General features: G+C 70.6%; 44 protein-coding genes and 2 pseudogenes (1 of these 46 cut by a window edge). 23 read left to right on the plus strand and 23 right to left on the minus strand.

Features of this window, described 5'->3' with window-relative positions:
- Nucleotides 1–483, minus strand: the beginning of a protein-coding gene (locus ACGFX9_RS37315; RefSeq protein WP_393484026.1) for a hypothetical protein. The gene continues 903 nt to the left of window position 1, outside the view; only the first 483 of its 1,386 coding nucleotides appear in the window; the start codon lies at nt 481–483; its stop codon lies off the left edge, out of view.
- Between the two features lie 113 nt (nt 484–596).
- Between ACGFX9_RS37315 and ACGFX9_RS37320 the strand changes: the two genes are divergently transcribed.
- Nucleotides 597–1,874: a molybdopterin-dependent oxidoreductase gene (locus ACGFX9_RS37320; RefSeq protein ID WP_393484029.1), complete on the plus strand. Its 1,278-nt coding sequence runs from the start codon at nt 597–599 to the stop codon at nt 1,872–1,874.
- A 2-nt stretch (nt 1,875–1,876) separates the two neighbouring features.
- Nucleotides 1,877–2,338: a hypothetical protein gene (locus ACGFX9_RS37325; RefSeq protein WP_393484031.1), complete on the plus strand. Its 462-nt coding sequence runs from the start codon at nt 1,877–1,879 to the stop codon at nt 2,336–2,338.
- Here the strand turns inward: ACGFX9_RS37325 and ACGFX9_RS37330 are convergent.
- The 3 genes from ACGFX9_RS37330 to ACGFX9_RS37340 are packed head-to-tail and all read right to left on the minus strand — an operon-like array spanning nt 2,236 to nt 4,273.
- The gene (locus ACGFX9_RS37330) at nt 2,236–2,961 is read right to left on the minus strand and encodes a class I SAM-dependent methyltransferase (protein WP_393484034.1); all 726 of its coding nucleotides are present in this window, start codon (nt 2,959–2,961) and stop codon (nt 2,236–2,238) included. The two genes, ACGFX9_RS37325 and ACGFX9_RS37330, sit on opposite strands and share 103 nt — an antisense overlap.
- Nucleotides 2,958–3,575 (minus strand): DUF2064 domain-containing protein, encoded by a 618-nt coding sequence (locus ACGFX9_RS37335; protein ID WP_393484036.1) that lies wholly within the window; start codon nt 3,573–3,575, stop codon nt 2,958–2,960. The genes ACGFX9_RS37330 and ACGFX9_RS37335 overlap by 4 nt, the downstream gene beginning before the upstream one ends.
- The gene (locus tag ACGFX9_RS37340; protein WP_393484039.1) at nt 3,572–4,273 is read right to left on the minus strand and encodes a glycosyltransferase family 2 protein; all 702 of its coding nucleotides are present in this window, start codon (nt 4,271–4,273) and stop codon (nt 3,572–3,574) included. The genes ACGFX9_RS37335 and ACGFX9_RS37340 overlap by 4 nt, the downstream gene beginning before the upstream one ends.
- A 114-nt stretch (nt 4,274–4,387) precedes the next feature.
- Between ACGFX9_RS37340 and ACGFX9_RS37345 the strand changes: the two genes are divergently transcribed.
- Together ACGFX9_RS37345 and ACGFX9_RS37350 are read left to right on the plus strand one after the other, a co-directional pair.
- The gene (locus ACGFX9_RS37345) at nt 4,388–5,119 is read left to right on the plus strand and encodes a response regulator transcription factor (protein WP_393484042.1); all 732 of its coding nucleotides are present in this window, start codon (nt 4,388–4,390) and stop codon (nt 5,117–5,119) included.
- Nucleotides 5,120–5,121: 2 nt separating this feature from the next.
- Nucleotides 5,122–6,231 carry a sensor histidine kinase gene (locus ACGFX9_RS37350; protein ID WP_393484045.1) on the plus strand — a complete coding sequence of 370 codons (1,110 nt, stop codon included), beginning with the start codon at nt 5,122–5,124 and terminating at the stop codon, nt 6,229–6,231.
- 316 nt (nt 6,232–6,547) lie between these two features.
- Here ACGFX9_RS37350 and ACGFX9_RS37355 read toward each other — a convergent pair whose 3' ends face one another.
- Both ACGFX9_RS37355 and ACGFX9_RS37360 read right to left on the minus strand, forming a co-directional pair.
- Nucleotides 6,548–7,537 (minus strand): NAD-dependent epimerase/dehydratase family protein, encoded by a 990-nt coding sequence (locus tag ACGFX9_RS37355; RefSeq protein ID WP_393484048.1) that lies wholly within the window; start codon nt 7,535–7,537, stop codon nt 6,548–6,550.
- Between the two features lie 92 nt (nt 7,538–7,629).
- Nucleotides 7,630–7,812, minus strand: a pseudogene (locus tag ACGFX9_RS37360) (type I methionyl aminopeptidase); the annotation flags it as partial.
- A 61-nt stretch (nt 7,813–7,873) separates the two neighbouring features.
- On the opposite strand from ACGFX9_RS37360, the gene ACGFX9_RS37365 reads away from it, so the two are divergent.
- From ACGFX9_RS37365 to ACGFX9_RS37405, 9 genes are all read left to right on the plus strand, one after another.
- On the plus strand, nt 7,874–8,287 hold the full coding sequence (locus ACGFX9_RS37365) for a VOC family protein (RefSeq protein ID WP_393484051.1): 414 nt from the start codon (nt 7,874–7,876) through the stop codon (nt 8,285–8,287).
- A gap of 206 nt (nt 8,288–8,493) precedes the next feature.
- Entirely contained in the window at nt 8,494–9,120 is a 627-nt protein-coding gene (locus ACGFX9_RS37370; protein ID WP_393484054.1) for a glyoxalase, read from the plus strand.
- 102 nt (nt 9,121–9,222) lie between these two features.
- The gene (locus ACGFX9_RS37375) at nt 9,223–10,533 is read left to right on the plus strand and encodes an ATP-binding protein (protein ID WP_393484056.1); all 1,311 of its coding nucleotides are present in this window, start codon (nt 9,223–9,225) and stop codon (nt 10,531–10,533) included.
- Nucleotides 10,530–11,651, plus strand: a complete 1,122-nt coding sequence (locus tag ACGFX9_RS37380) for a tetratricopeptide repeat protein (RefSeq protein ID WP_393484059.1) — start codon at nt 10,530–10,532, stop codon at nt 11,649–11,651. Before ACGFX9_RS37375 ends, ACGFX9_RS37380 begins: the two co-directional genes overlap by 4 nt.
- A gap of 97 nt (nt 11,652–11,748) precedes the next feature.
- Complete coding sequence (locus tag ACGFX9_RS37385; protein ID WP_393484062.1) at nt 11,749–12,327, plus strand: carboxymuconolactone decarboxylase family protein; 579 nt, start codon at nt 11,749–11,751, stop codon at nt 12,325–12,327.
- A complete protein-coding gene (locus ACGFX9_RS37390) occupies nt 12,324–13,190 on the plus strand; it encodes an RNA polymerase sigma-70 factor (RefSeq protein ID WP_393484068.1) in 867 nt (288 codons plus the stop codon). The genes ACGFX9_RS37385 and ACGFX9_RS37390 overlap by 4 nt, the downstream gene beginning before the upstream one ends.
- Before the next feature lie 141 nt (nt 13,191–13,331).
- Nucleotides 13,332–14,291, plus strand: coding sequence for an ATP-binding cassette domain-containing protein (locus tag ACGFX9_RS37395; RefSeq protein WP_393484071.1), 960 nt, complete (start codon nt 13,332–13,334; stop codon nt 14,289–14,291).
- Nucleotides 14,288–15,082 carry an ABC transporter permease gene (locus ACGFX9_RS37400; RefSeq protein ID WP_393484075.1) on the plus strand — a complete coding sequence of 265 codons (795 nt, stop codon included), beginning with the start codon at nt 14,288–14,290 and terminating at the stop codon, nt 15,080–15,082. The genes ACGFX9_RS37395 and ACGFX9_RS37400 overlap by 4 nt, the downstream gene beginning before the upstream one ends.
- Nucleotides 15,083–15,094: 12 nt before the next feature.
- Nucleotides 15,095–15,883, plus strand: coding sequence for a MerR family transcriptional regulator (locus ACGFX9_RS37405; protein ID WP_393484078.1), 789 nt, complete (start codon nt 15,095–15,097; stop codon nt 15,881–15,883).
- Here the strand turns inward: ACGFX9_RS37405 and ACGFX9_RS37410 are convergent.
- A complete protein-coding gene (locus ACGFX9_RS37410; RefSeq protein ID WP_393484081.1) occupies nt 15,877–16,797 on the minus strand; it encodes a helix-turn-helix transcriptional regulator in 921 nt (306 codons plus the stop codon). The two genes, ACGFX9_RS37405 and ACGFX9_RS37410, sit on opposite strands and share 7 nt — an antisense overlap.
- A 174-nt stretch (nt 16,798–16,971) precedes the next feature.
- Here ACGFX9_RS37410 and ACGFX9_RS37415 point away from each other — a divergent pair, with 174 nt between their 5' ends.
- The gene (locus ACGFX9_RS37415) at nt 16,972–18,006 is read left to right on the plus strand and encodes a zinc-binding dehydrogenase (RefSeq protein WP_393484084.1); all 1,035 of its coding nucleotides are present in this window, start codon (nt 16,972–16,974) and stop codon (nt 18,004–18,006) included.
- Here ACGFX9_RS37415 and ACGFX9_RS37420 read toward each other — a convergent pair.
- From ACGFX9_RS37420 to ACGFX9_RS37455, 8 genes and pseudogenes are all read right to left on the minus strand, one after another.
- On the minus strand, nt 17,996–19,012 hold the full coding sequence (locus ACGFX9_RS37420; RefSeq protein ID WP_393484087.1) for an aromatic acid exporter family protein: 1,017 nt from the start codon (nt 19,010–19,012) through the stop codon (nt 17,996–17,998). The two genes, ACGFX9_RS37415 and ACGFX9_RS37420, sit on opposite strands and share 11 nt — an antisense overlap.
- A gap of 159 nt (nt 19,013–19,171) precedes the next feature.
- Nucleotides 19,172–19,799: pseudogene (locus ACGFX9_RS37425) on the minus strand (SDR family oxidoreductase).
- The gene (locus tag ACGFX9_RS37430) at nt 19,796–20,869 is read right to left on the minus strand and encodes an iron-containing redox enzyme family protein (RefSeq protein WP_393484090.1); all 1,074 of its coding nucleotides are present in this window, start codon (nt 20,867–20,869) and stop codon (nt 19,796–19,798) included. Before ACGFX9_RS37430 ends, ACGFX9_RS37425 begins: the two are co-directional and overlap by 4 nt.
- Nucleotides 20,866–21,111: a CDGSH iron-sulfur domain-containing protein gene (locus tag ACGFX9_RS37435; protein WP_393484093.1), complete on the minus strand. Its 246-nt coding sequence runs from the start codon at nt 21,109–21,111 to the stop codon at nt 20,866–20,868. The genes ACGFX9_RS37430 and ACGFX9_RS37435 overlap by 4 nt, the downstream gene beginning before the upstream one ends.
- The gene (locus ACGFX9_RS37440; RefSeq protein ID WP_393484096.1) at nt 21,095–21,805 is read right to left on the minus strand and encodes a HemK2/MTQ2 family protein methyltransferase; all 711 of its coding nucleotides are present in this window, start codon (nt 21,803–21,805) and stop codon (nt 21,095–21,097) included. Before ACGFX9_RS37440 ends, ACGFX9_RS37435 begins: the two co-directional genes overlap by 17 nt.
- Nucleotides 21,806–22,056: 251 nt before the next feature.
- Nucleotides 22,057–22,935 carry a geranyl diphosphate 2-C-methyltransferase gene (locus ACGFX9_RS37445; RefSeq protein ID WP_393484099.1) on the minus strand — a complete coding sequence of 293 codons (879 nt, stop codon included), beginning with the start codon at nt 22,933–22,935 and terminating at the stop codon, nt 22,057–22,059.
- 15 nt (nt 22,936–22,950) lie between these two features.
- A complete protein-coding gene (locus ACGFX9_RS37450) occupies nt 22,951–24,195 on the minus strand; it encodes a family 2 encapsulin nanocompartment cargo protein terpene cyclase (protein WP_393484159.1) in 1,245 nt (414 codons plus the stop codon).
- Nucleotides 24,116–25,531, minus strand: a complete 1,416-nt coding sequence (locus ACGFX9_RS37455) for a family 2B encapsulin nanocompartment shell protein (protein WP_393484102.1) — start codon at nt 25,529–25,531, stop codon at nt 24,116–24,118. Before ACGFX9_RS37455 ends, ACGFX9_RS37450 begins: the two co-directional genes overlap by 80 nt.
- 417 nt (nt 25,532–25,948) lie before the next feature.
- On the opposite strand from ACGFX9_RS37455, the gene ACGFX9_RS37460 reads away from it, so the two are divergent.
- Nucleotides 25,949–27,100, plus strand: coding sequence for a hypothetical protein (locus ACGFX9_RS37460; RefSeq protein WP_393484105.1), 1,152 nt, complete (start codon nt 25,949–25,951; stop codon nt 27,098–27,100).
- Between the two features lie 380 nt (nt 27,101–27,480).
- Here the strand turns inward: ACGFX9_RS37460 and ACGFX9_RS37465 are convergent, their stop codons facing one another.
- The 4 genes from ACGFX9_RS37465 to ACGFX9_RS37480 all read right to left on the minus strand — a co-directional run bounded on the left by ACGFX9_RS37465 (nt 27,481) and on the right by ACGFX9_RS37480 (nt 32,151).
- A complete protein-coding gene (locus tag ACGFX9_RS37465) occupies nt 27,481–28,656 on the minus strand; it encodes a hypothetical protein (RefSeq protein WP_393484108.1) in 1,176 nt (391 codons plus the stop codon).
- Between the two features lie 273 nt (nt 28,657–28,929).
- On the minus strand, nt 28,930–29,883 hold the full coding sequence (locus ACGFX9_RS37470; protein ID WP_393484111.1) for a TIGR01777 family oxidoreductase: 954 nt from the start codon (nt 29,881–29,883) through the stop codon (nt 28,930–28,932).
- 85 nt (nt 29,884–29,968) lie between these two features.
- Nucleotides 29,969–31,084 (minus strand): sulfite oxidase, encoded by a 1,116-nt coding sequence (locus ACGFX9_RS37475; protein WP_393484114.1) that lies wholly within the window; start codon nt 31,082–31,084, stop codon nt 29,969–29,971.
- Between the two features lie 92 nt (nt 31,085–31,176).
- A complete protein-coding gene (locus ACGFX9_RS37480; protein WP_393484117.1) occupies nt 31,177–32,151 on the minus strand; it encodes an alpha/beta hydrolase family protein in 975 nt (324 codons plus the stop codon).
- Nucleotides 32,152–32,406: 255 nt separating this feature from the next.
- Between ACGFX9_RS37480 and ACGFX9_RS37485 the strand changes: the two genes are divergently transcribed.
- Nucleotides 32,407–32,997 (plus strand): TetR/AcrR family transcriptional regulator, encoded by a 591-nt coding sequence (locus tag ACGFX9_RS37485; RefSeq protein ID WP_393484120.1) that lies wholly within the window; start codon nt 32,407–32,409, stop codon nt 32,995–32,997.
- Between the two features lie 4 nt (nt 32,998–33,001).
- On the opposite strand, the gene ACGFX9_RS37490 is transcribed toward ACGFX9_RS37485, so the two are convergent.
- On the minus strand, nt 33,002–33,898 hold the full coding sequence (locus ACGFX9_RS37490; RefSeq protein ID WP_393484125.1) for an MBL fold metallo-hydrolase: 897 nt from the start codon (nt 33,896–33,898) through the stop codon (nt 33,002–33,004).
- Nucleotides 33,899–34,102: 204 nt separating this feature from the next.
- Here ACGFX9_RS37490 and ACGFX9_RS37495 point away from each other — a divergent pair, with 204 nt between their 5' ends.
- Genes ACGFX9_RS37495 through ACGFX9_RS37505 form a run of 3 tightly spaced genes read left to right on the plus strand, consistent with a single transcriptional unit; the run spans nt 34,103 to nt 36,398 of the window.
- Nucleotides 34,103–34,339, plus strand: coding sequence for a hypothetical protein (locus tag ACGFX9_RS37495; protein WP_393484129.1), 237 nt, complete (start codon nt 34,103–34,105; stop codon nt 34,337–34,339).
- Nucleotides 34,326–35,753, plus strand: a complete 1,428-nt coding sequence (locus ACGFX9_RS37500) for an amidase (protein WP_393484132.1) — start codon at nt 34,326–34,328, stop codon at nt 35,751–35,753. Before ACGFX9_RS37495 ends, ACGFX9_RS37500 begins: the two co-directional genes overlap by 14 nt.
- A gap of 9 nt (nt 35,754–35,762) precedes the next feature.
- Nucleotides 35,763–36,398 (plus strand): TetR/AcrR family transcriptional regulator, encoded by a 636-nt coding sequence (locus ACGFX9_RS37505; protein WP_393484135.1) that lies wholly within the window; start codon nt 35,763–35,765, stop codon nt 36,396–36,398.
- On the opposite strand, the gene ACGFX9_RS37510 is transcribed toward ACGFX9_RS37505, so the two are convergent.
- The 3 genes from ACGFX9_RS37510 to ACGFX9_RS37520 all read right to left on the minus strand — a co-directional run bounded on the left by ACGFX9_RS37510 (nt 36,358) and on the right by ACGFX9_RS37520 (nt 40,225).
- Entirely contained in the window at nt 36,358–37,227 is an 870-nt protein-coding gene (locus ACGFX9_RS37510; protein ID WP_393484138.1) for a VOC family protein, read from the minus strand. The two genes, ACGFX9_RS37505 and ACGFX9_RS37510, sit on opposite strands and share 41 nt — an antisense overlap.
- Before the next feature lie 106 nt (nt 37,228–37,333).
- Entirely contained in the window at nt 37,334–39,490 is a 2,157-nt protein-coding gene (gene glgX, locus ACGFX9_RS37515; RefSeq protein WP_393484141.1) for a glycogen debranching protein GlgX, read from the minus strand.
- Nucleotides 39,491–39,619: 129 nt separating this feature from the next.
- Complete coding sequence (locus ACGFX9_RS37520) at nt 39,620–40,225, minus strand: pep a2 (protein WP_393484144.1); 606 nt, start codon at nt 40,223–40,225, stop codon at nt 39,620–39,622.
- Between the two features lie 304 nt (nt 40,226–40,529).
- Between ACGFX9_RS37520 and ACGFX9_RS37525 the strand changes: the two genes are divergently transcribed.
- The 4 genes from ACGFX9_RS37525 to glgB are packed head-to-tail and all read left to right on the plus strand — an operon-like array spanning nt 40,530 to nt 48,204.
- A complete protein-coding gene (locus ACGFX9_RS37525) occupies nt 40,530–42,824 on the plus strand; it encodes a maltotransferase domain-containing protein (RefSeq protein WP_393484162.1) in 2,295 nt (764 codons plus the stop codon).
- A complete protein-coding gene (treS, locus tag ACGFX9_RS37530) occupies nt 42,821–44,566 on the plus strand; it encodes a maltose alpha-D-glucosyltransferase (RefSeq protein WP_393484147.1) in 1,746 nt (581 codons plus the stop codon). Before ACGFX9_RS37525 ends, treS begins: the two co-directional genes overlap by 4 nt.
- A 13-nt stretch (nt 44,567–44,579) precedes the next feature.
- Nucleotides 44,580–45,920 carry a maltokinase gene (locus ACGFX9_RS37535; RefSeq protein ID WP_393484150.1) on the plus strand — a complete coding sequence of 447 codons (1,341 nt, stop codon included), beginning with the start codon at nt 44,580–44,582 and terminating at the stop codon, nt 45,918–45,920.
- A 37-nt stretch (nt 45,921–45,957) separates the two neighbouring features.
- Nucleotides 45,958–48,204: a 1,4-alpha-glucan branching enzyme gene (gene glgB / locus ACGFX9_RS37540; protein WP_393484165.1), complete on the plus strand. Its 2,247-nt coding sequence runs from the start codon at nt 45,958–45,960 to the stop codon at nt 48,202–48,204.
- The last annotated feature ends 87 nt before the right edge of the window (nt 48,205–48,291 follow it).

Raw genomic sequence — 48,291 nt, forward strand, 5'->3', positions numbered from 1 at the left:
CGGGGGCCAGTGGTCCGGGGAGTCGATGAGGATGTGGTGCGTGAAGTCCCGCAAGGTGGCGGGGATGTCGTCGAAGCGGTCGATGACCTGGAGGTACTCGTAGCGGGTGGTGAGCCGCTCCGCGATGCCCCGGTGCCAGCCGTCGATCAGCGCGAGGGAGAGGATCCACGCCGTGGAGCTTGCCCAGGCCGTGGCGAGCAGGGCCCGCCAGGGCAGCCGGGCGGCGAGGGCGGGGCCGTACGCCACGGTCGCCGCCGCCACCGCGAGCGCGGCCGGAGTCCCCGGGCCCACGTGGGGGTTCCATTCGGCGTACAAGGGGGGCCAGTCGACGAACAGCGTGTCGCGGTTCCTCTGGAGGTACCGGCCGATCAGCGCTGCCGCCACCACGAGGAGAGCGGCGGCCCCTGCGGCGTACAGGTCGTGGCGGAGGCCCTCGGTGTTGGTCCGGGAGGGTGCGTTGTTGCCGATCCTGGTGCGGTTCACGCCAGAACGCTAGGCCGAGGAGAGGGCCGACGGACGCTGCCCCGGCCGGACGTCAGCGTTTCGTCATGCGTCGCGCACCCAACCCGGGGGTGGTGCCGTCCTACGGTCTGAGCATGCGCGACGCTCCCCCTCTTCCCTCCTCGCCCGGCTTCTGGCGCAGCCCGCTGCGCGGCCCCCGGCTCACCTCCGTACTCGGCCTCGTCCTGCTCGTCGGCATCACCGTGCTGTTCGTGACCGGCCTGGTCTCGTACGCCGCGTACAACCCGGACCTGGCGCCGGTGAACGACAAGACGCCGGACAAGGGGCTCCTCGGCTTCTACCTCTTCGCCTGGCCGACGAACCCCCAATGGCTCTACCGGCTCACCCAGGGCGTCCACGTCACCCTCGGCGTCACCCTGATCCCCGTCCTGCTGGCCAAGCTCTGGTCGGTGGTCCCCAGGCTGTTCGCGCTGCCACCGGCCCGTTCGCTCACGCACGCGCTGGAACGCCTCTCGCTGCTGTTGCTGGTGGGAGGCGCCCTGTTCGAATTCGTGACAGGTGTGCTCAACGTCCAGCTCGACTACCTCTTCCCCGGCTCCTTCTACTCGCTGCATTTCTACGGCGCCTGGGTCTTCTTCGCGGCCTTCGTGGCACACGCCGTCCTCAAGGCACCCGCGGCCGTCCGCAACCTCCGACGACTGCGTGAGAAGGGTGAGGAGGGCGAGGAGTTCGAGAAGGGCGAGGAGGGTGATCTGGTCGCGCCGGCGCCCGATCCGCCGACCGTCTCGCGGCGCGGGGCGCTCTGGTTCGTCGGCGGTGGCTCGCTGCTGCTGTTCGGCACCACGGCCGGGCAGAACTTCGACGGGCCTCTGCGGCGCACCGCGCTGCTCGCGCCGCACGGCGGCGCCGAACCCGGCAGTGGGCCCAGCGGCTTCCAGATCAACAAGACCGCCGCGTACGCCGGGATCGACACGGCGGAGACCGGCGAGGACGCCTGGCGGCTCGTTGTCACCGGGAGCGTCGCCGGGCGCACGGAGACCGTTCGGCTGAGCCTCGCACAACTGCGCCAACTGCCGTTGCACAGCGCCGCGTTGCCCATCGCCTGCGTCGAGGGATGGTCGACGTCCGACCAGTGGTGGCGTGGGGTGCGGCTGCGTGACCTGGCGGCGCTCGTCGGGTACGAGGACGATCCGCCGGACGTGCTCGTCGAGTCGCTCCAGCGGCGCGGCGCCTTCCGCCACGCCGCCCTGCGCGCCAACCAGGTGGCCGATCCGCGCTCCCTGCTCGCCCTGTACGTCAACGGCGTGCGGCTGACCCCCGACCACGGCTACCCGGCGCGTGTCATCGTGCCCGCCGCGCCCGGTGTGCTCAACACCAAGTGGGTGGCCCGGATGACCTTCGGAAGGCTGTGACCATGAAACTTCGCCGAGTCCCCTTCGGTAGCCCGCTGCAACTCCTCCTGCTGGTCTGCTCGTTCGCCCTCGCGGGCTACGCGGGCGTACGTCTGCTCGCCGACGACTGGTTCGGCGTGACGCTGTGGTTCGTGGGCGCGGCCCTGCTGCACGACCTCGTCATGCTTCCCCTGTACGCGGTCGTGGACCGGGCCCTGCTGCGAGGCCTCGGCGCCGTGGGCCACCGTGAGCGGGCCGGGTATGTGCGTGTCCCGGCCGCGCTGTCCTGTCTGCTGCTGCTCCTGTGGTTTCCGCTGATCAGCGGGGCGGTGGAGCGGCGCTACCGGCTGGTCACCGGCCGGTCGTCGGACGCGTTCCTCGCTCACTGGCTGCTGATCACCGCGGTGCTCTTCGGCGGCTCGGCGCTGCTGCTTGCGGTGCGGGTGCGCAGGGCGGCGAAGGCGCGGCCTCCCGTGGTCCACTGAGCGATGGTGCGCCACCCCGCCCCCTCCGCGTGACGGAGGAGGGCGGGCGTGCCGAGCCGGGCCCACGGGAAGGGCCGCCCGTCGACGTGTCCATGGGCGTCGCCGACGTCGACGACCTGCACCTGGGTGCGTTCGTCGACGTCCATCGGGGACGTCTCGGCGATCAACAGTCCGCCGGGGGAGACGAGTTGAGCCACCCGGGTCAGCAGGGCGTGCGGGTCGCCGCCGATGCCGATGTTGCCGTCCATGAGCAGGGCGGTGCCCCAGCGGCCCTCGCCGGGCAGCGGCTCGAAGACCGAGCGGCGCAGGGCCCGGCCGCCGAGCCGTGCGGTGTGGTCGACGGCGGCGTCGCTGACGTCGATGCCGAGTACCGTGCGGCCCCGCGCGCCGAGTTCGGCCACAAGCCGCCCCGGCCCGCAGCCGACGTCAAGGACGGCGCCCTCGCAGCGGTCCAGGACCTCGCGATCGACCAGGTCGGCCCCCGCGCACCAGCGTTCCACCTCCAGCGGCAGAAGCCAGCCGTCGGAGCGGCGCAGGAAGAGCGGACCGCGTCCTGTGCGCAGGGCGGCGGCGTAGGAGTCGGCCGTGGCCCAGGGTGCGGCGGTGGCCGGGGGAGCGCTCATCGGCGTACCGCCGCCGTACACCGGGCGAGCCGCTCGGCGAACCGGCCGTGCGGGACCAGGGCGGCGACCTCCGCCGCGTCGGCGGCGGTGTCGACGTCCCGCAGCGCGGGCAGGTCACGCACCCGCAGCCCGGCGGCGACGAGCCGCTCCCGCTGCACCGCCCCTGTTCGCGGGGTCGACATGGGCACGCCCCGAAGCAGTCCGGGATCGGGCTCCGCCAGGCCGAGGGCCCAGAAGCCGCCGTCCAGCGCCGGGCCGAAGAAGGCGTCGTACGCGGTGAAGTCCACGGTGAGCAGCGCGGGCGTCACCTGCGGGGTGTCCATGCCGATCAGCAGCGCGGGGCCCTCGCACGCCGCGAAGGCGTGAGCCAGCCGCGCGTCGAGTCCGCCGCCGCACTGCGGTACGACGTCGAAGCCGGGCGGCAGCCAGGGGCCGGGAGCGCCCTCCAGTACGAGTACGCGCCGTGCGGCTGGGGTGGCGGCCACGGTTTCCAGGGTGTCCGCGAGCGCCGCCTCAGCCAAAGCCGCGGCCTCCTGGGGTGTGAAGGGCGGTGTCAGGCGGGTCTTGACCCGGCCGGGGCGCGGCTCCTTGGCGATGACGAGCAGCGTGGTCATCGTGAACTCCCTTCCCGTACGGGCGTTTCCGACAGCACCCGGCTCATGTCGCGCACCGCGTGCCAAGTGCCGCGCCAGGTGCCGGTCACCTTCGATGCGCCGGTGCGCGGCAGATAGGGCACGTCATGCTCGGCGATCCGCCATCCCGCGTCCGCCGCCCGCACGACCATCTGCAGGGGGTAGCCGTTGCGCCGGTCGGTGAGGCCGAGCGCCAGCAGTGACTCGCGGCGGGCGGCGCGCAGCGGACCGAGGTCGTGCAGCCGCAGCCCCGTCCGGTGGCGCAGCATCCGCGCCAGGGCGAGATTGCCCGCGCGGGCATGCGCGGGCCACGCGCCGCGGGTGCTGGGGAGGCGCCTGCCGAGCACCAAGTCGGCCTCGCCTTCGCCGACTTCGCGTACGAAGGGGACGAGGAGCGCCGGGTCGAGAGAGGCGTCGCAGTCGCAGAAGCAGACGATGTCGGCATTGGCGGCCGTGAGCCCGGCATGGCAGGCGGCGCCGAAACCGCGCCGCGGTTCGTGCACGACGCTCGCCCCCAGTGAGCGGGCGACGTCCGCCGAGCCGTCGGTGGATCCGTTGTCGACGACGAGCGCGCGCCAGCCCGGAGGAATCCGTTTCAGCACCCAGGGCAGGGCCTCGGCTTCGTTCAGGCAGGGCAAAACCACGTCGACTGTCGCAGGTGTGATCGTCACGGGTTCCACCCTACGAGCGCAAATAGGGCATAACGGACTCGCGATCCTTACGAAACGCGGACGTCGGGGGCCCTGGCCCGGCAGCGGTCGGCATCCGCGGCGCCGTGGTGCCAGGCTGGGGGTATGCAGCAGTCATACGAGCCCACGAGGGCGGAGACCGCCGACGGGGCGGCCCGGGTCCTGGTCGTCGACGACGACCCGACCGTCGCGGAGATCGTGGCGGGATACCTGGAGCGCGCCGGTTACGCCGTCGAGCGCGCCGACGACGGCCCGGCGGCCCTCGCCAGTGCCGCCGCGCACCGGCCTGACCTGGTGGTGCTCGATCTGATGCTGCCCGGCATGGACGGCCTTGAAGTCTGCCGGCGGATGCGCGAGCGGGGGCCGCTGCCGGTCATCATGCTCACCGCCCGTGGCGACGAGGACGACCGCATCCTGGGCCTGGAGGTCGGCGCCGACGACTACGTCACCAAGCCCTTCAGCCCCCGTGAACTGGTCCTGCGCGTGGAGTCGGTCCTGCGCCGCTCCCGGCCCGACACGGCGGCACGCCCCCTGCGCGCGGCGGGACTCACCGTCGAGCCCGCCGCGCGGCGGGCCACCAGAAAGGGCGAGCAACTCGCCCTCACCCTGCGCGAGTTCGACCTCCTCACCTTCTTCCTGCGCCATCCAGGGCGGGTGTACAGCCGCGAGGACCTGATGCGCGAGGTGTGGGGCTGGGAGTTCGGTGACCTGTCGACCGTCACCGTCCACATCCGAAGGCTGCGCGGCAAGGTCGAGGACGATCCGGCGCGCCCGCGGCTGATCCAGACCGTATGGGGCGTCGGCTACCGCTTCGAGCCCGGCCAGGAGGCGGACTGACCGTGCGCGACATCCTCCTCATCGCCCTCTACGCCTTCGTGGGCGCCGCCGCCGCGGGCCTGGCCGGAGCCGGTGCGCTCCGGCTGATCCGGCGCCGCTCGCTCACCGCCTCCCTCGCCGTGGTCTCGGCGGTCGGCGTGGTCGCCATGCTCGCGGGCACTCTCATCGTCGCGTGGGCGATGTTCCTGTCCAGGCACGATCTGACCGTGGTGACGACGGTGGTGGCCATGGCGGCCGTCGTCTCCCTCGCGACCGCGCTGGTCCTTGGCCGCTGGGTCGTGGCACGCAGCCGTGAACTCGCCGTCGCCGCCCGCTCGTTCGGTGACGGCGGCGACTACTTCGCGCCCCACGGCCCCGCCACCGCCGAACTGGAGGCGGTGAGCCGTGAGTTGGCGGCGACCAGCGCCAAGCTCGCCGCGTCGCGGGAGCGTGAGCGCGCCCTTGAGACGTCCCGGCGTGAGCTCGTCGCGTGGATCTCGCACGACCTGCGCACTCCGCTCGCCGGGCTGCGCGCCATGGCCGAGGCGCTGGAGGACGGTGTCGCCGCCGACCCCGACCGCTACCTGCGGCAGATGCGGACCGAGGTCGAACGGCTCAACGGCATGGTCGGAGACCTCTTCGAACTCTCCCGTATCCACGCGGGAGCGCTGCCCCTCGCCCCCGCACGAGTCTCCCTATATGACCTGGTCGGCGACGCGCTCGCGGGCGCGGATCCGCTGGCGCGCGAGCACGGGGTGCGCCTGGTCGGAGATGGCGTCGAACCGGTGCCGGTCGAGGTGGACGGCAAGGAGATGAGCCGGGTGCTGGGTAACCTCCTGGTCAACGCGATCCGCAGGACGCCCGCCGACGGCACGGTCGCCGTCGCCACCGAGCGCTCGCCGGAGGGCGTGATCCTGTCGGTGACGGACGGCTGCGGCGGCATCCCCGAGGAGGACCTGCCGCGTGTCTTCGACACCGGCTGGCGCGGCACCCACGCCCGAACACCCCCGGCGGGGGCGGGACTTGGCCTCGCCATCGTGCGCGGCATCGTCGAAGCACACCAGGGGCGGGCCACCGTACGCAACATCCCCGGCGGCTGCCGCTTCGAGGTGACACTGCCGGCCGCTCCGTAGCGGCGCCCCGCCATTCACCCCTGCATCGCACCGACTGCGCCGCGCCGCGCGCTTCGCGCCTCGCCCCGGGTGCCTCGCGCCTCGCGCCGCGTGCCTTGCCCTTCGCGCCGCGTGCCTCGCCTCTCGTGCCTCGCCCCTCGCGACTCGTGCCCTGCGCTCCGTGCGTCGTGCCGGGTGCCTCGCGCTTCGCCCCTCGTGCCGTGTGCTTCGTGCCTAGCGGCTCGTGCTTCGCGCGGGGCGCGGGTGCTTCGCGGCTCGTGTCCAACGCCCCCCGTGCCCCGTCCGTCATGCCCGGCGCCCGCACCCCCGCTCGCGGCTAGGCACGGGCGAACTCCATCATCCCCTCCTCGAAGCCGACCTCCGGCTTCCAGCCCAGTTCCTCCCGCAGCCGCGAGGAGTCGGCCGTGATGTGCCGGACGTCCCCCAGCCGGTACTCGCCGGTGACGATCGGCTCGATCCCGCCGTCGTACGCGGTGGCCAGCGCCCCGGCCATCTCCCCGACGGTGTGCGGCACTCCGCTGCCCGTGTTGTACGCCGTGACCGCGCCCACGGCGGTCTCGGCCTCCAGAGCCACCACGTTGGCCGCCGCCACGTCCCGTACATGCACGAAGTCCCGCCGCTGGAGCCCGTCCTCGAAGACGCGCGGTGCCTCACCACGGGCGAGCGCCGAACGGAAGAAAGAGGCGACGCCCGCGTACGGGGTGTCGCGGGGCATCCGGGGTCCGTACACGTTGTGGTAGCGCAGCGACACAGCCGTCCCTCCCGTGGAGCGAGCCCACGCGGCGCTCAGATGCTCCTGCGCCAGCTTCGTCGTGGCGTACACATTGCGCGGATCGGCCGGCGCGTCCTCCCCGACAAGGCCGGGGGCCAGCTCACGGCCGCATTGCGGGCACATCGGCTCGAACCGGCCGGCGTCCAGATCGGCGGCGTCACGCGGCCCGGGGCGGACGACCCCGTGCCGATCGCACACGTACCGGCCCTCCCCGTACACAACCATCGAGCCGGCCAGCACGAGGCGCCGCACACCCGCGTCCGCCATGGCGGACAGCAGGACGGCCGTGCCCAGGTCATTGCGCGAGACGTACTCGGCCGCGTCCGCGACTCCGTCGCCCAGGCCGACCATCGCCGCCTGATGGCAGACGGCATCCACCCCAAAGAGCACCCGCGCCACCGCGACCGGATCGCGCACGTCGGCGCCCGGGTCCTCCCGCAGATCGAACACGACCGGTTCATGCCCGCGCGCGGCCAGCGCCTCGACAACATGGGACCCGATGAAGCCGGCACCGCCGGTGACCAGTACACGCATGGGTCCACGCTAGGCCCGAATGACGCCCGAACCGGGGGAGCGGGCCCGCACGTCACGGCTCCGTAAGGTCAGGGCAGGGGCAGGATGCGGGGGTAGTCGTTGCGTCCTCCGGTCATGAGCATGGGTTCGAGGGCGAGGGCGAGGGCGAGGCCGTGGCGCAAGGGGAAGCCGCGGCCGGGTCGTCCGTGGTTGGGGACGTGAGGGTCTTCGTGCATCTGGCGGCCGATACCGTGGCCGCCGAAGTCGGACGGCACGCCGCAGCCCCTCTTCCTGCTGGGCGGAGGCCGTCAGAAATCGAGAAGCGCGAGTCGCGGAACCGCATTTAGCCTGACCTGCATGGACATCACCATTCATACGAGCGCCCTCCCGCATGTGGACCCGGACGCGTCCCTGGCCTTCTACCGCGACACCCTCGGCTTCGAGGTCCGCAGCGACGTCGGCCAGGGCCAGATGCGCTGGATCACGGTCGGCCCCGTCGGCCAGCCCAGCACGTCCATCCTCCTGGCGCCCCCGGCCGCCGACCCCGGTATCACCGAGGACGAGCGCCGCACCATCGCCGAAATGATGGCCAAGGGCACCTACGGCTGGATCCTGCTGGCCACCCATGACCTCGACGGCACTTTCGCGAAGGTGCAGGCCGCAGACGGCGCCGAAGTCGTGCAGGAGCCCACCGAACAGCCGTACGGCATCCGTGACTGCGCCTTCCGTGATCCCGCGGGCAACCTCGTCCGCATCCAGGAACTTCGCTGAGCCACCGCGTTGAAAGGGAGTTCTGTCATGTGTCATCCCTCGTGGGCGAGCGCACGTACCGAGGCGCGACGTCTGAGCGACCCCGCCGTACACGTAGCCGTACACGCACCTGATGAAGCGCCGCGTCGGACGCGCGACGGCGCTGACGCACGACCGGTCAGGAATGAAGAAGCGCCGGTCGTCGAGCCGCAACTAGCGTGATGGACATGGCAAACATCGACTCCATCACCCTGGACGTGGCCGACCCTACGGCCGCCGAGCGCTTCTACACCGCCGCCTTCGGCCTCGACAAGCAGCTGCGCCTGCGGGCCTCGGAGGCGCCCACCACCGGCTTCCGCGGATTCACGCTGTCGCTCACGGTGGCCCAGCCGTCCACCGTCAACAGCCTCATCGACTCCGCCATCGAGGCCGGCGCCACGTCGCTGAAGCCGGTGACGAAGTCACTCTGGGGGTACGGCGGTGTCGTACAGGCCCCGGACGGGACCATCTGGAAGGTCGCGACCTCGGCGAAGAAGGACACCGGCCCCGCCACACGCCAGATCGGTGAGATCGTGCTCCTCCTCGGGGTGGAGGACATGACCGCGAGCAAGCGGTTCTACGTCGGCCAGGGCCTCGCCGTGGGAAAGAGCTTCGGCAGCAAGTACGTGGAGTTCGCCGCCGATTCGAGCTCCGTCAAGCTGGCCCTGTACAAGCGCCGCGCCCTCGCCAAGGACGCCGGCGTCTCTCCCGACGGCACCGGCTCGCACCGGCTCATGATCGGCGGCGACGCCGGGACCTTCACCGACCCTGACGGTTTCGCCTGGGAGGCGACGGCGTCGGCTGCCGCGTCCTGACATGCCGTTGAACGTCCAAGCCCCCCCACCCCGCGCCGGGGAGGGGGGGCCTTGCCGTGACCTGACGTGGGCCAGGGGATCTCGTGTACATAAGGTGACCGCATGTCTGAGGACTCACCCCTGATACGAAGTCTCCGCACGGCCGTTGAAGCGGCACCCGGTGACGTACCCCTACGCCTGCACCTGGCCGAGTTGCTGCTGGACGCCGAACAGCCGGACGCCGCGGTCGCTGAGGTGGCCGTCGCGCTGCAGCACGCACCGGGAGACGGCCAGGCCCGGACGCTGATGGCGCGGGCCATGGGCGCGCCCGCCCCCGCCGAAACGCAGGAGCAGCCACACGCACCCGCGGCGGCACCGGCATCGGCACCGGCACCGGCACCGGCACCGGCATCCGAGCCCGCAGGCCAAGAGCCCCGCACAGACTTCGACTGGAGTGCCGCCGCGGACCAGGTCGGCGACGTGATCCCGCCCCGTTTCGTCGAGGCCCCCCTGACGGCCGACGGCAGTGGCGATCCCGGCGACGCCGCCGCCTTTGACGTCCACGCTCCCGGTGCGATGCGCCTGGCCGACGTCGGAGGCATGCAGGAGGTCAAGGAGCGCCTCGAAGCCGCGTTCCTCGCCCCCATGCGCAACCCTGACCTGCGCAAGCTGTACGGGAAGAGCCTGCGCGGCGGACTGCTCCTGTACGGGCCTCCCGGATGTGGCAAGACCTTCATCGCCCGCGCGATCGCGGGTGAACTCGGGGCGGGTTTCCTGTCCGTGTCGGTCAACGACGTCCTGGACATGTGGATCGGCAACTCCGAACGCAACATGCACGAGATCTTCCAGACCGCCCGCCGACAGGCCCCCTGTGTCGTCTTCCTCGATGAACTCGACGCGCTGGGCGCCAAGCGCAGCCGCACCCAGCACAGCGGTCTGCGCAACACCGTGAACCAGCTCCTGACCGAACTGGACGGCATCGACTCGGCGGCCAACGAAGGCGTCTTCGTGCTCGCCGCCACCAACGTCCCCTGGGACGTGGACATCGCGCTGCGCCGCCCCGGCCGCCTGGACCGCACCCTGCTCGTCCTGCCGCCCGACGCACCGGCCCGCGAGGCCATCCTCCGCTACCACCTGCGTGAACGCCCCGTCGAGAACGTCGACTTGGGCAGGCTCGTCAAGGCCACGGACGGCCTGTCCGGCGCCGACCTCGCGCACCTGTGTGAGGCGGCGGCCGAGACCGCCCTGCTCGACTCGGTGCGCACCGGAACGGTCCGCATGATCGGCATGAAGGATTTGCTGCAGGCCGCGAAGCAGACCGTGCCCTCCACCGAGCCGTGGTTCGCCGCGGCCCGCAACGTCGCCATGTACGCGAACGAGGGCGGCATGTACGACGAGTTGATCACCTACCTGAAGAAGAAGCGGAAGTTGTGAGCACCCTGCACCCGGCCATCGAGCAGGCCCAGGCCCTGATCGAACTCGAACGCTACGACCAGGCCTTGGGCCTGCTTGGCCGCCGCCTCGCCGAGGACCCCGGCGACGTACACGCATGGGTCAAGATCGGCTACTGCCACCTCAACACGGACCGGCCGGGGCAGGCGATGGAGGCGGCCGACGAAGCCCTCAAACTCGCGCCCGAGGACTACGGCGTGCTCAGGCTGCGCGCGCAGGCGATGGTGCGGGACAACGGCTGGCTCAAGGTCCAGCCCATCCTGCGCGAGCTGATCCGCATCGCCCCGCACGATCCGTTCGCGTACGCCATGCTCGCCGACGCCGTGTGGCGCGCCGCCCTCGTCCGATACGCCAAGGAGACCGGCGCCGCGCAGGTGAGCGCCGGCACCATCGACCGCCTCTCCGGCGAAGCGGCCGAGCTGGCGATGGAGGCGCTGCGGCTGGGCCCCGAGGACATCTACGCCCACGAGATCGCCCACCGCATCGCGAGCGCGGCCGGCAACGGCACGGTCGCCGACCAACTCGACGAGGCCATCCTCCGCATCGACCCCACCCATGCGGAAGCCCTCGCGCGCCGGACGAAGAAGGCCGCTCAGGCGCCGGGCGTGGGCGCCACCGAGGCCGCCGGTCTCTACGCGGACGCGCTCGCCGCGGAGCCCAACTCGCCAGCCATGCGGCGGGAGTTGGACCACGCCACCTATCGCCTCCTGCGCGGCACCCGGTGGCTCGCGCTGCTCTGCGTGGGCCTGGCGGGGGTCATGATCGACCTCTTCCCGACCGAAGGCGAAGTCGCCCGGGAACTGCCCGTAACCGTTGGCCAGCGCCTGTGGTGCCTCGTGGTCATGGCCGCGATCTGGGCCTTCGGCGCCTGGCGCCGCTACCGCAGACTCCGCTCGGGCATCCAGCTCAACGTCCGCTCCCTGATACGCCGAGGCCGCTGGGCCCGCGTCGTCGTGGCCCAAGCGGCCTGGGCCATGATGTGCGCCCTGCTGATCACCCAGATCCCCTGGACGGACCGCCTGGTGCCCGGAATTCTCTTCTGGGCCGGATTGGCGCCGACACTGGCCACCGTGTGGTTCGACAGGAAGAAGGCCCGGTAGGCCGCGTCACTCCTCCTCAGGATGCCAGGGGGGTGTCACATCCGTGGGCCGGGCGGTGTCTTTATGTCGAACAGCCGGACACCCAAGGAGAGACACCATGGCGCTACGCATCCCGAAGGCCGAACTCCCCACGGAGCTCAGGGAAAACATGATCAAGCAGCTCGGAGAAGTGGCCGAGCCCGTCGAAGTGGTGTGGCACAGCCCCGACGTCGCCACGTCCAATCTGGAGTTCTCGGCCAAGCTCGCCGCGTGGGACGCCGCCGATGCCGCCCTCAAGTCGTTCGCGCACATGGCGGTCGCGGCACAGGTCGGCTGCGGCTGGTGCCTGGACGTCGGCTACTTCCAGGCGCAGAACCAGAACCTGGACCTGGCCAAGGCGAGCCAGGTGCCGCGCTGGCGGGAGTCGGAGGTGTTCACCCCGCTGGAGCGGGAGGTCCTTGAGTACGCGGAGGCCATGACGAACACGCCGCCGACCGTCACCGACGCGTTGTACGCGGGCCTGCTCGACGAGCTCGGCCCCGCCGCGATGGTCGAACTCACCGCGTATATCGCCTTCGTGAACATGGCTACCAGGAACAACAACGCGAACGGGATCACGTCGCAGGGATTCTCCGAAGCCTGCGAGATCCCGCTGGCCGACCGCCCCGAGCCGTCCGTCGTAGCCTCGACGGCATGACCCAGGACCCGTTCGTCACCCATCGCAGCCTGCTCTTCACGGTCGCCTACGAGATGCTCGGTTCGGCGGCCGACGCGGAGGACGTACTGCAGGAGACCTGGCTGCGATGGGCCGGCGTCGATCACTCGCAGGTGCGCGACCCCCGGTCCTACCTCATCCGGGCCGTCACCCGGCAAGCACTCAACCGCCTGCGCACGTTGTCCCGCAGCCGCGAGGACTACGTCGGCGAGTGGCTGCCGGAACCGCTCCTGACCACCCCGGATGTCGCCGAGGACGTCGAACTCGCGGAGAGCGTCTCGATCGCGCTGCTCACCGTGCTCGAAACGCTCGGCCCGGCGGAGCGGGCGGTGTTCGTGCTCCGTGAGGTCTTCGAGATGCCGTACGGCGAAATCGCCGACGCCATCGGGAAGTCCCCGGCCGCCGTACGGCAGATCGCGCGGCGCTCACGCGAGCATGTGGCGGCCCGGCGGCCACGGGTCCAGGTGAGCAGGTCGGAACAACAGGCCGTGGTGGAGCGGTTCCTGGCCGCGTTGCGGACCGGGCAGTTGCAGGAACTGCTGGAGGTCATGGCGCCGGACGTGGTCCTGATCGCCGACGGCGGCGGGGTCGTGGCCGCGGCCCTGGCTCCGATCCACGGGGCCGGACTCGTGGCGCCGATCCTCGCGCGTGCGAACCAGGTCGTGGCCGCGATCGCGACGACGACGGTGTGGCTCAACGGTGCGCCGGCGGGCCGGATCGACATCGACGGCGAGCCGTCCGCGGTGAGCGTCGTGGTGGAGGACGGGCGGATCACCCGGATCTACCTGGTGCGAAACCCGCGGAAGTTGACGCGGCTCGACGAACCGGCGGAACTCGCCCGGTAGGTCCGACCGCCGCGGCCCTGGCGGCGTGGGGGAGTTCCGGGCGGCGCGAACGGCCCGGAACCCCTTACGCCCCCCGACTCCGCACACGCCGGCAGGCGGCGGTTGACCCTGACGCAGGGCCAACCTTTCAGCATGGTCGCCATGACCACCCACACCAGTGCGATCGAGGTCGCGGGCCTGCGCAAGTCGTACGGCGACCATGCGGTACTCGCCGGAATAGATCTGACCGTCCCCGCAGGCACCGTCTACGCCCTGCTCGGCCCCAACGGGGCGGGCAAGACCACCACCGTCCGGATCCTGTCCACCTTGCTCCGAGCGGACGGTGGCGAGGCCCGGGTCGCCGGGTACGACGTGCTGCGCGAGGCCGATCAGGTGCGCGCGTCGATCGGAGTGACCGGACAGTTCTCCGCCGTGGACGAGATGCTGACCGGGCGGGAGAACCTGCGGCTCATGGCCGACCTCGCCCACCTCGGCCGGCGCCGCGCCCAGGCCGTGGCCGGGCGGCTGCTCGAGCGGTTCGACCTCGCCGACGCCGCCGGCCGGCGCGCGGTCACGTACTCCGGCGGCATGAAGCGACGACTCGACTTGGCGATGACCCTGGTGCCCGGACCGCGGCTGATCTTCCTCGACGAGCCGACCACCGGCCTCGACCCGCGAAGCCGCCGCGAACTGTGGGGGATCGTACGGGAACTGGTGGCCGACGGCGTCACCGTCTTCCTCACCACCCAGTACCTCGAAGAGGCCGACCAACTCGCCGACCGCATCGGTGTGCTGGACGGCGGCCGGCTCGTCGCCGAGGGCACCGCGGCCGAGCTGAAGCGGCGCGTACCCGGCGGTCACATCGAGCTCCAGGCCGCCGACGGCGAACGGATGGCCGAGCTGGCACGCCAGTTGCCCGAAGCGAGCCCGAACGCCGCCGCCCTCACCCTCACCCTGCCGCACGACGGCAGCCTCACCGCGCTGCGACGACTCCTTCAGGAGATCGACGACGACGGCGCTGTCACCGGGCTCACCGTGCACACCCCGGATCTCGACGACGTATTCATGGCTCTCACCGGCCGCCCCACCACCGACGAGCTTCGCGAGGAGGCGCGGATATGAGCACCACGACGTACGCCCTCCGCGACTCCACGACCATGCTGCGCCGCAACGTGAGACACATGGCCCGTTATCCGTCGATGACGGTGATGCTGATCGGGCAGCCACTGCTGTTCCTGCTGCTGTTCGTCTACGTCTTCGGCGAGGCCATGGGCGCCAGTGTGCCGGGAGCCCTGGCGGGGGACCGCGGCGACTACCTGACCTTCATCACTCCCGGGATCCTGATGATGACGGTGGCGAGCGTGTCCATCGGCACCGCGGTCCTGGTCGCCACCGACATGACCAACGGCATCATCGACCGGTTCCGGACCATGGCCATCGCCAAGTCCTCGGTGCTCACCGGCCATGTGCTCGGCGCGATGATCCAGACCGCGCTCGCGCTCGCGGTGATCTTCGGTACGGCGTTCCTGCTCGGCCTGGAGACGGCCGCCTCGGCGACGCAATGGTGCGGCCTGGCCGGTCTCCTCGCGCTGCTGTCGTACGCGATGACGTGGTTCACCGTGGCCCTTGGCCTTGCCAGTCCGGACCCGGAGACCGCGAGCAACCTGCCGATGATCTTCGTCCTTCTGCCGTTCGTGGGCAGCGGGTTCGTGCCGGTCGAGTCGATGCCGGCCGGGCTGCGGTGGTTCGCCGAGCACCAGCCGTTCACACCGATCATGGACGCCTTCCGTGGTCTGCTGGCCGGAGCGCCGGAGGGGGCGGACGTGCTCCGGGCCGTCGGCTGGACTCTGGTGATCGGGCTGTCCGGCTACCTCTGGTCGCGTCGCCTCTACCGCACGCGCGCCGCGAACTAGGAGACTGATCCCATGCTGACCATCGGCGAGCTGGCGTCGTACGTCGGCGTGACCGTGCGCGCGGTGCGGCACTACCACGCCAAGGGGCTGCTGCCGGAGCCGGAGCGGGATCACTCCGGCTACCGGAGGTACGACGCCGGCGCCGTGGTCGAGCTGATCAAGATCCGGACTCTCGCGGGCGCCGGCGTCCCCCTGGCGCGCGTACGGGAGCTGCTGCGGGCCGACGAGGAGGAGTTCGTCGCGGCCGTCGCCGACATCGACGAGCGGCTGCGGGCAGAGATCCGCGAACGGCAGCGGCACCGCGAGCGGATCGCCCGCCTCGCCTCGGGGGACAGCCTCGTACTGCCTGCGGAGGTAGTCGAGTTCCTCGACAGGCTGCGGGTGCTCGGCGTCGACGAGCGGATCGTCCAGGCCGAACGCGACGGCTGGATTCCGCTGGCCGCGCACTCACCCGAGCGAGTCCCGGAGTGGATGGCACGCAAGAGGGAGCAGATCGCCGACCCGCGGCTCATCGATTTCTATCTGACCCTGGGTGAGGCGCTCGACCGGACCGACGACGACCCGCGGCTGACCGATCTCGCCGACCAACTGGCCGCCTATATAACGGAGATGGCCGACGAGCAGGGCGAGGAATACGTCGACGACACCGACATCGCGCCGCCACTCGCCAAGCTGATGGACACGCTGGCGTTCGACACCTTGCCACCTGCCCGGAGGCTGATCGAGCTGCTCAAGAGCCGCGGCTGGAGCGGCTGGACCAAGCTCGAGCGCGTGGCACCGGCCCATACCGATGGTCAGTGAGGTCTGTTCGTGTCCGACGGCGCGGGGCGCGGCGCCACCTGCGGCGCGGTCATGTCGAGCAGGAGCAGCGCGTCGTGGTCGGGCGTGCCGGGTTCGGCGGTGTAGACGGCCAGGCGCTGACCCGGGGTGCCTTCCAGGTGCATGGACTGGGAGGTGAGCGTGAGCGCTCCGACGTGAGGGTGTTGGAAGGTCTTCTGCGCGGGCTTGCGGCTGGTCACCTCATAGCGCTCCCACAGCCCCGCGAAGTCGGGGCTCTTGAGGAGGAGTTCGCCGACCAGGCCGGCCAGGTCCGGTGCGTCGGGCGCGGTCCCGGCGACGGCACGCAGGCGGGCGACGCAGTTGGTGATCTGCCGCTCCCAGTCGGGGAACAGATCACGGGCCGCGGGGTGGAGGAAGAGGTAGCGGGCGAGGTTGCGCTGTTTGACGGGCCAGCCGTCAAGGCCCGCGTACAGGGCGAGACCACCGGGGTTCCAGGCCAGGACGTCCATGTCGCGGCTGATGACATAGGCCGGGTACGGGCGCACCGACTCCAGCAGCAGCTTCAGATGGGGACGCACGGTACGGCTCGGTGCGGGCGGCGGCTGGGGCGCGTACCGGGCGGCGAGCGCGGCCAGCTCCCGCAGATGCCGGTGCTCCTGGTCGTCCAACCGCAGGGCGCGGGCGAGGGAGTCGAGGACGGAGGGGCTCGGCCTTGTCTCCTTGCCGCGCTCAAGACGGACGTAGTAGTCGATGCTGATCCCGGCGAGGGTGGCCAGCTCCTCCCGGCGCAGCCCCGGGGTGCGGCGCAGGCCCGGGCCGACGGTGAGCCCGACGTGCTCAGGGCTTGTCCCAGTGCGCCGGGCACGCAGGAACCGGCCAAGCTCCGCCCCCTCGCTGCCCTCGCTGCCGGTGGTGGGAGTGTGCGTCGATGCCATGGCTTCAGTGTCACACCGTGCTGACCTGCGCGGCAGAACGGTGGGGGGCCCTGTCATGACCCCCGAAGAGCCCGGCCTGCCACGCGGGCGGAAACGTCGCGAAGGTGAGGGGACAAGACACCGAACCGCTCTTCCGCCCCGAACGGTGGACCGCCCCCCCCAAGGAGGACCCTCATGCGTGCAGCAGTGATGTACGGAGCCGGAGACGTCCGGATCACGGACCGCCCCGACCCGAAGATCCACCGGCCCACCGACGCCGTCGTGCGCACCGTTCTGTCGTGCGTGTGCGGCAGCGACCTGTGGCCCTACAAGTCCATGCCCGCCACCGACACCGGCCGCCCGATGGGCCACGAGTTCCTGGGCGTGGTCGAGGAGACGGGCGCCGATGTCGCGGGCGTCAGGGCAGGAGACCTGGTCCTCGCCCCGTTCACGTACTGCGACAACACCTGCGACTACTGCGCCCGGGGCCTGCACTTCTCCTGTCGGCACGGCGGCCGGTACGGCTTCGACGGGGTGGACGGCGGCCAGGGCGAGGCGGTGCGCGTCCCGCAGGCCGACGGCACGCTGGTCAAGCTGCCTGTCGACGCCGGCTCCGCGCTCCTGCCGTCGCTGCTGACCCTCTCCGACGTGATGGGCACCGGCCACCACGGCGCCGTCACGGCCGGCGTCGGCCCGGGCGACTCGGTGCTCGTCATCGGGGACGGCGCGGTCGGCCTGTGCGCGGTGATCGCCGCCAGGCGGCTGGGCGCCGAACGCGTCGTCCTCATGGGCCGGCACACCACCCGCACCGACCTGGGCCGCGACTTCGGCGCCACCGACGTCGTCGCCGAGCGCGGCGAGGAAGGCGCCGCCCGTGTGCGTGACCTGACCGGCGGCGACGGCGTCGAGAAGGTCGTCGAGGCCGTCGGCACCCGCCAGACCCTGGACACCGCGCTCGAAGCGGTCAGCGACGGCGGCACCATCAGCCGCCTGGGTGTCCCGCAGTACGAACAGGGCCCGGTCGGCCCGTCCATGATCCTGCGGAACATCACCCTCACCGGAGGCGCCAGCCCGGCTCGCGCCTACATCGAGGAACTGATGCCCGACATCCTGGCCGGCACCATCACCCCCGGCCGTGTCTTCGACCGGAGTTTCACCCTCGACCAGGCCCCCGAGGCCTACCAGGCCATGGCCGACCGACGCGTCCTCAAAGCACTCATCACCCTGTAGTCTCCAGCGGACCTGCCACCGTTTCCAGGTCGTGCAGGAGCCGATGCGTCTCGGCCACGATGCCGGCGAAGACCGGCGTCGGCTCGTACCGCGTGTCTTTGAGCAAGGACGCGAGGCGGTTATGGGCTTCACGGGCGGAGCCGAGCGCCGAGGAGGAGCTCTCGTCGGAGGCGCACACCGAGCCCGCTGCCGCCAGGAAGGACGACAGAATCTCCGGTACGTCGACGGGAAGAGCCGGGCGCTCATTGCGGTCCTGGGCATCCTCGCTCAGCGTACGCATCGTGATCCGCACATGCTCGGTGAGCCGGTCCCAGGCGAAGTCCCAGTCGGCTGAGGGTACTTGGGGCAAGGAGCGGCGGACCCGGACGAGAGGGTTGAAACGGTAGCTCTCGTTCGACCAGCGCCGGGCCGTCCGCAGGTCCGTGACCAGGTCCGTGAGGCTCTGCGCGCGGGAGTACCAGCCGTCGGCCTGCGACTTGTCGTATGTCTCCCGCACGCCATCCGCCGCGTCGCGCAGCAACTCCGCGCAGTCCTGTGGGAGCCGGCCGCGCAGATGCTGGACGTTGCGCAGGTGGACCGGCGGAAGTACCAGGGCGTTCACGCCGATGCCGATGACCGCCCCGAGCAGCGTCTCCAGAAGGCGGTGCCCGATGTCGACTCCGCTGTACTGACCGTAGGCGAGGACGAAGAGCGCCGCGGTGGGAGCGTAGACCCCCTGCGTGCCGAAGCGGGCGTAATTGCCGAGCAGGACCGTCAGGGGCAGGGCCACGGCCATGGCCGCCATCGTGTTGTCCAGGAGGGCACCGGCGCCCGCCGCGATCAGCGTGCCCACGATGACCACGGCGAACTGCTGCACTCCGGAGAGCAGGGAGCGATAGACGGTGCCCTGTACGAGGAACAGTGCCGTCCAGGGCGCCATCAAGGCCATCGGCGCATCCCACCACCAGCCGGCGACGGCCCACGCGATCAGGGCGGCGCCGGCGGCCTTGAGGGACTGGACGGCCATGTCCCGCTCGGGGCCGGACTCCGTGACGGCTCTGCGGCCCGCGCGCCACAGCGCTGAGGCCTCCCGGGTCAGTGACGGCCACTGAATGATGGTTCTCCCCCTCGGCGGACGGCGCGGAACTGGGTGCCGCGGCGGTGTGCCGCGGCGGGTGTCAGGGAATCAGGGAAGCGGAGTGCCACCCGTCGCGTTCATGATCTCGGCGGTGATGAAACTGGCCTGACGCGACGCCAGGAACACATAGGCCGGTGCCATTTCCGCGGGCTGGGCCGGGCGCCCCATCGGCGCCTGCTTGCCGAACTCGGCGGTCTCCGGCAGCGTCGCCGGAATCAGCGGCGTCCACACCGGGCCCGGCGCTACGGCGTTCACGCGGATCCCGTCATCCACCAGCATCTGCGCGAGGCCCTGCGTGAAGGTGACGCTCCACCACCGCGCGGCACTGCTCCTCCTCGCGGAGGTCACAGGGGACGGCGATCGCGGTACGGCCCGCCTCCTTGACGAGCCGGGCCGTCTCACGGGCCTCCTCCGCTTCGTCGGCCAGGTGGGTGAAGAGGACGTCGGCGCCCTCGCGGGCGTAGGCGATGGCCACCGCGCGTCCGATGCCGGAGTCACCGCCGGTGATGACGGCCTTGGCGTCTTCCAGGAGTCCGCTGCCCCGGTAGGAGTCCTCGCCGTGGTCCGGCGGCGGGTCCATCGGGCCGGTCCAGCCCGGGTGCTCCTGGTCCTGCTGGGGAAAGTCGGGGCGGGGATGGGCGGTGGTGGGGTCCTGTGAGCTGTGCGCGTCGTTCACGGCCGTGCTCCTTCCTTCGCTGTCTGCGGCACCTCGCCCGCCGCGCCGCCCTCCGCTCCCGCCAGGGGCGAGCGCAGGGCGCTCTGTCCTCGACGCCAGGATTCCAGGAGCCTGGCCCCGAGGCGGTCCTCAAGGAAGCCGGTCGCGTGCAGACCGAAGGTGACGTCGGATTCGAGTGCGGGTTCGGCGGCCAGGAGACCGCCGACGACATCACGGCGTACCACCTGCTCATGTACGGCGTCGGCCTCGACGTGCTCGTCGTAGAACCGCTGGGCGGCGGGTCCTGCGCCGGTGCGGCGCAGCGCCGCGGCCAGCCGGCGCGAGCCGGGCGGAGACGTCACCTCGACCGCCGCGAAGTGCCCGACCAGCGCGCCGCGATGAGCGCGGTGCAGCCCGAACAGTGACATGAGATTGACGGTGGCGAGCGCCTGGGCGGGGGCCGCGTCGAGATAGTGGCCGTAGGCCGTCTCCAGGCCGAGGTCGGCCATGAGGTCGGCGAAGAGCCCGGCATGGATCTCCTCGCTGCGCCCGGCGCCGAACTCGTCGAACTCGATGGCCACCATGGCGGCCTTGGCCCTGCCGTGCAGCCGGGGAATCACCCAGGCGTGCGGGTCGGCCTCCTTGAGGTGGTACAGCGAGCGCAGCGCCGCGTACTCCCTGAGCTGCCACAGCTCCCCCTCGCGCTGGAGATAGTGGCTCACGCTCGACCCGTCGTATCCCACAGGCTCCAACTGCAGGGCGTCCAGTGCCTGTTCGGCATCGTCGTGCGGTGGCACGTCGGTGCGCAGTGCGGCGAGGAACCGCTGCTCAAGGACCTGCCGCAGGGCCAGCAGGCCGGGGTCCCACTCCCGGTCGTCGCCCACGCCCTTGAACCCCTGGTAGTGGAGTTCGTAGAGGACGTAGAGCGCGAGCTGGAGATCCTCTCCGTAGGGATCGGCCTGGCGCGCCTGGGCGGGCGGGAGGCATGAGGGCTCGTTGCGCTGGAGCGCGGCGAGGACGTCGTCGGACAGCTCGCCGCGCGGAGCCGGGAGCCCGGGACTGCGCCGGCGGGACTCGGGACGCAGGCTCATGACGATGGCTTCCCCTCCGTCGTGGGGTGTGGTTCGCCGTCCCCGGGTTTCACCCGGCGGCGGTGACTGGTGTCGCACCAGGGGTACGTACGGCTGCGGCGGCAGGTGCAGATCGCGACGGTGAAACGGTGCGACACGAAGGAGGTGCCGTCCTCGCCGACCACCTCCACCGGTCCCTCCACCAGGAGAGGACCCTCGCGGTCCACCGTGACGCGGCGGGGGCGCTCAGCGGCGTTCGGCACGGATGACCACCAACTCTTCAAAGATCGCGTCGTCGGAAAGGAGTCCTTGGCGGCGCAGCCATGCCCGGCGGGAGCGCAGGACAGGACCGAACGGGATGTAGGCGCGCTCGATGACCTCGGCGTCCATCCCGAGCGACGTGAGCCGGTCGAGTGACGCCTGCGCGCCGCACAGTCCGGAATGCACCATGAGGAGGACGCCACCGGGACGCAGTGCCCCGGGCGCCGCGTCACAAACGCGGTCCACGATGGCCCGGCCGCCGGGGCCGCCGTCCCACGCCCGGGCCGCACCGCGCCGCGGCAGCCGCGCGGAAGGTGAGGGCACGTAGGGCGGGTTGCTGACGATGAGGTCGTAGGAACGCTCCGGGACGGCCGTGGTCAGGTCGCCATGGCGTACGGTGACCGACTCCCCGGCCAGCAGCACGTTGAGCCGTGCGGTCAGCACCGCCCGCCAGGAGACGTCGACCGCCGTGACGCGTGTTCCGAGCCGGGCCGCGGTCACGGCGAGCGCGCCGGAGCCCGTACCCAGGTCGAGGACCGAGGTGCCGGAGTCGACAGCCTCGCGGCACAGGGCCCTGGCCAGGAGCTTGGTGTCGTACTGCGGTGAGTAGACGCCAGGGGGCGCGAACAGGCGCGGCGGAAGGGTCGGCGTGGGCGTGCGCGGTTCTTCCCGCGGTGTTTGCGCGTGCGTGGTCACTGGCTCTCCCGTCGGTCGGAACTGCGAGCGGGTGTGCCTGCATCCACACTCCGCCGGCTCACCGTCGGCCACCACTTGAGCGAACACATAGGGTTACATATGCCGAACAGTGCGGATTTCCTTTCCCTCTCTGTCCGGCCCTGAGTGCCCCAGTGATCGTGTTCCACACCTGCGTACGCGAAAGGTCCGGACCCGTCACCCGACGGACCCGGACCTTTCACCAGCGATTGTTCGGATGCGATCAGACGTGATCAGACACGGTCAGCCGCAATCAGGAGGTACTGGAAGGAGCCGTCCCTGTAGGAGTTGATGAACGCCTCTTCGATGCCGGTGACCAGTGAAGAGGTGGCCCGCAACTCCCAGTAGGGCAGCGTCTGGGGAGTCAGGTCGACGATGGTCTGCGGTACGAGACGGTTGTCGGCCATGGCCTTCAGATACTCCCGGCGGGAGTGGATGTTGCACTCGAAGTGCGCGTTGATCTGGGAGACCCACTTCGAAGGCTGGCCGTAACGCGGGTTCCAGCAGCCGGTGATGGTCACATATCGGCCGCCGCGCGCAAGGATCCGGGAGTGCTCGGCGAAGAGGTCGTCCAAGTCGACGTACATGCTCGACTCGTTGTTCCACGAGGCCGCCGCCTGGCCCGTCTCGAACGGAGTGTCGAGCATGTTGCACACGCGGGCGTGCACGTGGTCCTCGATGCCGAGTTCCCGCGCGCGGCGGTTGGCGAAGTCGGCCTGCTTGGCCGACAGGGTGACGCCCTCGGCCCTGCATCCGAACCGTTGGTGGGCCATCACCATGGAACCGCCCCGCCCGCAGCCCGCGTCGACGATCGTGTCGTCACGTCCGATGGGGCCGAGCTGGTCGAGAAGGACTCCCGTCTGCGCCGACTCCAGGCGGTGCAACTCGGCGACCAGCCTCTTCTCGTACGCGCTGTCGTCGGCGGACCCGAGGGCGTCGTGGTCGACGTCCCCGATGCCGTAGTGGTGGTGGTAGAGCCCGTCGACATCGCCGAGGCGCAGGTTCACGGGCCTGGCCTCCTGGTCCCAGTAGCGGGCGATGTCTCCCTGGTAGGGCGACGCGGGGGCGGGGATGGACACGGAAGCGCTGTTGGCGAATTCGGTGCTGGTCACAGTGGAGTCCGTTCCTTACCAGAAGTCGGGCAGGCTGTATCGATAGGTGTTGGTCTGGTGCCAGTAGTGGTTGCCGTCGACCCACACGGCCACGCCGCGAAGGAAACGCAGCACGCTCGGGACGGGGCAGGCGGCCGCAAGGGCGGCGGCCTCGGATTCGAAGTCGTGCATGAGGTCGTTGTGGACCTCGACCGCCTTCAGATAGGCGTCCCGGTCGGAGACACCCTCACGGTCGGCGATCACCACGGGCAGGTTCAGATGCCGGCCGGGGCTGTTGAGCTCCTTGGTGTAGGAGTACAGGTCGTTCACGATGGTGGTGGCGTTGCCTGCCAGCGCGATGACCCGCTGCATTTCGGACTGGGCGTGCAGGTCGGCCGGGAGTTCGTAGCCGCCGACGGTGTCCGTGATCGTGGGGCAGGGGCGGAAGTTGTTGAACTGGCGCATCGCCAGGTACTCCCACACCTCGGGAACGTGATCCGTCTCGGCCCAGGCCGCCTCGGCGAGGTAGCCCAGATGCAGCCGGGCCATGTCGTGCCGGTACCGGTCGGCCTGCGAGGCGGTGGACTGCTTGAGGAAGTACGCCATGGCCGAGCGGTAGGCGCGCCGGGGTCCGTCCGACTCGAGTGACGCCGCCCAGTCCGGCGCGTACTCCTTCGTCGTGTGGAGCGGGTCGAGAGCCGTGTGGGCGAGGAGGAGGCGGCTGCCGAGTCCGACGGGGGAGCCGCCGTGATCCTCGCAGTAGCAGTCGTCGACCGCGTTCTCCGCGACCATCAGGCGTGTGGCGATCATCAGGTGGTCGACCGAGGGAGCGTCCGGATGGCAGGCGACCATGTAGCGGCCGACGGAGAAGCCGTCGAACTGGTCCTCCCACTCAGGGGGGAACGCCTGGACCTCGTCCACCGCCCAGGCCCTGATCCGGCTGCTGACCTCCTCGACGCGCGCCGGGTCGGGCGGCGGCACCGGGTGGTGGTAGAGGCCGGGGACCGGTGTGCCCTCGGCCGGTTCCTCGGGTTCCTCGGGCTCTTCGGGTTCCGGCTGGGCCGGAGGTTCCTCACGCCGCCCCAGGTGCAGGCCCGCCGTGCCCAGACCGCTGGGACCGCGCAGGAGCTTCTCCAAGGCGGGATTCGGCAGCGCGCTCGACTGCAGAGGTGAAAGCCCGGGATCGGGCATCCGTAGCTCCTTAGCTCCTCGGTGTACGGGCGATCTGCACGTTCTCCAGGACGCCGAGCGCGTCGGGCAGGAGGACCGCGGCGGAGTAATAGGTGCTGACCAGGTACGAGATGATCGCCTGCTCGCTCATGCCCATGAAGCGCACCGAGAGGCCCGGTTCGTACTCCTCGGGCAGGCCGGTCTGGTGCAGACCGATGACGCCCTGGTTCTCCTCGCCGGTGCGCATGGCGAGGATCGAGCTGGTGTTTTCCTTGCTGATGGGGATCTTGTTGCAGGGCAGGATCGGGACTCCACGCCAGGCAGGGACCTGTTGCCCGCCGAGGTCGACGTGGTCCGGGTAGAGCCCGTACGCGTTGAACCCCCGGCCGATGGCCGCGATCGTCCTGGGATGGGCGAGGAAGAGCTTGGTGCCACGGCGGCGGCAGAGCAGCTCGTCGAGGTCGTCCGGGGTGGGCGGGCCCGAGTGGGTCTGGATCCGCTGCTTGAAGGCGGCGTTGTGGAGCAGACCGAACTCCCGGTTGTTGATCAGCTCGTGCTCCTGGCGCTCGCGCAACGCCTCGATGGTGAGCCTGAGTTGCTCCTCGGTCTGGTTCATCGGCCCGTTGTAGAGGTCGGCGACCCTCGTGTGGACGCGCAGAATGGTCTGCGCGACGGAGAGTTCGTACTCACGCGGGTTGAGTTCGTAGTCGACGAAGGCGCCCGGCAGCTCGGCTTCGCCGGTGTGGCCGGCCGACATCGCGATCTCGGCCTCGCCGTGCCGGGTCTGCCGCTGCTGGGAGAGCGAGCTGAACCGCTCGACGTGCGCCTGAAGGGTGGGCGCCGTCGACAGCAGGGCCGTGAAGTCGTCGCGGGACAGGGTGAGCAGGGTGCCGGAGGTCTCGGCGGTGGCGGTGGCGGTCCAGCGTGCTTCGGGGTTCAGAAGGGCTTGTTCGCCGAATCGGTCTCCGTCTGCGAGTACGGCGACGGCGACCTCGTCGCCGTACTTGCCGACAGAGGTCTGGTTGATCCGGCCATGGGCGATCAGATGGATCTGCTCGGCGGGGGCGCCACGCTCGGCAAGAACCTCGCCCGCGTGGAAGTCGCGCTGGACGCAGCGGTCGGCGATCGCGGTCAGGACCTCGCTGTCGTCGAAGCCGCGCAGCAGAGCCAACTCGCCGAGCTCGCCCGGGATCACCCGCACATCGGCGCCGTCCTGCACGAACTCGATCTGCCCGTCGCCGACGGTGTAGTTCATCCGGCGGTTCACCCGGTAGGTGCCGCCCTTGGTCTCCACCCAGGGGAGCATCCGCAGCAGCCACCGAGAGGTGATCTCCTGCATCTGGGGGGCGGACTTCGTGGTGGTGGCCAGGTTGCGGGCAGCCGCGGTGCTCAGGCTGGACTGCGGAGGCGGCTCCACCTGTGCTTCCGGGCTGGTCTCAACGGTCATCGGGCGAGGCCTCCTTGGGGCGAAGTGGGTGAATTGCTGCTAATCCGTCCAGATCCGTGACAAACCTTTCAATCCATGAGAACCCGTCCAGATCCATGGAAACGCTAAAGGCCGGTGCGCCCAACTCGCCCGAAAAAGCCGCCGAGTTACCTCGATGAAGCGATCTTGCTCCGTATGAGGTTTATCTGGATGACCGACGGCGGAGAGGGTGATCAAGAGGCGGCGGAACCGGCACGGGGACGCTCAGGCGCGGTGTAATGGGTTGGGGCGTGCCGCGCGGGGCAGGAGTGCAGCGTCCTCACCGGACTCCCCGCATGGCCCCCGACGAGCGCGGGAGAGCCGTCGGCGGGGTGCCGCCGCCGTTGTCAGAGCCACGGACCATACTGGTCGGGCCCCGACCCCTCACAGAACGATTCCATGGCCAAGAACAGCACCTCCTCGACCACCGTCCCCGACACCGCGTGGCTGGGGCGCGGGCGCCACCTCGGGCCCGAGCCCGAACAGGACGTCCGGCGCAACCTGATCGCCCTCAAGGCGGCCGGGGTGCTCGACGACTTCCTGGACCTCGACCCCGTCGAGGCGGCCCGCTCCACCGTCCTGCACCCCCGGGACGACTCCGCCGACCCCGGCCCCTTGGCCCGCCGTGTGTTCGAGGCCCGCTGGCGCGTCGCCGATGACGTCACGGTGCGTGCGCAGCTGACCACGTACGACCCCGAGGCCCGCCGCAAGGAAGCCGAGGGCGTCACCTGGGTCCTGGTGGCCGAGGCCGAGCGGGCGTGGGACGCGTACTGGCCCTCGCCCGCCACCATGTTCTGGCCCGACAGCGACCGGGTCCCCTGGGACCACGACACCGTGCCGGGCGTGCTCCTGCGGGCGACGAACCAGCTGCCGAAGGACGACGACGAACTGCGCCACCGGCTGCGGGACTGCACCCGCAAGAGCTGGTACATCCATGTCGTGGTGCACGAGGCGATGACGCCGGACGCCAAGGGACAGCAGCCGGTCTCGGCCTTCCTGCCACCGAGCCTGCGCCACCGGGTGGTCGAGCACCGGGGCACGCCCGAGCAGGCGCAGATCGCCGACTTCGCGATGAAGCGTGAACTGAGCGTGCGGATGCCGCGGGGCGGCGCCGTCATCCTGCCCCCGGCGCCGCAGGGGCCGGATTACGAGGCGGAACGTTTCACGGTGCGCAGCGTCTTCCTGGACGGCTCGGAACCGACCGAACTGCTGGACAGGATCAAGGAGTTCGCCGCGCTGCCGCGACCGCTGCAGGCCGACGCGGAGCAGGCCCTGACACGGCTGCGCCATGGCTGGCACCTGCTGACCCCGGACGAGGAGCTGGACCACGCCCAGGGGATGGTCACCAAGTACGCCGAGGCGCTCGACGCCATGACGACGTCGCGTGACCTGTACCGGGAGGCGGCCGAGGCAGCCCAGGCCGCGCTGGCCGACGCGACCGGCGGCGACGGCGTCCCCGGCACGGCCACGCCGGGATCGACCAAGGCGGACGGCTCATCACTGGGTGCCCTCACCAAGGCGTTCGGGCGCTTCCGGGGGCCGAACAAGTAGGGCGGATCGGTCCTCGTACAGGGTGATCACTTGGCCGACCTGAAGATGGCGCCACTGCGAGGGGTGGTCTCCCCCCGTCCAGCCGGGGCTTTGTGTGTCTCGACGGGGTCGTGCACAGCGAAAAGCCCCGGCCTTGTGGGGCCGGGGCTTCTTCGCGAGCGCTGGGCAGGCCTTGCACCTGCATTTCCCCGCAGGAAGCGGGGCGTCTTTCCTTGGACGACCAACGCCGGGACCGCTACCGGGAGTTCCGGACGCGCTCTCAAGATCGACTGTAGCGTACGAGAACCGGCTCACGGAAATCGGCCGCGCGGCACTGCTGTTCAGTGGCCGGTGATCCCGTACGCAGGATGCCGCCAGGTACGGCGATGGGCGTGGCCCCGTCAGTGAGTTGGCGCCGGGGGCTGGGTGTGGAGTTGTTCCAGCCGTCTCTGCAGGGCGGCCAGCGCGCCGCGCTGTCGGCCCGGAACGTGGCGGCGCAGGTCGACTAGGGCGGGGGCGAGCGCGCGGGCCCGCTCCGGGTCGCGCACTTGTTCCCATTGGTGGTGGGCGCGGTCGACGGCCCCTTCGACGTCGGGGTCGTCCGTGGCCTGTTGCCGGGCCAGCCGGGTCTGGGCCGCGGCCGCCCACAGCTCGCAGCTTCGTGCAGGCTCGCCCGCGAGCCTGGCGAGGTCGGCGCGGACTTCGAGCCAGTGGACGGCCTGTGCCGAGCCGGTGCCGTACGTACGCAGGGCCTGGCTCTCCCAACTGGCAGCGATCGAGGCCGCTTCGCCGTGCCGCCCCTCGCGGGCCGCTTCCAGGATCGCCGGATGCGGGTCGGTGGCCGTGGGCTCGACGGGCGGTTGCGCGGGGGCCGGGGTGTGCGGTGCCGGTGCCTCGCGCGGTGCCATCCCGGGCAAGGGAGAGGCCGGGGCGTCGACGGCCAGGAGAAGCGCGTCCCCAGGGCCGCACTGGGCGGCGGCCTGTTCGTGGAGCTGGGCCAGCGGCGGGCGGGCACCGCTGCGCCAGATCGCGGCGCACGCCTTGAGGTAGTCCGGGCTGACGAGGGTGCGGCGGGGCGGCGGCGCGAGGACCCGCCCGTATACGCGCACTCCATGACCCAGCGCGAGGCCCTGCGCGGTGATCTGCTGCCAGGAGTCGGCGTCGGCGACCAGGTCCAGGACCACCGTCGTGATCGCGCCCGGCCGGCGCAGTTTGAGCTCGCCGGCCAGCCAGTGCCACGGCAGGGCGGTGTAGCGCAGGGTGGCGGGGGTGGTGCGGGCGAGCGCGAGGTGGAGGAGGTGCTGTTTGTGGTCGAGGTGGAGCTGGCCGGTGAGGTAGAGGCAGAGCGGGCCGGGTGTGGCCGCCGCGGCCTGGATGCGCGTGAGTACGGTCTGCGGGTCCAGAGGGTCGGCGAGTTCGACGACGGTCGCCGCGTCGGTTCCGGTCAGGACGGGCGGGGGCACCGCCGCGAGAGCCGCCAGAACCGATGTCGCCTCGATGAGACGTCCCTTGCCCGCGGGGGCGGCCGCGATCAGCACCGCCGTCCCGGGTGCTGTCCCTTCCCCTGTGATCACCATTCCAGCACCGTAACCGCTGGCCGCCCGCCGTATCCCCAGAGGGCCGAGAGAGCCGTCAGGGCCTGTGCCGGTGAAGAGGCGGTTCCGCGGCGGCCGGTGGCACGCGAAGCGCGCTCCGCGCCGTGCCACCGGCCTGTCGTGCGCCAACGCCGCGATGTGGCGGGACACGGGGTGACGCGTACGTGCCGTGCGTCGCCGCGGCAGAGCAACTCGCCGCCGGGCAAAGGGAGATGGCGTGCCACCGGCGAGCCCCGCAGGGGAGTGCGGCCGGGCTCAGGCATCGCGCTGCCGCACGCGGCGGCTGAGATCGCTCGCCGCGTCCGCCCACTGCGCGTACTCGAACGAGAAGCCCGCCTCCAGCAGCCGACCGGGTACCACCCGGCGGCTTTTGAGCAACAGTTCGGTGTCCGAGCGCAGGGCGAACGCGCCGATCTCCGCCATCCACTTCGTCGCAGGGAGCGCCACCGGAACGCCGCCCCAGGCGCGCCGCAGCGCCCGCATGAACGCCCGCTGGGTCAGCGGGCCGGGAGCCGACAGGTTCACCGCCCCCTCCATGTCGCCGCGTTCGATCAGGAACCGCACGGCGCGCACGAAGTCCTGGTCGTGGATCCACGACATGTACTGACCGCCCCCGGCGACGGGTCCGCCGAGGCCCAGGCGCGTCATCCGCAGGAGCACGTCGAAGACCCCGCCGCGATCCGGGCTCATCACCATGGCGGCCCGCAGCGCGACCTTGCGGGTGTGGGGCGTGGCAGCCTCTTCCTGCGCCCGCTCCCAGTTCTTGGCGATCTCCACGCTGTAGGCCCAGTAGTCGGGAACGCCGCTCTCGTGGCCGCCGATGACGCCGTTCGCCTCGTCGTTGGGTGCGTCGTGGCGGTGGGCGTAGATGGTGGCCGTACTCATCTGCAGCCAGAGCCGGGGAGGCTTGGCGGCGGCCGCGATCGCCGCTCCCACGACCTCCGCCGAGCGCACCCGTGACTCCATCATGTCGTACAGGTTGGCGTCGGTGTAGCGGCAACTCACGCTGCGTCCGGCCAGGTTGATGACGACATCGCTGCCGTCGATGTGCTGGCCCGCCCAGTTCCCGAGCGTCCGCCCGTCCCACTGCTCCTGGCTCCGGCGGGTCGGCCGCCGGGTCAGTACGACGACGTCGTGACCGGCGGCGGTCAGCGCGCGTTCCAGCACACCGCCGACCTGTCCGGTCCCTCCGGGTATCACTATCTTCATCGGCCCCCCATGGCAGGTGACGTACCCCGTACGCGATCTGGTGGTCGCGAACTGTGACCTCACGCTACGGGGTGGCCCGCGCGGCTCAGGAAGCGGTGGCGGACCTGCACACAAGGGCGACGCGCTGGACCGCGTTGTTGGCGAAACCGCCGCGGTTCCAGGGCGGGTCCAGGGGCTGGGCATGGCCGTCGGCGTCCGTGGCACGCACGGCCAGGGTGTGGCGGCCGGGAGTCGCCGTCCACGTGGTGTGCCAGGCCTGCCATGCCGTGCTGTGGGGCGGGCGCGGGGTGACCTCGGCGTCGGCCCAGGTGTGGCCGTCGTCGGCGCTGATCTCGACCCGGGTGATGGGCCCGTGCCCTGACCAGGCGCGTCCCTCCAGGGGAAGCGGACCGGGGTTCACGACGCGGACGCGGGACATGAAGTCGGGGAATCCGGGCGGGATCAGCAGGGCGCGCGGGGCGATGCGGGTGACGGGCTCGCCGGGATCGTCCGGGGTCTGCCGGTAGCGGTAGGCCACGGCCTGCTGGAAGCCGGTGAACGGGGTGTCGGTCAGGGTGATGTCGTGAAGCCACTTCACGTGGGCCATGCCGTACCAGCCGGGGACGACGAGCCGCAGGGGATGACCGTGCTGCGGCGGCAGGGGCCGGCCGTTCATCTCGTAGGCGAGCAGCACGTCTTCGGCCACAGGGAGCGGCAGGCTGCGCTGGTAGTCCTGTTCAATGCCGCGTTCGATGCCGTGGTCCGCGCCGGTGAACACGGCCTCGACCGCATCCGCTCGTACGCCCGCCCGGTCCAGGACGGCTTGCAGGCGGACACCTGTCCAGTCGGCGGTGCCCACGGCCTCCACCAGCCAGGGCTGGCTGACCGGCCGTGGGCTCAGCTGGGCGCGGCCGTTGCCCGCGCACTCCATCGTGACCCGGCGGGTGACGGGCTCCAGCGCCCGCAGCTCGTCCATCCCCAGCTCCAGGGGCGTGCGGACCTGGCCCTTGACCGACAGCCGCCACCGCTGTGCGTCGGTGGCGGGGATGTCGTAGTGGACGAGTACGTAGTGCAGGCCGGGCGGCGTGACGTCGTACCGCAGGGCCTCCAGCGGCAGACCGTGATTGCGTGCCGCCAGGGCCAGTTCGTCCTGGCCGATGCCCTCATCGGCGGCGGCGACGCGCCCCGGGGTGCTGACCGCGTCGAGCGACGGATCCTCCATGCCCCCATCCTCGCGCCGGCGGGAGCGTCCCGCACGGTTTTGCGGTCAGCCGGGGCGACGCCCGCATCGCTCGTACGCCGCCGTGGTCCGGCCTACTTGGATTCGGTTCGGCCCACGGGGTCGGAGCCGGTGGTCAGCGCGTCGCGCGCCGTCTCCCAGGCGGTGTCGCCGGGGTGGAACTGGGTGTGGAGATAGGCGGAGGCGAGGCGTGCTACCGCGGCGACCCGCTCGGGGCTCTCGTCCGTGGTCTCGGCGGCGTCGTACCCGGCGATCCCGCCGAGGCCGTGCTCCGCGTCGAACAGGGTGAGCAGCGTCTTGGGGCCGGGGGAGAGGGTGTAGGGGTCGGTGTGCCAGTCGGGGCCGACGTCCGTGAAGTGCCGGGAGTCGTCCTTGTCGCCGGCGACGACCAGCGTGGGTGTGGTCATCGTGGAGAAGTCGGTGGTCTGCAGGAACGGCACATGCGGGACCATGGCCCCGGTCAGGATGTCGCCGCCCCTGCCGGGCGCGGCCAGCAGCACACCCGCCGTCAGACGGGGCTCGGCGAAGTCCATCTTCTCCCCGGTGTCGGGGTCGGTGACCCCGGCGCCCAGCAGGAGGCTTGCCGTGTGGCCGCCGAGCGAGTGTCCGGCGACGGCGGCCCTGGTGCGGTCGATCCGTCCGGCGAGCTGCGGCACGGCGGTCTCGATCGAGTCGAGCCGGTCGAGGATGTGCGTCATGTCCCGGGCACGTGAGTGCCAGAAGAAGGGCGCACCGGGAACGTCCGCGAGCAGCCGGGTCAACGTCCGCGAGCTGAGGTGCGTGGGCTGGATGACGACGAAGCCCTGCGCCGCCCAGGCGTGGGCGAGCGGCGCGTATCCGTTCAGCGAGGAGAGGTTGTTCGAGGGGCCGTGGCCATGGGAAAGGAGGACGACCGGCAGATCGGTCCCGCTCACGGGTGCCGAGACGCGTATCTGGAGGTCCGCGGGACGTCCGGGTACGGACAGCACCACGGGGCTGACCGACAGCACGGGAACGGGCGGGCCGAACGAGGTGTCGGCCTGGGGATCGGTGGATGTGAGCGTGCGCATGATGCGTGGGTCCCTTCTGAGACCTCTGTCCCGCTCGCCGGTCCCCTACGGGCGGCAGCGGGCCGGGTAGTGGGGAGCGCCCGGCTTCGACTAACCTGGAACCCGAAGCGGAACGCCGCTCCGATTAGTATCCGGAGCGCTGTTCCGCTTTGTCAAGCGACGTTGGCAAGGGATGCTGTCGAGCGGCGTCGTCGGGTGATGCCGTCGAGTGATGTCGCGGAGCGCCGCTGCCGAGCGATGTGGGAAGGAAGCCTGGTGTCCACCGAGAGCCCCGCTGGTAAGACTCCGGCCCGAAGCAAGCGGGCCGACGCGCTGCGCAACCAGCAGACTCTTCTCGCCGCGGCCGCCGAGGTCTTCCTCACCTCCGGCGTCGACGCTCCGATCCGCCAGATCGCGGCCCAGGCGGGCGTCGGCATGGGGACGATCTACCGCCACTTCCCGACCCGGGCGGACCTCGTCACCGCCGTCTACCGCCACCAGATCGAGGCCTGCGCCGAGGCAGGCCCGAAGCTGCTGGCCAGTGCCGACTCGCCGCTCGCCGCACTGCGCCAATGGATCGACCTCTTCGTCGACTTCCTGGTCACCAAGCACGGCCTCGCTGATGCCCTGCAGTCGGACAGCAGCCGGTTCGCCGCGCTGCACACGTACTTCCTCGACCGCCTGCTGCCCGTCTGCACGCAGCTCCTGGACGCCGCGGTCGAAGCCGGCGAGATCAGGCCCGGCACCCAGCCCTACGAGCTGATGCGCGGCATCGGAAACCTCTGCGTCGGGCGCGACACCGACCCCCGGTATGACCCTCGCCGGCTCATCGAACTGCTCTTGCGGGGGCTGCGGTCTCCGGAGTGAAGCGTCAGGAGGCGTCGGCCAGCAGCCGGTAGGCATCCCCCTGGGTGATGACGCGGCCGGCGGTGGGCGGTGCGAAGTGGGTGCCCAGGAGGAGGGTGTCCGTGTCGGCGACGGATCCGAGCAGTGCGCGGCGTGACGCCTCGGACTGCCGCGGGTCGATGTCCACGCAGGCGCCGATGGCGGGATGGGCGAGCTGGACCGGGTGGTGGACGCAGTCGCCGGTGATGAGGGCGCGCTCGCCCCTGCTGGTCAACTCGACGGCGACGTGGCCGGGCGTGTGGCCGGGTGTGGGCAGCAGGCGCACGCCCGGCGCGGCCTCGATGCCCCCGGCGGGGACGTCGAGGAGTTCCAGCAGGCCCGCGTCCTCGACCGGGATCACGGAGTCGCGGAACATCTGCTCGCGGGCCGCCTCCATGGCGTACGCGGCCCAGAACTCCCGCTCGACGCGGGAGGTGAGGTAGCGGGCGTTGGGAAAGGTGGGGGCCCAACGGCCGTCCACGTACCGCGTGTTCCAGCCCACGTGGTCGGCGTGCAGGTGGGTGAGGATCACCAGGTCCACGGAGTCCGGGGGGAATCCCGCGGCGGTGAGGCGCTCCAGGAAGTCGGTGCGCAGGTCGTGCCAGGCCGGGTTGGCCCGCTCCTTGCCGTTGCCGATACCGGTGTCGACCAGGACGCGCTGCCCGCCCGCGACGAAGGCGAAGCTGTGGCTGTCGATGCGCAGGATGCCCTCCTGGTCGGCGAAGTCGGGGTGCAGCCAGTCCTGGCCGGTCACCACCGCGGGGGTGGCGTCGGGCAGCAGCCATGGCCCGGTCGCGGGCGGCAGGGGGGTCTCGTCGATGCGGTGGACGGTGACGTCGCCCACCGTCCAGGTGGGGGAGGGGGTGGCGGGTGTGGTGGGCATGGTCGGCCTTTCCTCTGCTCTTCGATGCGGGGCGGACGCCTGCTCTTCGATGTCGGGCGGACATCGGGCGGACATCGATAAACGCAATGCGTTTGCTTTAGTGGACCGTAAGCCTTACGGTCCACTAAAGCAAACGCATTGCGTTTAAGGCTCGGGGTGGCTCTGCCGCGCCGCGCCACCATTTCAGGGAAAGGATGGACGCCCATGTCCGCCGAGGAACTCACCCCGCAGGAGGCGGCCCGCTGGGCCGCCCGTGCGGGGCAGCCGCTGGAAGAAGTCCGCCATGCCCAGGTGGCGGCCACGGCCCAGCACATCCACTCCGTCGTCTCGGTCCTGCGGGAACTGGATTTCGGTGACACCCCGCCGGCCGCGGCCTACCACGTAGGACGCGCAGAACGCGCAGTGCGTGCGGGAGAGGAGAAGCGCGATGCGGCTGTCTGACCTGACCCTCACCGCCGCCGCGGACGCGATCCAGGAGCGGCGCATCTCGCCGGTCGAACTGGTGGACTCCGTACTGGAGCGCATCGAGCAGCTGGAACCGGACCTGGGGGCCTACGCCACGGTGACGGCGGACCGGGCGCGGCAGTCGGCCCTCCAGGCCGAACGCGAGGCCGCGGACGGCCGCTTCCGTGGCCCGCTGCACGGGATCCCCATGGGGCTCAAGGACCTGATCGACGTCGCCGGCGTGGCGACGACCGCGAGCTCCCGGGTCCGGGCCGACCACCGTGCGCAGGCCGACAGCGCGGTCGCCGCGCGTCTGGCGGCGGGCGGCGCGATCCTGGCCGGCAAGACGCACACCCACGAATTCGCCTACGGCCTGACCACCCCGCAGACGCGCAACGCCTGGGACCCCGGCCGGGTCGCAGGCGGATCGAGCGGCGGGTCGGCCGTCGCCGTGGCCGCCGGTACCGCGACCTTCGCCCTGGGCACCGACACCGGCGGATCGATCCGCGTCCCCGCCGCACTCAACGGCGTCGTCGGCCTCAAGCCGACCTACGGCCTCGTCCCGCGCCACGGCGTGACCTCGCTGTCCTGGTCGCTCGACCATGTCGGCCCGGTCACCCGCACCGCCCGGGACGCGGCCCTGGTCCTGTCCGTCCTGGCCGGACACGACCCGCGCGACCCCGCCTCCCTGTCCCTGCCCGCCCAGGACTACCGGCCGGGCCCGGACCCGGATCTGACCGGACTGCGCGTCGGAGTACCGCGCAACCACTACTTCGACCACGTCGACACACAGGTGGAGGCCGCGGTCCGAGCCGCTGTCGACGAGTTGGAGAACCTGGGCGCACAGCTCGTCGAGGTCGAGATCCCCATGGCGCGCTACCTTCAGGCCATCCAGTGGGGACTGATGGTCCCGGAGGCCACCGCGTACCACGAACGGACCCTGCGCACCGTCCCCGAGCTGTACCAGGCGGACGTCCGAATCCTTCTGGAAGCAGGCGAACTGATGCCTGCCGGGGACTACTTGCGCGCCCAGCGCGCCCGGACCCTGATGCGGCACGAGTGGGCAGCCCTGCTGGACGAGGTCGACATCATCGCCGCCCCGACGGTTCCGGTCACCGCGGTGCCGGCCGCTCAGGAGACCATCACCTGGCCTGACGGCACGGTGGAGGGGGTCTCCGACGCCTACGTACGCCTGTCGGCCCCCGCCAACATCACCGGTGTACCCGCGCTGACCATGCCGGTGGGCCGCGACCGCGCGGGCATGCCGATCGGCATGCAGCTGCTGGGGCGGCCTTTCGAGGAGGCGACGCTCCTGCGGGCCGCGCATGCCTATGAGCAGTCCGCGCGCGCCTACGAGCAGGCGGGACCTCTCAGCACACCGGTCGAGCTAGACGCAACATCTTTGCTTTAAGGTGGTTCCATGAGCCGCAACAAGATGGTGCGCCCCGGTGGGCGCAGCGCCCGGGTCCAGGCGTCGGTGCACACCGCGGTACGCGAACTGGAGTCCGAGATGGGCCGGGACGCCCTGACCGTGCCGCTGGTCGCCCAGCGCGCGGGCGTCACACCGTCGACGATCTACCGCCGCTGGGGAGATCTCCAGGAGTTGCTGTCCGACGTGGCGGTCGAGCGCCTGCGCCCCGACACCGCTCCGGAGGACCACGGCGATCTGCTGTCCGACCTGACGGCCTGGGCGGAGCAGTTCCTGGACGAGATGGCGTCCCCCTCGGGCCGCGCCTACATCCGTGACGCTCTGCTCGGCGACCCGGACGGCAGCAACGCCGGGCAGTGCTCGGCCTATGCGGCCGAGCAGATCGACGTCATCCTCGCCCGCGCGGCCGACCGCACAGAGGCCGTCCCCGCAATGGCCGATCCCACAAGGAGCGTTCCCGACGTGGAGACGGTCATGGACCGCGTCGTCTCCCCCTTGATGTACCGGATCCTCTTCCGCCCGGCCGGGCTCGACGCCGCGTACGCGCGCCGCCTCGTGACCGAACTCCTCGGCACGCGCGGCGGATTCAGGCGGAGCCGCGGCCTGACTCCCGGCCGACGACCCTGAACTGCGCGCCGTCGGGATCCCGCAGGGTCGCGGACGGCGGGCGGGCGGTGAAGTCCTGATCGACGACAAGCCCGCCCCATTCGACGGCCGCGCGCGCACACGCCTCGACATCCGTGACAGTGAAGTAGACCTGCCAGTGCGGCCGGACGGCCGGGTCGGGGTCCGCCTCGACGGCGCCCGACCCCAGCCGGGCCGCGGGGCGGCCGCCGCTGAAGAGCACCACCTCTTCCTCCTGGTAGCGCACCTCGCAGCACTCCGGACGCCCGCACGCCCAGTCAAGGACCTCGCCGTAGAAGATCGCGGCGTCGAAGGCGTCGCGGGTCTGCAGGCGCAGCCAGGCCGGCGCGGAATGCGCTTCGCTTCTCCAACTCGTCAGGATCTCGCCCTCCCAGACGCCGAAGGCCGCCCCATCCGGATCGGCAAGGATGGCCGCGCGCCCGTTGGGGAAGGGAATCGGCCCCACCGCCGCCGTCCCTCCGCGCTCCTGGACGCGGCTCACCGTGTCATTGGCGCTCAGAACGGCGAAGTACGGGGTCCAGGCCGCCGCGATCTGGAAGGAGGAGGCGATGGCGCCGACACCGGCGACGGGGAAACCGTGGGCCGTGGCGACGGAGAACTGGTCGCCGAGCCTCGCCGGGCGGAACCGCCAGCCCATCACCGCGCCGTAGAACCTCTCCGCGGTGGCCAGATCCCGCGCGGTCAGACTGACCCAGCAGGGAGCCCCGACCGCCGACTCTCCCAATACGGATCCGGTCCTTGAGATCCGTTCCTTCTCGCCCGAAGCCGTCGTACTGTCCGGTCCCGGAGGCTTCCTGTCGTCGTGGTGCATGTGCGGCCGTCCTGGAAATCGAGGCGCTCCGACCGGAGTCCGGCGCCTGTTACGTGCGGGCTGGCTGGGCCCTGAGGGTCTCCCTAACGATGCCGTGCCAAGAGCCTCAGCGGGCGCCGCCGTTCGGGCGACCGTGTCGCGCCGCGTTGCCCGTCGTCAGGGGAGCGCGGGAGAGCAGCAGCAGGCTGTGCGCACCGATGGCGATTTCGCTGTCCGCCTTGTGTTCGGTCTCGTCCGACTGGCCCCGCGGGTCCGATGTGTCGATCCGGGTGGTCCAGCGTTCACCGTACGAGCGGCCGGGCAGGCGGAAGACGATCGGCTCCCAGAAGCTGTTCAGGAGCAGCAGGAACGAGGCGTCCACCACGGGTCGGCCGCACGAGTCGGGCTCCGTGATCGCGTCACCGTTGAGGAAGACACCGACGGCGTGCGCGTCGGACCGCTGCCAGTCCTCCTGCGTCATCTCGTGCGCGTCCGGCCGCAACCACACGAGGTCCGGGAGGTGTTGGCCCCCGCGGAGCGCCGTGTCGCCACGGAAGAAGCGGCGCCTTCGCAGCACCGGGTGCGCGGCCCGCAGGGCGATCGCCCGCTGGGTGAAGTCGAGCAGATCGCGCTGGTCGTCATCGAGGTCCCAGTCGACCCAGGAGATCTCGCTGTCCTGGCAGTAGGCGTTGTTGTTGCCCTGCTGCGTGCGGCCCAGCTCGTCGCCGTGGGCGATCATCGGAATCCCCTGGGAGACCAGGAGAGTGGCCAGGAAATTGCGCTGCTGGCGCGCCCGGAGTTCCAGGATTCCCTCATCGGTGGTGGGGCCCTCGACGCCGCAGTTCCACGAGCGGTTCGCGTTGTCGCCGTCCCGGTTGTCCTCGCCGTTGGCTTCGTTGTGCTTGTCGTTGTACGAGACCAGGTCGCGCAGCGTGAAGCCGTCGTGCGCGGTGACGAAGTTGACGCTGGCGCGCGGGCGGCGGCGGTCGTGCTGGTAGAGGTCGGATGACCCGGTAAGGCGGGAGGCGAACTCGCCGAGCGAGTGTTCCCCGCCGCGCCAGAAGTCCCGTACCGAATCGCGGTACTTGCCGTTCCACTCCGACCAGAGCGGCGGGAAGTTGCCGACCTGGTAGCCCCCCTCGCCGACATCCCACGGTTCGGCGATGAGTTTGACGCGGCCGACCACCGGGTCCTGCTGGACCAGGTCGAAGAACGCCGAAAGACGGTCCACGTCGTGGAACTGCCGGGCGAGCGTGGCGGCCAGATCGAAACGGAACCCGTCGACATGCATCTCGGTGACCCAGTAGCGCAGTGAGTCCATGACCAGTTGCAGGACGTTGGGGTGCCGCATCAGGAGGCTGTTGCCCGTGCCGGTGGTGTCGAAGTAGTGGGCCGGATCGTCCTGCGCCAGGCGGTAGTACGAGGCGTTGTCGATGCCGCGGAAGGCGAGCGTGGGCCCGTTCTCGTTGCCCTCCGCCGTGTGGTTGTAGACCACGTCCAGGATCACTTCGAGCCCGGCCCTGTGCAGCTTCTTGACCATCGACTTGAACTCGGTGACCTGCTCGCCGCGGGAGCAGCGCGCCGCGTAGGCGTTGTGAGGGGCGAAGAAGCCGATGGAGGTGTACCCCCAGTAGTTGGACAGGCCACGGTCCCGCAGAAAGCCGTCCTGCACGTACTGGTGCACCGGCATCAGTTCGACCGCGGTCACCCCCAGCGACAGGAGATGGTCGATCACCGGCTCGGTCGCCAGGCCTCCGTAGGTGCCCCGCAGCTCCGCGGGGACCCCCGGATGTCTTCGGGTCAGGCCCCGCACATGGGCTTCGTAGATCACGGTCTCGGCATAGGGCCGACGGGGCAGGACGTCACCCTCCCAGGGGAAGGAGGGGTCGGTCACCACCGAGAGCAGGGTGTGCCCGGCACTGTCGGCCGGTTCGGGGCCCTGCGCCGCGTGCTCGAAGAGCGAGGGATCGTTGTCCACCTGCCCGTCGAACGCCCTGGCGTAGGGGTCCAGGAGGAGCTTGGCGGGGTTGCACCGGTGGCCCGCGGCGGGATCCCAGGGGCCGTGCACCCGGTATCCGTAGCGCTGCCCCGGGCCGACGCCGGGCAGGTAGCAGTGCCAGACGAAGCCGTCGACCTCGGTGAGGGAGACGCTGTGGTGTGTGCCGTCCTCGTGGATGAGGACGATGTCGACACGGTCGGCGACCTCGCTGAACAGGGCGAAGTTGGTCCCTTCACCGTCATAGGTGGCGCCGAGGGGAAAAGGGCGTCCGATCCAGGTGCGCACGCGGCTACCTCCGTACGGATGAGCGTGGTCTTCGGGTGTGTCACGCGTCGGCGGCCGTGGGCGTCGGCAGGCCGCGGCTTCCCCAGCGGGACGCCGCGGCCGTGGCGCGCTGCCGCATGAGCACCGGGCTCACACGGCGGGCACCGTTCGTGGCATCGGATCCGACGCTGTGGATCGCTCCACCATCCTGGGGCAGGACTCGTCCGCCCGCTGGGCGGAGGCGTCCGCGGTGACGGCGGCGGGCACGGCTTCCACCTCTTCAGGCGCTCCGACCCCGGCGACCGGCACTTCGCGCGGCGCCTGGCACGCCGAGCGCAGGTCGGGCGCGGGCGGAGCGGGGGCCAGCAGGGCGCCGTCGGCGGCCCGGGCGCGGTGCGAGAACCAGATGATCTTGCCGTTGGTCGCCGGGTAGTTGCCCCATCCGTCGCTCAGCGCGGCGATCTGCGCCAGGTAGCCCTCCGGCCCGAAGTGAGGGTGGGGCAGGTCGCGTTCGTTGTCGGACACGGCGGTGATGAGGTGCTGTCCGGTCCACCACATCTCGACGACGGTGTTCTTGTCCGTCCCGTGCGTCTCGATCGCCCGGAGCAGCACGCCGGCGCAGCGGCACACGGGTTCGACGAGAATCCCCAGGCCCCAGTGCCGAAGATGCGCGGCCAGAATGCGCCTGACGCGGTCGACACTCTCTGAGCTGATCTCCACCTCGAGGTGGTAGTAGCAGGGGATCGCAGTCTTCATCGCTCTTGGCTCCTCTCAGCGAAGCTCCCGGTACCGGTCGGCTCTGCGAGCCGACGCCCCGAGCACGAAGCGTGAGCGCTGATCGCTTCTGAGTAAGTCTCAGCGTGAGAGGGCTGCTCCATTCGCGCAACCTGAGCAGGTCAGCCCAAGTGGCCCAAGATCCAACAGGACGCTTTGTGCCCATTCGCGCACTATGGGTCAGGAAGCTCGACCGGCGCGCACGCCGGTTCGTCTTCGTGCCCGCGGTCCGGCACCAGCCAGGTGCACCGAGGGCGCCCCGGAGAACGAGAAGGTGACCGGCGTGATGCTGCTGCCTGCCAGAGGAGAGGTCGCGCGGTATCTGGATCAGTACCGGGCGTGGGAGCGGCGCTTGCTGGCCGATCCCGCCGACCGCGTGGTGCGGACGCGCTTCGAGAGCACCGCGTACACCCTGTGCGTGCTGATGGGTGAACGCACGGCGCGGCTCGCGGCAGCCGCGGCCGAGCAGTACCTGGGCCTGCGGCCGATGGCCCGACCCCCGGTGTGCAAGAGCGAGAGCGTGCCAGAGGAGAGAGCGATGACCCGAGCTCCGCAGACGAGCCGGCCTCCGCAGGAGGCATCGGTCTCTTGCACCGTGCCCATCCTGGACGTCACTCCGGTGGTCGACTGCGGCCGGCGCCCCGCGAAAGCGGTGCCGGGGGAGACCTTTCAGGTCGAGGCCACCGTCTTCGGCGAGGGCGAGGAGCCGGTCGGCGCCGGCGTCGTGCTGCATGGCCCCGACGGACAGAGCAGGCCCCGCGTGCCCATGCGTGAACTGGCCCCGGGCACCGACCGCTGGGGCGCGGATGTGACACCGGACGCGCAGGGCCGCTGGACGTACGCCGTGGAAGCGTGGGCGGACCCGGTGGCCGGCTGGCGTCGCGCCGCCGAGATCAAGGTTCCGGCAGGCCTTGACGCCGAAGTGACGCTCGAAGAGGGCGCGCTGCTGTACGAGCGTGCCGCGGGCTCGGTGCCGGACGGCGCGGAGCGGCAGACACTCCTGGACGCCGCCGAGGCGTTGCGCGACGAGCAGGAGTCGCCGAACGCCCGCCTGGAGGCGGCGCTCACCCCGCGGGTGGACGACATCCTCACGCGGCACCCCCTGCGCGAGCGGGTCACCCGCTCGCATCCCTTGCCGCTGCTGGTGGAGCGGCCCCGGGCGCTTTTCGGGTCCTGGTACGAGTTCTTCCCTCGCTCGGAAGGTGCCGTGGTCCGCGAGGGTGCTCCGCCGGTCCCGGGAACCTTCCGCACGGCCGCCGAACGGCTCCCCGCGATCGCGGAGATGGGCTTCGACGTCGTGTACCTCCCGCCGATCCACCCGATTGGCAGCACCTTCCGCAAAGGACCCGACAACTCCCTCTCCTCCGGCCCGCAGGACGTGGGCGTGCCGTGGGCGATCGGCTCGACCGAGGGCGGCCACGACAGCGTCCACCCGGACCTGGGGACGCTGGAGGACTTCGACGCCTTCGTCCGCCGGGCGGCCGGTCTGGGTCTCGAAGTCGCCCTGGACTTCGCGCTGCAGTGCTCACCTGACCACCCCTGGGTGGAGAAGCACCCCGAGTGGTTCCGCCACCGAGCGGACGGCACCATCGCGTACGCCGAGAACCCGCCGAAGAAGTACCAGGACATCTATCCGATCGCCTTCGACGCGGACATGCCGGGCCTGGTCGCCGAGACCGTGCGCCTGCTGCGGTTCTGGATGGATCACGGCGTACGCATCTTCCGCGTCGACAATCCCCACACCAAGCCCGTCGTGTTCTGGGACGAGGTGATCGCCCGGATCAACGGCACCGACCCGGACGTCATCTTCCTCGCCGAGGCCTTCACCCGCCCCGCGGTCATGCGGGCCCTGGCCCAGGCCGGCTTCCAGCAGTCGTACACGTACTTCACCTGGCGGAACACCAAGCGCGAACTCACCGACTGCCTCACCGACCTCAGCGTCGAGAGCGCCCCGTACCTGCGCCCCAACCTGTTCGTGAACACACCGGACATCCTTCCCGGCTACCTCCAGGAGGGCGGACGCCCGGCCTTCGAGGTACGGGCGGTGCTTGCCGCCACGCTCTCACCGACCTGGGGCATCTACGCCGGATACGAACTGTGCGAGAACACCCCGGCCCGGTCGGGCAGCGAGGAGTACCTGCACTCGGAGAAGTACGAACTGCGCCCGCGTGACTGGGAGTCGGCCGAGCGGGACGGCCTCTCCATCGCGCCCCTCATCACCACGCTCAACGGAATACGGCGGCGCCACCGCGCCCTGCACCTCCTCAGGAACCTCCGCTTCCACCTGGCCGACAACGACGCACTCATCGTCTACAGCAAGCGCGACGGAGCGGACAGGGTCCTGGTGGTCGCCAACCTCGACCCTCATCACGCCCAGGAGTCCACGGTGTCCCTTGACATGCCGGCGCTCGGCCTCGACTGGCACGAGACCGTGCCGGTGCGCGACGAGCTGACCGGCGAGACCTATCACTGGGGCAGGTCCAACTACGTGCGACTTGGCCCGGGCGGCGCGCACGTGCTGGCCGTCGGCGCGGACCTGGGGGATGGACAACCGTTGATCGGAGGGTCACCCACATCATGATCGTCAACGAGCCCGTCCAGGACACCTTCGAGGACACACCCGCGAAGGACCGTGATCCCGAGTGGTTCAAACGCGCCGTGTTCTACGAGGTCCTGGTCCGCTCCTTCCAGGACAGCAACGGCGACGGCGTCGGCGACCTGAAGGGCATCACCGCCAAACTCGACTACCTGCAATGGCTGGGCGTCGACTGCCTCTGGCTGCCCCCCTTCTTCAAATCCCCCCTGCGCGACGGCGGCTACGACGTCTCCGACTACACCGCCGTCCTCCCCGAATTCGGCGACCTCGCCGACTTCGTGGAATTCGTCGACTCCGCCCACCAACGCGGCATGCGCGTCATCATCGACTTCGTCATGAACCACACCAGCGACCAGCACCCGTGGTTCCAGGCCTCCCGCACCGACCCCGAAGGCCCCTACGGCGACTACTACGTCTGGGCGGACGACGACAAGCAATACCAGGACGCCCGCATCATCTTCGTCGACACCGAAGCCTCCAACTGGACCTTCGACCCGGTGCGCAAACAGTACTTCTGGCACCGCTTCTTCTCCCACCAGCCCGACCTGAACTACGAAAACCCCGCCGTCCAGGAAGAAATCATCTCCGCCCTGCGCTTCTGGCTCGACCTGGGCATCGACGGATTCCGCCTCGACGCCGTGCCCTACCTCTTCGCCGAAGAGGGCACCAACTGCGAAAACCTCCCCCGCTCCCACAACCTCCTCAAACGCGTCCGCGCCGAAATCGACGCCCACTACCCCGACACCGTCCTGCTCGCCGAAGCCAACCAATGGCCCGAAGACGTCGTCGACTACTTCGGCGACTTCAAAGACGGCGGCGACGAATGCCACATGGCCTTCCACTTCCCCGTCATGCCCCGCATCTTCATGGCCGTACGCCGCGAATCGCGCTACCCCGTCTCCGAAATCCTCGCCAAAACCCCCGCCATCCCCTCCGGCTGCCAATGGGGCATCTTCCTGCGCAACCACGACGAGCTGACCCTGGAAATGGTCACCGACGAAGAGCGCGACTACATGTACGCCGAATACGCCAAAGACCCCCGCATGCGCGCCAACATCGGCATCCGCCGCCGCCTGGCCCCCCTCCTGGACAACGACCGCAACCAGATCGAACTCTTCACCGCCCTGCTCCTCTCCCTGCCCGGCTCACCGATCCTGTACTACGGCGACGAGATCGGCATGGGCGACAACATCTGGCTGGGTGACCGCGACGCGGTCCGCACCCCCATGCAGTGGACCCCCGACCGCAACGCCGGCTTCTCCTCCTGCGATCCGGGACGGCTGTATCTGCCGACGATCATGGATCCGGTCTACGGCTACCAGGTCACCAACGTCGAAGCCTCCATGTCCTCCCCCTCCAGCCTCCTGCACTGGACCCGCCGGATGATCGAGATCCGCAAACAGAACCCCGCCTTCGGCCTCGGCTCCTACACCGAACTGCCCTCCTCCAACCCGGCCGTCATCGCCTTCCTGCGCGAAGCCCCTCCGACAGAGGAAAAGGGGGACGACCTCGTGCTGTGCGTGCACAACTTCTCCCGCTTCGCCCAGCCCACCGAACTCGACCTGCAGACCTTCAACGGCCGCCACCCCGTCGAACTCATCGGCGGAGTGCGCTTCCCCGCCATCGGCGAACTCCCCTACCTCCTCACCCTGGCCGGACACGGCTTCTACTGGTTCCGGCTGACCGAACAGCCACGACGTCCGGCCGAACCCGCGGTATACCTTTGAAGGGACGTTCCTCATGCTGACGACGGCATCGCAGTCACCCGGCAGCCTCAGCCCTCCCCAACTGCTGACGTCGCTGGCCGGGCTCCTGCGCTCGTGGCTGCCGAAGCAGAGGTGGTTCGCGGGCAAGGGCCGGCCCGTGTCGGATCTGGCCGTTCTGTCGACGACGGAATTGCACCCCGGGTGCCTGCACCTGCTGATCCGCACGGGATACGCGGGCCAGCCCGATGACTGCTACCAACTGATCCTCGGCGTCCGTGAACACCTGCCGCCCCGGCTCCAGCACGCGGCCATCGGCCGCGCTGACGCGGGCCCACTGGCGGGGTTCACCGTCTACGACGCCCTTCTGGACCCGTGGTCGGCGAGGCTCCTCCTGGAACGTCTGCGGGTCCCCGGCGCCACGGGCCCCCTGCGCTTCGAACGCGACGTGCGGACCGTCGTGCCGGAGGGGCTCGCGCCCCGGCTCCTTGACGGCGAGCAGTCCAACACCTCTCTGGTGTACGGGGATTCCTTCATCCTGAAGCTGTTCCGCCGTGTCCAGCACGGCGTCAACCCGGATCTTGAGGTCCCCCGGGCCCTGGCCCATGCGAGCTGCGCCCGGGTGCCCGCCACCGTGGCGTGGTTCTGGACCACCGAGCCGCAGAAGATGACGCTCGGAGTGCTCCAGCCGTTCCTGCGCGGCGCGACGGACGGCTGGACGCTGGCACTGCAGTCCCTCGCCTCGGGCGCGGACTTCGGTGACGAGTCGTACGAACTGGGGCGCGCCACCGCGGAAGTGCATCAGGCGCTGGCCCTGGCTTTCGCGACAGAGCCCCTGGACCCGCGGGGCGGCGCCCGCCTTGCCGCAGCCATGACCGGCCGCCTGGAAGCAGCCGCCCGGCAGGTCGAGGGCCTCGTTCCGTACGTGTCCCGGCTGAAGGCGGCGTACGGCGCGGTCGCGGCGCGCGGTCCTGGCCGGACGGCCCAGCGGATCCACGGCGACCTGCACCTCGGGCAGGTGCTCCAGGCCGACGGACGTTGGTTCGTCATCGACTTCGAGGGCGAACCGGCCCGTCCGCTCGCCGAGCGGCGGCACGCCCAGGCCCCCGTACGCGATGTGGCGGGCATGCTGCGCTCCTTCGATTACGCGGCCCACACCCGCAAGCCCCGCCGATCCCAGTGGGTGAAGCGGTGCCGGGAAGCCTATTGCGCCGGATACGCCGCGGGGTCGCCGTGGGATCCGCGTGCGGAGGCCGCGCTCCTGCGCGCTTACGAGACGGACCGGGCGGTCTACGAGGTCCTGTACGAGGCCAGGCACCGTCCTGACTGGCTGCCCGTCCCCATGGCGGCGATCGCCCGCCTGGCAGAAGAGAGCTGAGACCGTGGACACCACCAAGACGTCCGCCCGTGCCCCCCTGGCCGCCGTCCGGACTCACCCCGTCACCGCTTCGCGCCCTCGCGTCCCCGAGGCACTCCTCGACGCGGAGGACGGACGGCGCCTCCTGTCGGGCACCCACCACGACCCGCACGCCCTGCTCGGCGCGCATCCGGTGCCCGGCGGCGTGGCCTTCCTGGTCCTGCGCCCCTACGCCCAAGCGGTGACGCTTGCCACCGACGGGCGCGACGTGAAACTGAACGACATGGGCGACGGCTTCTTCTCCGCCGTACTGCCGCTCGACGCGATTCCCGAGTACCGGCTGCGTGTGACGTACGACGGCCAGGAGACCGAATTCGAGGATCCCTACCGTTTCCTGCCCGCCCTGGACGAGTTCGACCTGCACCTGATCGGTGAGGGACGGCACGAGGAACTGTGGAAGGCGCTGGGCGCGCACCGGATGACCCACCAGGGTGTGCTCGGCACCCGCTTCACCGTGTGGGCGCCCCATGCGAGAGGGGTCCGGGTCTGCGGTGACTTCTGCCGCTGGGACGGAGCCGCCTACCCCATGCGTTCGCTCGGCTCGACCGGCGTATGGGAGCTGTTCGTCCCCGGCATCGACGAGGGCACCCTCTATAAGTTCGACATCACACGCCCCGACGGCACGCACACCTTGCGCGTGGATCCGATGGCCCGCCGTACCGAGGTGCCGTCGGCGACCGCCTCCGTGGTGACGGAGTCGTCCCACGAGTGGGCGGATGCCGCGTGGATGGCGCACCGCGGGGACCGCCCCGTTCACCGGGCCCCGTTCTCGGCCTACGAGGTCCACCTGGAGTCCTGGCGGCCCGGGCTGACCTACCGTCAACTCGCAGAGCAGCTCACGGAATACGTCACGGATGCGGGCTTCACCCATGTGGAGCTGCTCCCGGTGGCGGAGTACCCCTTCAGCGGCTCCTGGGGCTATCAGGTCACCGGGTTCTACGCCCCCACGGCCCGCCTCGGCACGCCCGACGACTTCAAGTACCTCGTCGACACGCTGCACCAGGCGGGCATCGGCGTGATCCTGGACTGGGTTCCCGCCCACTTCCCCAAGGACGACTGGGCGTTGGCGGCCTTCGACGGGGAGCACCTGTACGAACCCGGAGACTCGCGACGTGCCGAGCATCCCGACTGGGGGACCCTGACCTTCGACTACGGCCGCAAGGAGGTGCGCAACTTCCTTGTCGCCAACGCCACTTACTGGTGCGAGGAGTTCCACATCGACGGCCTGCGCGTCGACGCCGTCGCCTCGATGCTGTACCTCGACTACTCGCGTGAAGAGGGGCAGTGGGCACCCAACGAGTCAGGCGGCCGGGAGAACCTGGACGCGGTGGCGTTCTTGCAGGAGATGAACGCGACCGTCTACCGGCGCTGCCCCGGTGTGGTCACGATCGCCGAGGAGTCCACGGCATGGGACGGCGTGACCCGGGCCACCCATGACCTGGGTCCTGGCGGTTTCGGCGGGCTCGGCTTCGGCCTGAAGTGGAACATGGGCTGGTCGCACGACTCCCTGGAGTACATCAAGCGCGACCCCGTGCACCGCGTGTACCACCACAACGAGATGACGTTCTCGATGGTGTACGCGTACAGCGAGAACTACGTCCTGCCCCTGTCGCACGACGAAGTCGTGCACGGCAAACAGTCGTTGGTGTCCAAGATGCCGGGCGACTGGTGGCAGCGGCGCGCCAACCACCGCGCGTACCTGGGCTTCATGTGGGCCCACCCCGGCAAGCAACTCCTGTTCATGGGCCAGGAGTTCGCGCAGGGCGCCGAATGGTCGCAGGAGCACGGCCTGGACTGGGGCCTTCTGGACCCGGATTACTCGGCAGAACCGGACCACAGGGGTGTACTTCAGCTCGTCAGGGACCTGAACCGTGAGTACCGGGCGTCTCCGGCGCTCTGGGAGCAGGACACCGACCCGGCCGGGTTCTCCTGGATCACGGCGGACGCGGCAGAGGACAACGTCCTGGCGTTCCTGCGCTTCGCCGCGGACGGGACTCCGCTGCTTGCGGTGTGCAACTTCTCCCCGGTGGTCCGCCACGACTACCCGCTCGGCGTTCCGGACGCGGCCACCACCTGGCGGGAGGTCCTCAACACGGATGCGGGTCACTACGGCGGCGGCGATGTCGGCAACCCGGACCCGCTGAAGGCGGAACCCGAGGCGGCCCATGGCCGCCCCGCCTGCCTTCGCGTGACGCTTCCGCCGCTGGCCACGGTGTGGCTGTGCCCGGAGGCGAGGACTCAGTAGGCGGAGTCGACGTTGTCGATCGAGCCGTACTTGTCGGCGGCGTAGTTGGCTGCCGCGGTGATGTTGGCGACCGGGTCGGTGAGGTTA

Source organism: Streptomyces sp. NPDC048436 (assembly GCF_043200355.1).
Classification (GTDB): domain Bacteria; phylum Actinomycetota; class Actinomycetes; order Streptomycetales; family Streptomycetaceae; genus Streptomyces.

Excerpts from the sequence above, each read along its gene's own strand:
- ACGFX9_RS37320 (WP_393484029.1), top strand. The coding sequence starts at position 597 with ATGCGCGACGCTCCCCCTCTTCCCTCCTCGCCCGGCTTCTGGCGCAGC.
- ACGFX9_RS37325 (WP_393484031.1), top strand. The coding sequence starts at position 1,877 with ATGAAACTTCGCCGAGTCCCCTTCGGTAGCCCGCTGCAACTCCTCCTG.
- ACGFX9_RS37330 (WP_393484034.1), bottom strand. The coding sequence starts at position 2,961 with ATGAGCGCTCCCCCGGCCACCGCCGCACCCTGGGCCACGGCCGACTCC.
- ACGFX9_RS37335 (WP_393484036.1), bottom strand. The coding sequence starts at position 3,575 with ATGACCACGCTGCTCGTCATCGCCAAGGAGCCGCGCCCCGGCCGGGTC.
- ACGFX9_RS37345 (WP_393484042.1), top strand. The coding sequence starts at position 4,388 with ATGCAGCAGTCATACGAGCCCACGAGGGCGGAGACCGCCGACGGGGCG.
- ACGFX9_RS37355 (WP_393484048.1), bottom strand. The coding sequence starts at position 7,537 with ATGCGTGTACTGGTCACCGGCGGTGCCGGCTTCATCGGGTCCCATGTT.
- ACGFX9_RS37365 (WP_393484051.1), top strand. The coding sequence starts at position 7,874 with ATGGACATCACCATTCATACGAGCGCCCTCCCGCATGTGGACCCGGAC.
- ACGFX9_RS37370 (WP_393484054.1), top strand. The coding sequence starts at position 8,494 with ATGGCAAACATCGACTCCATCACCCTGGACGTGGCCGACCCTACGGCC.
- ACGFX9_RS37375 (WP_393484056.1), top strand. The coding sequence starts at position 9,223 with ATGTCTGAGGACTCACCCCTGATACGAAGTCTCCGCACGGCCGTTGAA.
- ACGFX9_RS37385 (WP_393484062.1), top strand. The coding sequence starts at position 11,749 with ATGGCGCTACGCATCCCGAAGGCCGAACTCCCCACGGAGCTCAGGGAA.
- ACGFX9_RS37390 (WP_393484068.1), top strand. The coding sequence starts at position 12,324 with ATGACCCAGGACCCGTTCGTCACCCATCGCAGCCTGCTCTTCACGGTC.
- ACGFX9_RS37395 (WP_393484071.1), top strand. The coding sequence starts at position 13,332 with ATGACCACCCACACCAGTGCGATCGAGGTCGCGGGCCTGCGCAAGTCG.
- ACGFX9_RS37400 (WP_393484075.1), top strand. The coding sequence starts at position 14,288 with ATGAGCACCACGACGTACGCCCTCCGCGACTCCACGACCATGCTGCGC.
- ACGFX9_RS37405 (WP_393484078.1), top strand. The coding sequence starts at position 15,095 with ATGCTGACCATCGGCGAGCTGGCGTCGTACGTCGGCGTGACCGTGCGC.
- ACGFX9_RS37410 (WP_393484081.1), bottom strand. The coding sequence starts at position 16,797 with ATGGCATCGACGCACACTCCCACCACCGGCAGCGAGGGCAGCGAGGGG.
- ACGFX9_RS37415 (WP_393484084.1), top strand. The coding sequence starts at position 16,972 with ATGCGTGCAGCAGTGATGTACGGAGCCGGAGACGTCCGGATCACGGAC.
- ACGFX9_RS37420 (WP_393484087.1), bottom strand. The coding sequence starts at position 19,012 with ATGGCCGTCCAGTCCCTCAAGGCCGCCGGCGCCGCCCTGATCGCGTGG.
- ACGFX9_RS37430 (WP_393484090.1), bottom strand. The coding sequence starts at position 20,869 with ATGAGCCTGCGTCCCGAGTCCCGCCGGCGCAGTCCCGGGCTCCCGGCT.
- ACGFX9_RS37455 (WP_393484102.1), bottom strand. The coding sequence starts at position 25,531 with ATGACCGTTGAGACCAGCCCGGAAGCACAGGTGGAGCCGCCTCCGCAG.
- ACGFX9_RS37460 (WP_393484105.1), top strand. The coding sequence starts at position 25,949 with ATGGCCAAGAACAGCACCTCCTCGACCACCGTCCCCGACACCGCGTGG.
- ACGFX9_RS37465 (WP_393484108.1), bottom strand. The coding sequence starts at position 28,656 with ATGGTGATCACAGGGGAAGGGACAGCACCCGGGACGGCGGTGCTGATC.
- ACGFX9_RS37470 (WP_393484111.1), bottom strand. The coding sequence starts at position 29,883 with ATGAAGATAGTGATACCCGGAGGGACCGGACAGGTCGGCGGTGTGCTG.
- ACGFX9_RS37475 (WP_393484114.1), bottom strand. The coding sequence starts at position 31,084 with ATGGAGGATCCGTCGCTCGACGCGGTCAGCACCCCGGGGCGCGTCGCC.
- ACGFX9_RS37480 (WP_393484117.1), bottom strand. The coding sequence starts at position 32,151 with ATGCGCACGCTCACATCCACCGATCCCCAGGCCGACACCTCGTTCGGC.
- ACGFX9_RS37490 (WP_393484125.1), bottom strand. The coding sequence starts at position 33,898 with ATGCCCACCACACCCGCCACCCCCTCCCCCACCTGGACGGTGGGCGAC.
- ACGFX9_RS37495 (WP_393484129.1), top strand. The coding sequence starts at position 34,103 with ATGTCCGCCGAGGAACTCACCCCGCAGGAGGCGGCCCGCTGGGCCGCC.
- ACGFX9_RS37500 (WP_393484132.1), top strand. The coding sequence starts at position 34,326 with ATGCGGCTGTCTGACCTGACCCTCACCGCCGCCGCGGACGCGATCCAG.
- ACGFX9_RS37505 (WP_393484135.1), top strand. The coding sequence starts at position 35,763 with ATGAGCCGCAACAAGATGGTGCGCCCCGGTGGGCGCAGCGCCCGGGTC.
- ACGFX9_RS37510 (WP_393484138.1), bottom strand. The coding sequence starts at position 37,227 with ATGCACCACGACGACAGGAAGCCTCCGGGACCGGACAGTACGACGGCT.
- ACGFX9_RS37520 (WP_393484144.1), bottom strand. The coding sequence starts at position 40,225 with ATGAAGACTGCGATCCCCTGCTACTACCACCTCGAGGTGGAGATCAGC.
- ACGFX9_RS37525 (WP_393484162.1), top strand. The coding sequence starts at position 40,530 with ATGCTGCTGCCTGCCAGAGGAGAGGTCGCGCGGTATCTGGATCAGTAC.
- treS (WP_393484147.1), top strand. The coding sequence starts at position 42,821 with ATGATCGTCAACGAGCCCGTCCAGGACACCTTCGAGGACACACCCGCG.
- ACGFX9_RS37535 (WP_393484150.1), top strand. The coding sequence starts at position 44,580 with ATGCTGACGACGGCATCGCAGTCACCCGGCAGCCTCAGCCCTCCCCAA.